51 protein-coding genes, 1 tRNA gene and 1 pseudogene (1 of these 53 running past the window's edge) are annotated in these 56255 nt (G+C 69.8%); 30 read left to right on the top strand and 23 right to left on the bottom strand.

Translation table 11 applies throughout. The features are described 5' to 3' along the window. On the top strand, positions 1-661 hold the 3' portion of the coding sequence (locus tag ACZ4U1_RS38765) for a phosphotransferase (RefSeq protein ID WP_467908874.1). It extends 383 nt beyond the left edge of the window; the window shows 661 of its 1044 coding nt (coding positions 384-1044); its start codon lies beyond the left edge, outside the window; its stop codon occupies positions 659-661. Here the strand turns inward: ACZ4U1_RS38765 and ACZ4U1_RS38760 are convergent. From ACZ4U1_RS38760 to ACZ4U1_RS38710, 11 genes are all read right to left on the bottom strand, one after another. Continuing rightward, positions 631-1692: a glycosyltransferase gene (locus tag ACZ4U1_RS38760; protein WP_467908873.1), complete on the bottom strand. Its 1062-nt coding sequence runs from the start codon at positions 1690-1692 to the stop codon at positions 631-633. The two genes, ACZ4U1_RS38765 and ACZ4U1_RS38760, sit on opposite strands and share 31 nt — an antisense overlap. 7 nt (positions 1693-1699) lie before the next feature. Then, a complete protein-coding gene (locus tag ACZ4U1_RS38755) occupies positions 1700-2314 on the bottom strand; it encodes a hypothetical protein (protein ID WP_467908871.1) in 615 nt (204 codons plus the stop codon). Beyond that, entirely contained in the window at positions 2311-3189 is an 879-nt protein-coding gene (locus ACZ4U1_RS38750; protein WP_467908870.1) for a PIG-L deacetylase family protein, read from the bottom strand. Before ACZ4U1_RS38750 ends, ACZ4U1_RS38755 begins: the two co-directional genes overlap by 4 nt. Positions 3190-3203: 14 nt before the next feature. Then, positions 3204-3935, bottom strand: coding sequence for a glycosyltransferase (locus ACZ4U1_RS38745; RefSeq protein ID WP_467908869.1), 732 nt, complete (start codon positions 3933-3935; stop codon positions 3204-3206). Further along, positions 3932-4813, bottom strand: coding sequence for a phosphotransferase family protein (locus ACZ4U1_RS38740; protein ID WP_467908868.1), 882 nt, complete (start codon positions 4811-4813; stop codon positions 3932-3934). Before ACZ4U1_RS38740 ends, ACZ4U1_RS38745 begins: the two co-directional genes overlap by 4 nt. Next, entirely contained in the window at positions 4810-5697 is an 888-nt protein-coding gene (locus tag ACZ4U1_RS38735) for a glycosyltransferase family 8 protein (RefSeq protein WP_467908867.1), read from the bottom strand. Before ACZ4U1_RS38735 ends, ACZ4U1_RS38740 begins: the two co-directional genes overlap by 4 nt. Before the next feature lie 104 nt (positions 5698-5801). Then, positions 5802-6005 (bottom strand): hypothetical protein, encoded by a 204-nt coding sequence (locus ACZ4U1_RS38730; protein WP_201826416.1) that lies wholly within the window; start codon positions 6003-6005, stop codon positions 5802-5804. After that, complete coding sequence (locus tag ACZ4U1_RS38725) at positions 6005-6211, bottom strand: hypothetical protein (protein WP_388327487.1); 207 nt, start codon at positions 6209-6211, stop codon at positions 6005-6007. Before ACZ4U1_RS38725 ends, ACZ4U1_RS38730 begins: the two co-directional genes overlap by 1 nt. Next, the gene (locus tag ACZ4U1_RS38720; protein WP_467908866.1) at positions 6208-6651 is read right to left on the bottom strand and encodes a recombinase family protein; all 444 of its coding nucleotides are present in this window, start codon (positions 6649-6651) and stop codon (positions 6208-6210) included. Before ACZ4U1_RS38720 ends, ACZ4U1_RS38725 begins: the two co-directional genes overlap by 4 nt. Before the next feature lie 188 nt (positions 6652-6839). After that, entirely contained in the window at positions 6840-8042 is a 1203-nt protein-coding gene (locus ACZ4U1_RS38715) for a helix-turn-helix domain-containing protein (protein WP_467908865.1), read from the bottom strand. 106 nt (positions 8043-8148) lie between these two features. Next, positions 8149-8811 (bottom strand): HAD-IA family hydrolase, encoded by a 663-nt coding sequence (locus ACZ4U1_RS38710; RefSeq protein ID WP_467908864.1) that lies wholly within the window; start codon positions 8809-8811, stop codon positions 8149-8151. 234 nt (positions 8812-9045) lie between these two features. Here ACZ4U1_RS38710 and ACZ4U1_RS38705 point away from each other — a divergent pair, with 234 nt between their 5' ends. After that, complete coding sequence (locus ACZ4U1_RS38705; protein ID WP_467908863.1) at positions 9046-9354, top strand: hypothetical protein; 309 nt, start codon at positions 9046-9048, stop codon at positions 9352-9354. A gap of 61 nt (positions 9355-9415) precedes the next feature. Continuing rightward, positions 9416-9601: a hypothetical protein gene (locus ACZ4U1_RS38700; protein WP_467908862.1), complete on the top strand. Its 186-nt coding sequence runs from the start codon at positions 9416-9418 to the stop codon at positions 9599-9601. Positions 9602-9731: 130 nt separating this feature from the next. Here the strand turns inward: ACZ4U1_RS38700 and ACZ4U1_RS38695 are convergent, their stop codons facing one another. Next, positions 9732-10790, bottom strand: coding sequence for a PucR family transcriptional regulator (locus tag ACZ4U1_RS38695; protein ID WP_467908861.1), 1059 nt, complete (start codon positions 10788-10790; stop codon positions 9732-9734). 200 nt (positions 10791-10990) lie between these two features. On the opposite strand from ACZ4U1_RS38695, the gene ACZ4U1_RS38690 reads away from it, so the two are divergent. The 10 genes from ACZ4U1_RS38690 to ACZ4U1_RS38645 all read left to right on the top strand — a co-directional run bounded on the left by ACZ4U1_RS38690 (position 10991) and on the right by ACZ4U1_RS38645 (position 26447). Then, positions 10991-11398 (top strand): hypothetical protein, encoded by a 408-nt coding sequence (locus ACZ4U1_RS38690; protein ID WP_467908860.1) that lies wholly within the window; start codon positions 10991-10993, stop codon positions 11396-11398. A gap of 71 nt (positions 11399-11469) precedes the next feature. After that, positions 11470-13503: an SPFH domain-containing protein gene (locus ACZ4U1_RS38685; RefSeq protein WP_467908859.1), complete on the top strand. Its 2034-nt coding sequence runs from the start codon at positions 11470-11472 to the stop codon at positions 13501-13503. Positions 13504-13578: 75 nt separating this feature from the next. Further along, complete coding sequence (locus ACZ4U1_RS38680) at positions 13579-18480, top strand: DNA repair ATPase (RefSeq protein ID WP_467908858.1); 4902 nt, start codon at positions 13579-13581, stop codon at positions 18478-18480. Positions 18481-18610: 130 nt separating this feature from the next. Beyond that, positions 18611-19075, top strand: a complete 465-nt coding sequence (locus tag ACZ4U1_RS38675) for a CBS domain-containing protein (RefSeq protein ID WP_467908857.1) — start codon at positions 18611-18613, stop codon at positions 19073-19075. A 160-nt stretch (positions 19076-19235) separates the two neighbouring features. Continuing rightward, entirely contained in the window at positions 19236-20474 is a 1239-nt protein-coding gene (locus ACZ4U1_RS38670; protein ID WP_467908856.1) for a cation:proton antiporter, read from the top strand. Between the two features lie 18 nt (positions 20475-20492). Beyond that, the gene (locus ACZ4U1_RS38665; RefSeq protein ID WP_467908855.1) at positions 20493-21791 is read left to right on the top strand and encodes an ArsB/NhaD family transporter; all 1299 of its coding nucleotides are present in this window, start codon (positions 20493-20495) and stop codon (positions 21789-21791) included. A gap of 16 nt (positions 21792-21807) precedes the next feature. Continuing rightward, positions 21808-23187 (top strand): TrkH family potassium uptake protein, encoded by a 1380-nt coding sequence (locus ACZ4U1_RS38660; protein ID WP_467908854.1) that lies wholly within the window; start codon positions 21808-21810, stop codon positions 23185-23187. Continuing rightward, entirely contained in the window at positions 23180-23902 is a 723-nt protein-coding gene (locus tag ACZ4U1_RS38655) for a potassium channel family protein (RefSeq protein WP_467908853.1), read from the top strand. The genes ACZ4U1_RS38660 and ACZ4U1_RS38655 overlap by 8 nt, the downstream gene beginning before the upstream one ends. A 402-nt stretch (positions 23903-24304) precedes the next feature. Beyond that, entirely contained in the window at positions 24305-25555 is a 1251-nt protein-coding gene (locus ACZ4U1_RS38650; protein WP_467908852.1) for an insulinase family protein, read from the top strand. A 430-nt stretch (positions 25556-25985) separates the two neighbouring features. Beyond that, complete coding sequence (locus ACZ4U1_RS38645) at positions 25986-26447, top strand: hypothetical protein (RefSeq protein WP_467908851.1); 462 nt, start codon at positions 25986-25988, stop codon at positions 26445-26447. Between the two features lie 349 nt (positions 26448-26796). Here ACZ4U1_RS38645 and ACZ4U1_RS38640 read toward each other — a convergent pair whose 3' ends face one another. The 4 genes and pseudogenes from ACZ4U1_RS38640 to ACZ4U1_RS38625 form a co-directional block, all read right to left on the bottom strand. Beyond that, positions 26797-28509 (bottom strand): relaxase/mobilization nuclease domain-containing protein, encoded by a 1713-nt coding sequence (locus ACZ4U1_RS38640; protein ID WP_467908850.1) that lies wholly within the window; start codon positions 28507-28509, stop codon positions 26797-26799. Next, the gene (locus ACZ4U1_RS38635; RefSeq protein ID WP_467908849.1) at positions 28506-28997 is read right to left on the bottom strand and encodes a plasmid mobilization protein; all 492 of its coding nucleotides are present in this window, start codon (positions 28995-28997) and stop codon (positions 28506-28508) included. Before ACZ4U1_RS38635 ends, ACZ4U1_RS38640 begins: the two co-directional genes overlap by 4 nt. 718 nt (positions 28998-29715) lie before the next feature. Continuing rightward, positions 29716-30404: pseudogene (locus ACZ4U1_RS38630) on the bottom strand (zinc finger domain-containing protein). Positions 30405-30411: 7 nt separating this feature from the next. After that, entirely contained in the window at positions 30412-31263 is an 852-nt protein-coding gene (locus ACZ4U1_RS38625) for a helix-turn-helix domain-containing protein (protein ID WP_467908848.1), read from the bottom strand. A 475-nt stretch (positions 31264-31738) separates the two neighbouring features. Between ACZ4U1_RS38625 and ACZ4U1_RS38620 the strand changes: the two genes are divergently transcribed. The 5 genes from ACZ4U1_RS38620 to ACZ4U1_RS38600 all read left to right on the top strand — a co-directional run bounded on the left by ACZ4U1_RS38620 (position 31739) and on the right by ACZ4U1_RS38600 (position 36154). Further along, positions 31739-31996 carry a helix-turn-helix domain-containing protein gene (locus tag ACZ4U1_RS38620; protein WP_467908847.1) on the top strand — a complete coding sequence of 86 codons (258 nt, stop codon included), beginning with the start codon at positions 31739-31741 and terminating at the stop codon, positions 31994-31996. A 120-nt stretch (positions 31997-32116) separates the two neighbouring features. Beyond that, a complete protein-coding gene (locus ACZ4U1_RS38615) occupies positions 32117-32329 on the top strand; it encodes a helix-turn-helix domain-containing protein (protein WP_439940048.1) in 213 nt (70 codons plus the stop codon). Further along, positions 32329-33480 carry a tyrosine-type recombinase/integrase gene (locus ACZ4U1_RS38610; protein WP_467908846.1) on the top strand — a complete coding sequence of 384 codons (1152 nt, stop codon included), beginning with the start codon at positions 32329-32331 and terminating at the stop codon, positions 33478-33480. The genes ACZ4U1_RS38615 and ACZ4U1_RS38610 overlap by 1 nt, the downstream gene beginning before the upstream one ends. A gap of 140 nt (positions 33481-33620) precedes the next feature. Further along, entirely contained in the window at positions 33621-35678 is a 2058-nt protein-coding gene (locus ACZ4U1_RS38605) for a GNAT family N-acetyltransferase (RefSeq protein WP_467908845.1), read from the top strand. Then, positions 35675-36154, top strand: a complete 480-nt coding sequence (locus ACZ4U1_RS38600) for an ASCH domain-containing protein (RefSeq protein ID WP_467908843.1) — start codon at positions 35675-35677, stop codon at positions 36152-36154. The genes ACZ4U1_RS38605 and ACZ4U1_RS38600 overlap by 4 nt, the downstream gene beginning before the upstream one ends. A 48-nt stretch (positions 36155-36202) precedes the next feature. Here ACZ4U1_RS38600 and ACZ4U1_RS38595 read toward each other — a convergent pair whose 3' ends face one another. Continuing rightward, positions 36203-37276, bottom strand: a complete 1074-nt coding sequence (locus tag ACZ4U1_RS38595; RefSeq protein WP_467908842.1) for a hypothetical protein — start codon at positions 37274-37276, stop codon at positions 36203-36205. Positions 37277-37654: 378 nt separating this feature from the next. Next, positions 37655-37728 (bottom strand) — tRNA-Gly (locus tag ACZ4U1_RS38590). Between the two features lie 271 nt (positions 37729-37999). Here ACZ4U1_RS38590 and ACZ4U1_RS38585 point away from each other — a divergent pair. The 3 genes from ACZ4U1_RS38585 (at position 38000) to ACZ4U1_RS38575 (ending at position 39348) form a co-directional block, all read left to right on the top strand. Beyond that, positions 38000-38158, top strand: a complete 159-nt coding sequence (locus tag ACZ4U1_RS38585; protein ID WP_401398335.1) for a hypothetical protein — start codon at positions 38000-38002, stop codon at positions 38156-38158. A 97-nt stretch (positions 38159-38255) separates the two neighbouring features. After that, positions 38256-38831 carry a dCTP deaminase gene (dcd, locus tag ACZ4U1_RS38580; protein WP_467908841.1) on the top strand — a complete coding sequence of 192 codons (576 nt, stop codon included), beginning with the start codon at positions 38256-38258 and terminating at the stop codon, positions 38829-38831. 13 nt (positions 38832-38844) lie between these two features. After that, the gene (locus ACZ4U1_RS38575) at positions 38845-39348 is read left to right on the top strand and encodes a phosphoribosyltransferase (protein WP_086698243.1); all 504 of its coding nucleotides are present in this window, start codon (positions 38845-38847) and stop codon (positions 39346-39348) included. Positions 39349-39425: 77 nt separating this feature from the next. Here ACZ4U1_RS38575 and ACZ4U1_RS38570 read toward each other — a convergent pair whose 3' ends face one another. Continuing rightward, the gene (locus ACZ4U1_RS38570; protein ID WP_467908840.1) at positions 39426-40463 is read right to left on the bottom strand and encodes a Yip1 family protein; all 1038 of its coding nucleotides are present in this window, start codon (positions 40461-40463) and stop codon (positions 39426-39428) included. A 64-nt stretch (positions 40464-40527) separates the two neighbouring features. Beyond that, the gene (locus ACZ4U1_RS38565; protein ID WP_467908839.1) at positions 40528-42009 is read right to left on the bottom strand and encodes an FG-GAP-like repeat-containing protein; all 1482 of its coding nucleotides are present in this window, start codon (positions 42007-42009) and stop codon (positions 40528-40530) included. A 205-nt stretch (positions 42010-42214) separates the two neighbouring features. Here ACZ4U1_RS38565 and ACZ4U1_RS38560 point away from each other — a divergent pair, with 205 nt between their 5' ends. Continuing rightward, positions 42215-42541 carry an antibiotic biosynthesis monooxygenase family protein gene (locus ACZ4U1_RS38560; RefSeq protein WP_467908838.1) on the top strand — a complete coding sequence of 109 codons (327 nt, stop codon included), beginning with the start codon at positions 42215-42217 and terminating at the stop codon, positions 42539-42541. A gap of 63 nt (positions 42542-42604) precedes the next feature. Here the strand turns inward: ACZ4U1_RS38560 and ACZ4U1_RS38555 are convergent, their stop codons facing one another. Further along, the gene (locus ACZ4U1_RS38555; protein ID WP_467908837.1) at positions 42605-44872 is read right to left on the bottom strand and encodes a (Fe-S)-binding protein; all 2268 of its coding nucleotides are present in this window, start codon (positions 44870-44872) and stop codon (positions 42605-42607) included. 194 nt (positions 44873-45066) lie between these two features. On the opposite strand from ACZ4U1_RS38555, the gene ACZ4U1_RS38550 reads away from it, so the two are divergent. The 5 genes from ACZ4U1_RS38550 (at position 45067) to ACZ4U1_RS38530 (ending at position 50363) form a co-directional block, all read left to right on the top strand. Continuing rightward, positions 45067-46086 (top strand): MraY family glycosyltransferase, encoded by a 1020-nt coding sequence (locus tag ACZ4U1_RS38550; protein ID WP_467908836.1) that lies wholly within the window; start codon positions 45067-45069, stop codon positions 46084-46086. Positions 46087-46180: 94 nt separating this feature from the next. After that, positions 46181-48025 (top strand): molecular chaperone DnaK, encoded by a 1845-nt coding sequence (gene dnaK, locus ACZ4U1_RS38545; RefSeq protein ID WP_467908835.1) that lies wholly within the window; start codon positions 46181-46183, stop codon positions 48023-48025. Then, the gene (gene grpE, locus ACZ4U1_RS38540) at positions 48022-48681 is read left to right on the top strand and encodes a nucleotide exchange factor GrpE (RefSeq protein ID WP_467908834.1); all 660 of its coding nucleotides are present in this window, start codon (positions 48022-48024) and stop codon (positions 48679-48681) included. Before dnaK ends, grpE begins: the two co-directional genes overlap by 4 nt. Positions 48682-48723: 42 nt before the next feature. Beyond that, positions 48724-49890, top strand: coding sequence for a molecular chaperone DnaJ (dnaJ, locus tag ACZ4U1_RS38535; RefSeq protein WP_467908833.1), 1167 nt, complete (start codon positions 48724-48726; stop codon positions 49888-49890). A 5-nt stretch (positions 49891-49895) separates the two neighbouring features. Beyond that, positions 49896-50363, top strand: a complete 468-nt coding sequence (locus ACZ4U1_RS38530; RefSeq protein ID WP_059255065.1) for a heat shock protein transcriptional repressor HspR — start codon at positions 49896-49898, stop codon at positions 50361-50363. A gap of 55 nt (positions 50364-50418) precedes the next feature. On the opposite strand, the gene ACZ4U1_RS38525 is transcribed toward ACZ4U1_RS38530, so the two are convergent. Next, the gene (locus ACZ4U1_RS38525) at positions 50419-51834 is read right to left on the bottom strand and encodes a fibronectin type III domain-containing protein (protein ID WP_467908832.1); all 1416 of its coding nucleotides are present in this window, start codon (positions 51832-51834) and stop codon (positions 50419-50421) included. Positions 51835-52130: 296 nt separating this feature from the next. On the opposite strand from ACZ4U1_RS38525, the gene ACZ4U1_RS38520 reads away from it, so the two are divergent. Together ACZ4U1_RS38520 and ACZ4U1_RS38515 are read left to right on the top strand one after the other, a co-directional pair. Further along, entirely contained in the window at positions 52131-53237 is a 1107-nt protein-coding gene (locus tag ACZ4U1_RS38520) for a sugar ABC transporter substrate-binding protein (RefSeq protein ID WP_467908831.1), read from the top strand. Positions 53238-53448: 211 nt separating this feature from the next. Then, positions 53449-54477 (top strand): helix-turn-helix transcriptional regulator, encoded by a 1029-nt coding sequence (locus tag ACZ4U1_RS38515; protein ID WP_467908829.1) that lies wholly within the window; start codon positions 53449-53451, stop codon positions 54475-54477. A 9-nt stretch (positions 54478-54486) separates the two neighbouring features. On the opposite strand, the gene ACZ4U1_RS38510 is transcribed toward ACZ4U1_RS38515, so the two are convergent. Then, positions 54487-55485, bottom strand: a complete 999-nt coding sequence (locus ACZ4U1_RS38510; protein WP_467908895.1) for a helix-turn-helix transcriptional regulator — start codon at positions 55483-55485, stop codon at positions 54487-54489. A gap of 291 nt (positions 55486-55776) precedes the next feature. Here ACZ4U1_RS38510 and ACZ4U1_RS38505 point away from each other — a divergent pair, with 291 nt between their 5' ends. Next, a complete protein-coding gene (locus ACZ4U1_RS38505; RefSeq protein WP_467908828.1) occupies positions 55777-56112 on the top strand; it encodes a hypothetical protein in 336 nt (111 codons plus the stop codon). The last annotated feature ends 143 nt before the right edge of the window (positions 56113-56255 follow it).

Raw genomic sequence — 56255 nt, 5'->3', positions numbered from 1 at the left:
TGCGCACCTGGGACGCCTGCACGCGAGCCTGGGCAGGGCTTGCGGTCGGGGGCTGCTGCCCGGGGTGCCAGAGACGATCATCGCGGACGTCACGTCGCCGGAGCGGGCGGTGGAGAAGGCCGAGCGGTTGTCCGCGGCCGTACGCGACAAGGGCACAGGCAGCGACTTCGACAAGGAAGTCGCTGCTGCCTTGGACCACCGGCGGGCCCTCGTCCTGAAGTACGCCGGTCATCGTCCGCGATCCGCGACGCCTGAGGGTGACCACGGGTGGACGCATGGCGACGTGCAGTACCGAAATCTGCTCTGGGAAGGCGGGCAACTTGCCGCCATCCTGGACTGGGACCGGATCGCGGTGCGCCCGTACGCGGAAGAGGTCGTACGGACAGCTCAGGTGCAGTTCGGAGTGGGCGGGGTGTTCGACCTCGCGCGGGTGTCCGCGTTCGTCGAGGGATATCGATCCGTGGTGCCTCTGGAGCCGTCTGCGCTGGTGGACGGTGCTCGCCGACTGTGGTGGAAGCGGATGACGGACTTCTGGCAGCTGGAGTTCCACTACGACCGCGGTGACTTCTCCTTCGACGACCTGTTTACCGCGGACGAGGCGTTGCTGCACTGGTGGACGGACCGGGTGGATCAGGTCGAGGACGCGTTCGCGGCAGGGTAGATCCCGAGGCCTTCGAGGTCCGGCAGGCGGGGGCTGGTGAAGGCCGTCGCTCGTTGCCGAGCCTGCTCCCCCAGGGTGTGGTGGTCGGCGGCGCGGATGGCGTCCGCCCACTCTTCCGCGCCGGCCTCGGCGGAGAGCACGATCCCCGCGTTGCCTATGGCTTCGGGGATGCCGCCGCGGGCGGTGCCGATGCTTGGGGTCCCGTGCAGCGCTGCTTCGATGATCACGCGGGGGAAGGCGTCCTCCACCGTGGACGGCACGAGCAGGAGGCGGTGGCTGCGGTAAAGGGGACTCATGTCGTAGACCCGCGGCACGTACCTCACGTTGGGGTAGCCGGCGAACTCCGCGGCGGTGTTCCACCAGCCTTCCACCAGAGTGAAGCGCTCTTCGGGCATGCGGCGGATGAGCTGGTGCAGGAGGTCGGCGCCTTTCGCCGGGATCGGGTTGACCATGAGCACCGGCCTGGTCCGCTCGCGGCGGTCCTGCCCCGGCCTCGGAGGCGTGAAGGGCGGGTATAGGACAGACAGTCGGCTGCCGTCGGTCCGGGGCGCACGTCGGAGAACGAACTCGGAGACGGCCAGTCCATGGTGCGGACGGCCGTCGAGCACGCCCAGTCCCGTCCTGGACACCGAGTGCAGGATGCCTGCGACGAGGGCCGTGAGCCGGGCTCGGGCGGCGATGTCGGCCGCGCCTTCCTGTGAGGTGAACACCACGTCCGGCCGCACCCGGGACAGCATGCACCGCAGGATCGTCGTGATCCTTTGCTGCGGTACGGCGATGCAGTCCACTCCGTTCCACCTGTAGCGCAGGCCCTCCTGGGTCGCCTCATACGCGGTGTTGTTCGCGTCGAGGTAGGTCTGCATGTGGGCGATCTGGGGGGTCTGGTCCCAGGGTGCTTGGTGGGAGCCGAGGTAGACGGTGCGCCATCCGGCTGCTGCGAGTTCTTCGGCGAGGAGTTGCTGGGTGACCTCGGCTCCGCCGATGAGGAACGGTGGTGGGGTGCGTCGCCAGGCGAAGAGGGCTGTGGGCATGGGCCGGTCACCTGGTCCAGTACGTGATGAGGGCTTCCACCGCGTGCGCGACCGCGTCCGAGTTGGTGTCGGCGGGGATGACGGTCACTTCCCTCGACACCGGTGGCTGCGCTGCGGATACGAAGTAGTCCCGCGTGTGGGTGAGGAACGCCGGCTCGTGAAGGAAGTACTCGGACTCGGCCGCCGCGTGCCCGGCCGCCTTGCGGCGCAGGGCCAGTTCTTCGGCCGGCACATCAAGGTAGAGGGTGTGGTGGGGGCGCAGGAACGGTAGTTCCTGGAGGCGGTCGCGCAGGCGGTGGTGGTTGTCGTAGTCGAACAGGGCGTCGAGCGCGTGGGCGTGGGCCAGGAGGGTGTCCACCGAACGGTCCAGGAGGACGACGGGCTTGGCGCTGACGAGTGCCTTGCGCACGCGAGTGCCTTCGATGCCCATGAATGTCTCGAATGCGGCGAGCTGTTCGGCTGCGGATGCGGTGCGGGCGGGCGGGATGTCGGTGCGGCGGTCGATGTGCTGGACGTAGCAGTCCGAGACGAAGGCCCGCTGTTCGATGCCGCGCGTGCGCAGGTGGCGAATAGCCGTCGACTTCCCGGCATACGAGGGCCCTTCGAGCGCGATGATCTTCACAGCGACTCCGTCCGGTAGAAGCGTTCCCCGAAGGCTCCCGTACCGCTCAGGAGGTCGGCCGCTGTGGTCCAGGCGTGCCGGATCGGTCGGTACATCTTCCGTGCGGGGTGCATCTGCGAGCCGTGCATGTACAGCACCGTGACCTTGTCGAGCACGACGTCGGTGATGTCGACCAGCTCGGGTACGAGGGCGTGGCCGGTACGCGCTCGGAAGAGTTGCTGGTCGCAGCCGGCCAGTGCGTAGGTGGCCCAGAACGCGAGGTCTTCCCAGAACCAGCGACATTGGAGTCGTACGGCTGCCGCGTGCACGAGGAGATGGTCGGGGTGGCGGGTGACGGCAGCCGGGGCGAGGAGTTCGGCGTCGGGGTGGGCTTCGACGATCTCGCGGAGCTCGTCCGTGATCCGGTCCAGGCGGTGCTGATCGAAGGGGCGGTACGGGGGCTGGGCGTCCTTGTGGCCGAGGAGGATCCGGTCGGCGACCAAGGGTGCCAGGGCTGCCGCGCCTTCCCGGCTGCGCAGGTCGGATACGACGGTCTCGGTGCCGTAGGTGTCCTCCAGGGCCGGGTGGACGCTGGTGGAGCGGGTGAACACCGTGGCCACGGTGAGCGGCCGGGGATGGGCGAGGAAGGTGCCGGAGGCGGACAGGGCGAAGTCGTCGTGGTGCGGTTCGATGGCGAGCACCGGGCGGCCGGCCGGGCGCCGCATCTCGATGAAGTAGCGGTGCCCGCTGTGCGGCGCCCTGAGCTCGATGATCTGACGGTCGTGCGCGCGGTGGCGTTCGGACAGGTGCTCGGTCCACTGCTGGTGGGCGTGCATGAGGTCGTCGGGGAAGGTGTAGATCCCTTCCGCATCCGGTACGGGCAGCGTCACGGTCATGGCGGGCTCCGGGGTCATCGGACGGTGGTCTGGTACCAGTGGCGCCACATGCGTGGGGAGTTGAGCCGCAGCCGGGCGGTGACGGGGTTCTGCCACCACAGCATCCGGAGGCTGGACCACTGGTCGTAGCGGCGGGTGGACGGGCGTACGCGCAGCTCGTCGAGGATCACGACAGGTGCGTTCTTGCTGCGGCCGTGTGCCGTGAGGCGGTGGAAGAACTCGACGTCCTCGCTCATGAACAGGTCGTCGCGGTATCCACCGACCGCGTGGAAGGCCGCTGCGGTGGCGAACTGGGCGACGCCCTGTGCGCCGCCGTGGTTGGTGCGGTAGTGGTCCCAGTAGGCGCAGAGCAGTCGTGCGCCGAGCCGCTTGGGTGTGTAGAGGGGCGGGATGGCACCGCCGGCGGCGCCGTTGTCCATGGCGGTGACCGCGGCGGTGATCGCCTCCATGGGCAGGGCGACGTCGGCGTCCGTGAAGAACAGCCTGCTTCCTTCGGCGGCAGCCGCGCCGGTGTTGCGTACTCGGCCGATGTTGCGGACGGTCTCGCTGATCACTCGGACGCCGAAGGAGGCGGCCATGTCGGCGGTGGCGTCGGTGGAGGCGTTGTCCACCACGATTACCTCTCCCTTCTCACCCGTTGTCTGCTGCCACCGTTCGAGGGAGGCGAGGACGGTGGGGAGGTAACGGGGCAGGTATGCCGCTTCGTTGTGGGCTGGGATGACCACGGTCAGTCCGGGGCTGGTCATCGGGCTGTCCTTTCGCTTCGGGCCGTGCGGAAGAGGTGGGGTGTCTGGCGGGCCAGGTCGGCCAGGCGCTCCGACCACAGGGAGCGGCTTGTACCGGGCGAGGCATGGACCCAGCAGCGGATGGTGTGAATGACGACCCAGGCCGACAGCCGTGAGTCGTCCAGGGGGTGCCGGTAGGCGTCGAGCAGCGTGCGGCGGTCCCACGGTGTGTGGGTCGCGGTCATGACGAGGGCGTGGGCGACGTCTGCCTCCCGCCGGCCGGGCGCGGCATCGGTGAAGTCGACCAGGTAGCGCGTGCCGTGCGTGCCGGAGAGGACGACGTTGTCAAAGTGGATGTCGCCGTGGCACCACACGCTGGGTGCTCTGTCAGGCGTGTCGGCGATGACGGCGAGAGCGGGGCCGATCCGGTTCAGCAGGTCGGGTGGGCAGTGGCGGGCCAGGGAGGAGACCGACTCGAAGAACGGGCGACGGGGAACTGCATGCTCGACCGGTGCTCGGTGCAGGCGTGCGAGGAGGCCGCCGAGGTCCTTGAGGGCTCGGACATGCGGAATGCGGCCGGAGCGAACGGCGGCACCCAGCGTGAGACCGCCGAGGTCACAGGTGATGAGCGCGGTGGCCCCCTCGCTGGAGATGGTGCCGCTGCCGAGCACCTGGGGCACAGGCACAGCGCCGCCGGCCGCGCGGATGGCGGCGGCCTCGGTCAGCGCGTTGCGACGGGCGGTGTGGTCGTACAGCTTGACGACCACGCCTCGGCCGTCGCGGAGGTCGGCCCGGAACACGGCCGTCCGCGAGCCTGTCGACAGGCGCTCCGCAGTCCGGGCGGGTGTTCCGAGCAGGGTGCTGCATGCGCGGGAGACCATCGCGGGCGGCGTGGTCATCGAAGCCCCACCGGCTCGGGATGGGCAGCGCCCAGCGCGCGGACGTGTCGCAGGGTCCGCCTCAGAAGAGTGCGGTACTCCCGCACGTCCTCCGTACCGGGACACGCCGCGTGCCAGGGCTTCTCCGGGCCCACGAAGTGGATCAGGCGAGCGGCCGGGTCCGGCCGTAGGGGTCGGGTGACGACGCGGCGCACCCAGTTGCCGCGTTCGAGGTACCGGCCCACCTCGAACCGGTTGTAAGCGGCGTCGACCGCCCGCACGCGGCCGGCGTGGAGGAGCCACAGGTTCAGGGCGTCCTGGTCGTTGTGGAGGATGTGCTGCCGGTGTCTGGCCAGGGCCTGCTCGACACCGTGGCGGATACGTGGCAGATCGGCGGTGTGAGCCCACAGGAGACCGGCGTTGTAGTAGGGGCGGTCCCTCAGACGCGGCCAGCGTTCCGCGGCGCCCGGTAGGGCCGGGCAGCGGCCGACTGCCGGGTTGAACTCGTCGCGTACGGCGCCGACCTCGCCGGGGCGGAGAGCGTCGAGCGGGGCGGTCAGGTCGCCGCGGACCAGGACGTCGGCGTCCACGTAGATCAGGTACGGGCGGCGGACGAACTCAGGAGCGAACTCGAAGCGCAGATAGGTGGTGACCGTGATGTACGAGGTGTCCGCCATCCGCGCGGAGCGCAGCGGGGAGCGGCGGGCCAGGGCAAAGGAGCCGAAGCCGACCCGTTTGGCGAGGTGGGCCAGGAGCTGCACCTGGGGCGCTCCGAGGTCGAAGGTGAGGAAGCGCAGCGCTGCCGCCTTGCGGGCGCGGGGGCTGAGGCTGTCCGCCAGGGAAGTGATCGTGGCGAGGCCGGGGGTGAGGTAGTGCCGGTCGATGCAGATGCCGAATGCGTACACGGCGGGTCCGCCTTCCGGGCGTGGTCTGGGGAAGTGATCTGGTGATGAGCTGTGAGCCGTCAGCGCCCGACCAGCGGCTGAGCTGGCAGCGAAGCGCAGGGGGGCTAGAACGCGCGGTCGGCCTCGTCCGGGCTGGCGTCCGGTTGGCTGACCGTCGGCCGCTGGCTGGTGGCGAGGTCCTGATGGTCGTTGGTAATCAGCGTGCCGAGCGTGACTGCGGCAGCGAGGTGGCCGGTGAACCACACGCCGACGCAGAACCGCTCGACGGAATCAACGGCCCCGCCACGGGGCTTGTGGCGGCTGCGCATCAGGTGGTCTTCTCTCGGCTCAGGCGGTCTGCGCGCGTCTCGATGACGTCGAGGGTGCCGGGCTCGTCCGTCTCCCACTCAGTCGTGGGGCTGCCCGACTCCGGACGCAGGACCCAGTCGGTGCCCTGCCTGATGTCGGTGACGATGGCATGACGTCCGTTTGCGTCCTCGACCAGGTCACCGACCTCCGCCCGTGCCCGGGTCACGAGGCGGCTCCCGGCACGAGGTCGCCCCACAGCCACCAGCCCGAGGAGGCTTCGAGGAGGATGCGGCGGCGTTCGTGCTGCGCCGGCGTCTGGCGGGCCGGCGGTGACGTCGCCTCGGCGAGGAAGCCGCCCCGGCCACGGATGAGGACGCCGAGCGCAGCGAACTGACCGGCATCTTCGGCGAGGTGGGTGATTCCGGCGACGACGATGCCGCGGATCAGACCGGAGGACAGTGCGCTCGTGACGGCCGCCCAAGCCGGGCGGGCGTCCAAGGGCGTGCTCGGGTCGTCATCGGACCAGGTGCCGGCCACATGCCAGTGCCGGGCGTCAGCGTAATGGCGTGCACGCCGCTCGGCCTCGCGGATAGCGGCCGACTCGGCCGCACAGGAGTAGACGGCGACCGGCACGTGCCCGATGCCGCCGGATGGGGATTTCGGCATGCGCTCAGCGTGCTGTCGTTCCTGTGCGCGGGACAGGCACGGCTCGTGGCGGCGCCAGCAAGTCGTGTGGCGCTGGGCTGCCATGTTCCGTGCTGCTGCGCTGTCGTCCTGCGGCAGGACTGCCATGGAGCGTGGCAGTGGGCCTGATGGCGGCTTCCGGGGCTGATACGGGACGTGGCGGCGGGCAGTCAGCGGACGGCGAGGGGCACACCGGCTGCGTGGGCGAGCCCGCGGAGCCGCGCGACGGACACGCCGGCGAGGCGAGAAATGATCACTCCGGGCAGCATTTGGTGCCGTACCCACCCCGGCGCCATGCCGCAGACCTTTTCCAGGGTGTCGGCAGCCTGATCCCACCGACGGCACTCCACGTGTGTCAACGCCACGTCCAGGCCGTACCTGGCCCGAGTGGCGAGGGGCACCGTGTCGTCCAGCCGGATCGTGTCCATGAGCCGGAGCGCACCGCCGGTGTCGCCGAGGGCGACGGCGATACTCATCGCCTGCGTGGCGGCGTAGAGCGGCCCGAATGGTTGGGCATGCCGACCCCGAGGATGCTCCGCCCCGAGGCGGGCGCCGACTGCGTGCGCCTGCGAGAGGTACTCCCGCGCGGTGTCCGGCGCGGCGCCACCCCGGGACGCGGCCACGGCAGCGTTCGTGACGAGCTGCCCGTACACCGACAGCCGGTCCGGATCGTGCTCGGACATCTTCGGCTCGATCCGGTCGGCCTGGGCCGCGGCGAGCGCGAAGCCCTGCGCGGTCCGCCCATCGCGGAGATTCACCCACGCTGTGGTAGCGGCCAGGTGGGCATCCCGCAGATCGTCGCCGGCCTGGACGGCGATCTGCCGACCGTAGGTGAGCGCCGCATAGGCCAGGTCCCGTGAACCCCACACGTTCGCGGCCATACCGGCAGTCTGGAAGACATCAGCCAGGACGCCGGCCGCGGCCTCCCGCTCGTCGGTGTCCGCCGCGTCGTATCGGGCCCGGGCTTCGGGCAGCAAGGCGCCTAGAAGCGCACCGAGTTCGGTGTAGCGGCCCGCCCAGTAGGCCGCGTCAGCGCGCCGAACGACACCACGGAGTTCTTCGACGGTGCCCGGCTCGGTGCCGGTGGGGATGCCGATGGCGGCATCGTGCGTGACTGCGGACAGCATGCGCAGCGCTGCCCGCTCGTCGCGGTCCATGGAGCGGCGGGGCGCTTGCTGGCCGAGGAGCACGGCGATGTCAGTCCCGAGTGCGGAGGCGATGGACAGAAGCGAAGGAAGGGAAGCGGTGCCGCCGCGTTCCAGCTTCCGCACGACACCCACGGAGACGTTGGCTGCTTCCGCCAACTGCTCCTGCGTCATGGCACCGCGCAGCGTCTTGAGCCGTTCAGCGGTGCTGTACTCGGACCACTGCATGGCAGCAACTCCTCCCCGACCGGCCAGGCACGGACCGTACCCACTGCTTTACGACCGGCAACACCCATGGGCACCGTCGGCACAGTGAGTTGGCTGGAAGTCGCCGCTAGACGGAAAGCGCGGCGCTCACTCCGAGCAATGCCTCAAGCTTGGCCACCGTTGCGGCTTCATCCGCCGCGAGGACGGTCGTGATGCCCAGGGCCTCGGCCGGTGGCAGATTCCGAGGGTGGTCATCGACGAACACGCACGCCTGAGCAGGAAGCCCGAGACGCTCCAACGTCAGCTCATAGATGGCAGGGTCGGGCTTTGCGATGCGGACCTGCTCGGAGATGACGTGCACATCGAATAGGTCCCAAATTCCTGCTTGTTCGTACGGGTTGAAGGGATCCGTGCCGAAGCTGTTCGACAGGAGGGCGAGACGGTACCCCGCGCCCTTGGCAGCTCGGGCGAGCGCGGCCATGCGCCGAGCCGGGGGCACCGCGGCCCAGGCGCGTCCCATCAGGTTGTCCGGCGCGACATGCGCACCGAGAAGGGCTGCGGTGCGCTTGTTCCACTCTTCCTGGCCGATCTCACCGATCTCCAGTGCCGTGTAAAGCCGTCGGCCTTCAGGGTCGTCGTTGAGGGTGGCGCGCCACGCTTCTGGGGGAAGCCCTTCCGACTCGCACCAGGCGCGGTGCACGGCGAGCGGATTGGCAGTCAGCACCCCGGCGAAGTCCAGGATGAGCCCTTGCTTGGCTTGACGGTCCGCGGTCTCGTCGGGCTGCGGCATGCTGCGTGCTCCCTCTCACTCGGCCTCAAGAAGACGCTACAGCGCGCCGGGAGTACGGATGCCGTCCAAGCCGCGGGGTCCTGTGCGACGCACGGCCCTTCTTTCGCGTGGTGTGCAGAAAAGCGCATTCAGAATTGCCGGAGTCCGGCATGGGGCGCCGCGGCTGCGTGGTCGTATGGTCGGCCCTGCACGGGGACCCGCGCCGTGCGGGGGAACCAGGAGAGGGATGGCTTCATGCACGGGAACCCGCTGTACCACTGGGTCGCTCTCGCGGTCTCCAGCGTGCTCCTGCTGCCGCCGGCGATCGCGATGCTGAGCGGATGGGTTCCGCCGTGGATGCGCGAGCGCAGCGGCGGTCTGCGATTGCGTGCTTGCGGTCTGCTGTTCCTCTACGGAGCTGCTCTGGCCAACGGCCTGCCGCGTCTGGTCAACGCCTCATATGACACGATTACGGTCGGCATTGCCTTCGGCGTCGGATTCTCCGTGCTCGCGGGCCTCTTGTTCCTCCTGGCCGGCGGTGGGGGCGCCCGCGCTCACAGGTGAGCATCCGGCGTGCCGAGCTCCGTACACGTCTGGTCTGTCGTCGCCCCGGAGGTGTGTGGAAATGCCCGATGAGCCACATCCGGTGTCGGCTCGGCGTAGCGGCGTCGTTCTGATGGTCGTGGGCGGACTGCTGGCCGCGGCAGGGGCCGTCCTCTACGTCTTGCCCGGCCCCGGTGCCCCGATTCTGTTTCTCGGCGCGGTCGTGCTGGCCACCGGGGTGATCACGCTCGCCTGTGCGCGATCGTGACTGACCCGGGGTCCCTGTTTCGCTCGCTCACCCACGGCTCGCCGATTGGCAGCCGCCGCTTGTGACGCTGTCGTGCCGGTCCCGGCAATGGCGGACATCGTCGCCGGCCGCCACGCGGCGTGGCGTTTCCTCACAGATCCTTGTCGGGCCAGTCCAGGAGGCGAGCGCCGATGACCGCTGTCTGGAGCATGTAGCGGTGGCCCGGATCGGCGGGGTTGGCGCCGGTGAGCTGGTGGATGCGCTCCAGGCGGTAGGTCATCGCCCGCACGCTCAACGACAGCCGGCGGGCTGCCTCCGCGGCGACGCAGCCGCTGTCGAAGTAGGCCGTCAGCGTGTCCAGCAGGGGCCCGGCGCCCCCTCGCGCGGTGGTCAGGGGACCGAGCGTGTTGAGCACCAGATCGGCCATGGCCTGGCGGTCCCTGGTCAGGACGGGGTAGACGAGCAGGTCGGTGGCGTGCAGGACCGGGTCGTCGAGGCCGAGGCGCTCGGCCAGCTCCAGGGCGTTCAGGGCCTCCTCGTACGACTGGACGACGCCGCCAGGGCCGGGCTGCGGCCGGCCGATGGCGACCCTGCCGCCGTCGGTCGCGGCGTGCGCCTGCTTGGCGAAGTAGGGCAGCACCTGATCCTCGTGGCCGGGAGCGATGCACAGCAGCCGGCCGTCCTTGGTGGTGAGCAGCACGTTGCGGTTGCCGAAGCGGGCAAGCAGGGCGTGCTCGACCTGCCGGGGCACGACGCCGCCCTCGCTGTAGGCGGCCGGTCCCTCGGCGACGGCCACGGCGTGCGCGTGGGACAGCCGCAGTCCGAAGCGTTCGGCGCGTTCGGCGAGGCGGCCGAGGTCGCTGCGGCCGTAGAGGAGGTCGTCGATGAACTCCCGGCGTGCTGCCTCCTCCTGGCGCACGGCCTGACGCTGGGCCCGTTCGAACCCCTCCGCAAAGGCGTCTATCGCCTGCTGTACGGCCGCCAGAGCGCTGTCCGCCGAGCCGGGGGGCTGCGGCCAGGCGGCGCGGGTCGCGGAAAGGTGAGCGCTGATGAGGGCACGCAGGCCGTGTCCGGCGTCGGCGGCCTGTTCGCCCAGCGCGCGCCGGGACTCGATCTCCTCGCGGGTGAGCCGTCGTCCGGTGGCCGAGACCTCGGTCAGGATGCGTGTGTAGCCGTCGAGGTAGCGCTCCGGCTTGTCCCGTTCCGTCAACCCGGCCCCCCGAACTTTGATGCCTCGGTGACGGGTTCTTAGCGGTCACCGGCATACAGACCCTAATGAACACTGCCGGGCACCGGCAATGCGGGGGCCGGCGTCGGTCGGGCAGCATGAGCGCGGGGGAGCCCCGGCCGTCCGGCTGTGCGGCGCCCTGGTGTGCCATACAGGCGGACGGACCGGAAGGGGGCCGAAGGATGCGGATGTTCGTGGAGGCCGCCACCGGCCTTCCCGGGATGCTGGTGACCGCCGCCCTCTTGGTCGTTGTGTGCTTCTGGCTGCTGGTCGCCGTCGGCGTCGCGTCGGTGGGCAGCTTCGACGCGGACGCCGATCTCAGGTCCTGGGGGATGGGCGGTGTACCGGTCGCCGTTGCGCTGTCCCTGCTGACGGTGCTCGCCTGCCTCCTCGGCGTCGGCTCGGCCGCGCTGCTGGGCGTCCTCGCGCCCTCCGGGACCATGTCGGCAGTCCTGCGCCCGCTCGCGCAGGTCGCGGGGTGGTTCGGGGCCTGGCGTCTGACATGCCGGTTCGTCCGGCCGCTGCACCGTCTGTTCCCCGATGAACCCGGACCCGCCGCCGGGCCCAGGGCGCGCGGTAGCGCCGGCTGAGCCACTCCTGCCGCCCCGCAGGGGCGTGGTCTTCCCTCACTCACCTTCCTTACGCCTCAAGGACGTATGCCATGTCTGTCATCGGCGTGCTCACCGCCGCCTTCCTGTTGCTCCTCGTCGCCGTGCTGTTCGTCGTCTCCCGGCTGTTCCGCAAGGTGGAGCAGGGCAAGGCGCTGATCGTCTCCAAGATGCGCAAGGTCGATGTGACCTTCACCGGTCAGGTCGTGCTGCCGGTGCTGCACAAGGCCGAGGTGATGGACATCTCGGTGAAGACCATCGAGATCACCCGGGCCGGCAAGGAAGGGCTGATCTGCAAGGACAACATCCGCGCCGATATCCGGATCTCGTTCTTCGTCAAGGTCAACAAGACCGTCGAGGACGTCATCAAGGTGGCCCAGGCCGTCGGCACCCAGCGGGCCAGCGACCAGCGGACCCTGCAGGAGCTGTTCCACGCTAAGTTCTCCGAGGCGCTGAAGACCGTCGGCAAGCAGATGGACTTCACGGACCTCTACACCCAGCGTGAGGAACTCCGCTACAAGATTATCGAGTTGATCGGTGTCGACCTCAACGGCTACCACCTGGAGGACGCGGCGATCGACTATCTGGAGCAGACGCCGCTCACCCAGCTGGACCCGGCCAATGTCCTGGACGCCCAGGGCATCCGGAAGATCACCGAGCTGACGGCGATCGAGCACGTGCGCACCAACGAGTTCCAGCGCACCGAGGAGAAGGAGATCACCCGGCAGAACGTCGACGCCCGCGAAGCGATCCTGGAGCTGGAGCGCCGGCAGGCGGATGCCGAGATCAAGCAGCGGCGGGAGATCGAGACCTCCCGGGCCCGTGAGGAGGCCGAGACCGCGCGGGTGGTGGAGGAGGAGCGGCTGCGCGCCCAGTCCGCCTTCCTGCGCACGGAGGAGCAGCTCGGCGTGCAGCGGGAGAACCAGGCCCGTGAGGTTGCCGTCGCCGCGAAGAACCGCGAGCGGGTCATCGCCGTCGAGAACGAGCGGATCGAGAAGGACCGGCAGCTGGAGGCCATCGCGCGGGAGCGGGAGACACAACTGACGAAGATCGCCGCCGAGAAGGAGGTCGAGGCGGAGAAGCGGGAGATCGCCGAGGTCATCCGCGAGCGGGTTGCCGTGGACCGCACGGTCGCCGAGCAGGAGGAGGCCATCAAGAAGCTGCGCGCGGTCGAGGAGGCCGAGCGGCAGCGGCAGGCCGTGGTCATCGCCGCGGAGGCCGAGGCGCAGGAGAAGCTCGTCAAGGACATCAAGGCCGCGGAGGCCGCCGAGCAGGCCGCCGTACACCGCGCCGCTGAGGAACTTACTCTCGCCGAAGCCCGGTTGAAGAGCGCCGACCTCGATGCGCAGGCCAAGCTGCGGCTCGCCGAGGGCGTCCAGGCGGAGTCCGCCGCCGAGGGGCTGGCCGCCGTGCGGGTCCGCGACAAGGAGGCCGAGGTCATCGAGAAGGCCGGCCGCGCCGAGGCCGAGGCAACCCAGGCGCGCCTGCGGGCCGAAGCCGAGGGCGTGCGAGCGAAGGCCCTCGCCGAGGCGGAGGCCATCGGGGAGAAGCTCAAGGCGGAGGCCGCCGGTCTCACCGAGAAGGCCGCTGCCATGGCCGCCCTGGACGAGGCGTCCCGCGGGCACGAGGAGTACCGGCTGCGGATCCAGGCGGAGAAGGACATCCGGCTGGCTTCCCTGGAAACGCAGCGGCAGATCGCCGAGGCGCAGGCCACGGTGCTGGCCACCGGTCTGGAGAACGCCGACATCGACATCGTCGGCGGCGAGTCGGTCTTCTTCGACAAGCTGGTCGGGGCGATCGCGCTCGGCAAGGGCGTGGACGGCTTCGTCCAGCACTCCGAGACCGCGCAGGCGCTGGCGGGGCCCTGGCTGGACGGCACGTCGAGCTTCACCGATGACCTCGGCCGGATCCTCGGCTCGGTCTCCACGGCCGACGTGCAGAACCTGACCGTGTCCGCCGTGCTGATGAAGCTGATGAACAGCGGCGGCCCGAACGCCGGGCAGCTGAAGCAACTGCTGGACAAGGCGGGCGAGCTGGGCCTCGCCGACACCCCGCTCACCGCGCTCAACGGCACGGCCCGAGCCTGATGACCCGTGGTGCCGGAGTTGCCGCACAGGGGACGGCAGCTCCGGCACCACGCCCGAGGGAAGGACGCACGATCCATGGCAACCGTCCTGGAGACGGGCTCGTACGACGCGGTTGACACCGGTACGTACGAGGTGCTGCGCGACCGGCTCACCGCACAGGCCGCCGAACTCGCCCGCCGCGCCGAGACACTCAACGCCCGCCGCACCGAGGAGTTCGGATCCGTCCGGCTGGAACTGAGCGGCACCGAGCGCCTGCGCACGGAGCGTGCGGCCGTCCTGCGCGACCTGGTGTCCGTCGGCGACCGGCTGATCTTCGGCAGCAGCGACGCTGCGGGCCTGCGGACCGAGTTCTCCGTCGGTGACGTCCTCACCCTCCACGACCGCGACCTGAACGCGCTGCCGGAGAAGACCGTACCCGGCCTGCTCGACGACCCGGACTTCGTGCGGGAGTTCACCGCCCTGCACCGCTACTACCGGCAGACCCGCCTCCTCAGGCTTCGCCGCGTCGGCGACCGGCTGCTGGCCGTCTTCCAGACCGGTGATAAGGCCGAGGACATCCGGGTCCTGCGCTGGGCGCTCGGCGCGGACGGGCAGGTCACGTTCCTCGACGCGCGCGGTGAACGCGACGACGTGTTCCCGCCCTCGCACGACTTCGCCTGGACCGAGGCCACCCGTGAGGACCACGTCCTCGGGCCCCGCCCCTACGTGCGCGTCCAGGGCGAGGTCCTCGTGTCGACCGTCGGCGGCAGGCTGACGGTGGCCGCGGACACCGGCGACGACGAGCCGTACACCGAGCTGTACGACGAGCCGGTGGACGAGCCGCTGCAGTCCCTGGCCGACGCGGAGGTGTCCCACGCGCGCGTGGGTGCCCTGATCGTGCTGCGGATCCTGCCCTACAAGGAGGACACCGAGCGCTACTTCGTCTTCAACACCCTCACCAGGGCCGTCGTCCGGCTCGACGGCATCGGGCAGGCGTGCCGTCGGCTGCCCGACGACCAGGGCATCGTCTTCCCCGGCGGCTACTGCCTCGCCACGGGGACGCACAAGACCTTCGACCTCGACACCGGCGGGCTGGAGTTCGAGGCCGAGCTGCGCTCGCCGTACGGCGAGGACGTGCTGTACGCCTTCCGGTCCCGCGCCGAGGGACGCTGCCTGCTGCTGTCGTACAACACCATCCGCAAGGAGCTCGCCGCCCCGCTGTCCTGCTCGGGCTGGGCGCGGTTCGACGACGGCATCCTGGTGGTGCTGCGGGCGGACGGCGACGAGCCGGCGCGTGTGCACCCGCTCCAGCTGTGGACCTCTCCCTATGTCTCCGACACCTACGCCGCCGCTCGCCCCGTGGGCGAGGGCGCGCTGGCCCGCGTGGGCAACGCCGACCTCGTCCGGGGTATCGCCGACTGCCTGTCGCTGGCCCGTTCGGTGGCGGAGATGGCCCCGACGAGCGAGATGTACGCGGCTCTCGTCACGTCCTGCGTCCGTGCGGCGGACACCCACCACTGGCTGGGGGGAGCCGACCTCGGCGACCTGCGCACCCCGCTGGAGGCGGTGCGGGAGACGGCCGAGCAGGTGCTGGCCGAGTTCGAGAACGTCCGGGCGCTGACGCGGGGCGCGGCCAACGCGGTAGACGAGGCCGCCGAAGGGCTCGCGGGGGTGGTACGGCGGCTGCGCGGTGAGACCCCGCGCGACGCGTCCGCCTGGGTGAGCGGGCTGACCGAGCTCCGCCGTGCCCAAGGACACCTGCTCACCCTCAAGGACCTGCGGTACGCCGACACGGCCCGGATCGACGCCCTCGCCGCCCAAGCGGACGCAGATCTCACCGCCTTCGGACAGCGCGCCGTCGCCTTCCTGGACCGCGAGGACGCCTTCGCCCGCCACCACCAGGCTCTTCAGCAGCTGGTCACCGAAGCCGAGTCGATCACCGCACTGGTCCAGGCCGCGCCTTTGGAGACCCGGATCAACGACCTGGCCGACCAGCTGCGCACGGTCACCGAGGTCGTCTCCGGCCTCGGCATCGCCGACGCCACCGTGCGCACCTCGGTCCTCGCCCGCACCGCCGAGGTGCTCGGCGCCGTCAACCGGGCCCGCGCGCTCCTCGACGCCCGGCGCCGCACCCTGCGCGGCAGCGAGGGGCGCGCCGAGTTCGCCGCCGAGTTCGCGCTGCTCGGGCAGCACATCACCGGGGCGCTCGCCGCCGCCGGCACACCGGAGGAGTGCGACGAGCAGCTGGCGTTCGTGCTGACCCGGCTGGAGGAACTGGAGTCCCGCTTCGTCGAGTTCGAGGACTTCCTGGGCGAGCTCTCCGGCCGCCGCACGGAGGTGTACGAGGCGTTCTCCGCGCGCAAGCAGAACCTCCTCGATGCACGGGCACGGCGCGCCGAGCAGCTCGCGGACGCAGCCGGTCGCGTTCTGGAGGCGATCGCCCGGCGCGCTGCGACGCTTCCGGACGCCGACGCGGTCAGCACGTACTTCGCCTCCGACCCCATGGCCGTCAAGGTCCGCCGGACCGCCGACCAGCTGCGCGAACTCGGCGACAGCGTCCGGGCGGAGGAACTGGACGGCCGGCTGAAGGCCGCCCGCCAGGAGGCGGCCCGCGCGCTGCGCGACCGCACCGACCTGTACGGCGACGACGGCCGCACGATTCGCCTGGGCACCCACCGCTTCGCCGTCACCACCCAGCCCCTCGACCTCACCCTCGTGCCGCACGGCGACGGCCTCGCCTTCGTCCTGACCGGCACCGACTACCGCTCTCCGGTCACCGACCCCTCCTTCGCCGATGCCCGCGCGTACGCGGACTGGCACCTGCCGTCCGAGTCGCCGCGGGTGTACCGCGCCGAACAACTCGCCGCCCGACTCCTGCGCGAGCACGGTGCCGCCGCCCTCGCGGACGCCGACGACCTGCCCGCGCTCGTGAGCGCGGCGGCGCAGGAGGCGTACGACGAGGGCTACGAGCGGGGAGTCCACGACCACGACGCGACGCTGATCCTCACCGCCCTGCTGCCCCTGTATGAGAGGGCGGGCCTGCTGCGGCACGAGCCCGCGGCGCGGGCCGCCGCGCAGCTGTTCTGGACCCACGGCACCACCGAGGACCAGCGCACCGCGTGGACCCGCCGCGCGGTGTCCCTGGCCCGCGCCCGGGACACCTTCGGCCTCGCGCCCGCGATCGCCGACCTTGAGCGGGAGCTGGCGGACGCCATCGGCGGGGAGCATGACCGGGCCGCTGCCGCGTACCTCTTCGAGGAACTGACGACCGGCCCCGACGGCTTCGTCCTCGCCGCGGCCACCCGCAGCCTGCTGGAGGAGTTCCGCCGCACGGTGGACGGCTCGGCCTTCCACGAGGACCTGGCCGCCGTGGACGATCTGGCCGCGCGCCGCCAGCTCGCCGAGGCGTGGCTGTCCGCGTACGTCTCCGCGACCGGGCGGGACGCCACTCCGGGCGACCTGGCCGAGGCCGTGGCCGCCGAGCTCTGCCCCGGCCTGCCCCGCCACCTGTCGGAGGCGGTACCGGGCACGGTCGTCGAGGGGCTGCTCGGCACCCACCCGCGCATCACGGACCGCCGACTGCCCCTGCGCGTGGACGAGTTTCTGGCCCGCACCCGGCGTTTCGCCGACCAGGACGTCCCGGCCTTCCGCGCCCACCAGCGCCGGCGGACCGACCTCGTGGCGGCCGAGCGCGCCCGGCTGCGGCTGGACGACCACCGCCCGCGCTCCCTGGCCTCCTTCGTACGGGGCCACCTCGTGGACGAGGTGTATCTGCCGCTGGTCGGCGACAGCCTCGCCAAGCAGCTCGGCACGGTCGGCGAGACCAAGCGCACCGACACCGGCGGACTGCTGCTGCTTCTCTCCCCGCCCGGCTACGGCAAGACGACGCTGATCGAGTACGTCGCCGACCGGCTCGGCCTGATGCTGGTGAAGGTCAGCGGCCCGGCCCTGGGCCGCGGCGTCACCTCGCTCGACCCGGCCGAGGCCCCGAACGCCACCGCCCGTCAGGAGATCGAGAAGATCAACTTCGCGCTCGCGGCCGGCAACAACACACTCCTCTACCTGGACGACATCCAGCACACCTCGCCGGAGCTACTGCAGAAGTTCATCCCGCTCTGCGACGCCACCCGCCGCATCGACGGCGTATGGGACGGCGCACCGCGCACCTACGACCTGCGCGGCAAGCGCTTCGCGGTCTGCATGGCCGGCAACCCGTACACGGAGTCCGGGGTCCGCTTCCAGGTGCCCGACATGCTCGCGAACCGCGCCGACGTATGGAACCTGGGCGACGTCCTCACCGGCAAGGAGGACGCCTTCGCGTACAGCTTCCTGGAGAACGCGCTCACCTCGAACCCGGTGCTCGCCCCGCTCGCCGGACGCGACCGGGCCGACCTGGATCTCTTCGTCCGCCTCGCCGAGGGCGACCCCACGGCACACGCGGACCGGCTGACCCACCCCTACGGGGCCGCCGAGGTGGAGCAGATCCTGGCCGTGATCGGGCACCTGCTGCGGGTGCGCGAGACGGTCCTCGCGGTGAACGCCGCGTACATCGTCTCCGCGGCACAGTCCGACGCCACCCGCACCGAGCCGCCGTTCCGGCTCCAGGGTTCGTACCGCACCATGAACAAGATCGCCCAGCGCGTACGGCCGGTCATGAACGACGACGAGGTCGCCGCGGTCATCGACGACCACTTCACCGCCGAGGCCCAGACACTGACCGGCGGCGCCGAGGCCAACCTGCTGAAACTGGCCGAACTACGCGGCACACTCACCCCGGCCCAGGAACGGCGCTGGGCGGAACTGAAGGCGGCATACGTCCGCACGCAGACCCTCGGCGGCCCCGGGGAGGGCCAGCTCGTGCGCGCCGTCGCCGCCCTCGGCCTCCTCGCCGACCGCGTGGCCGCCGTCGAGGCCGCCATCACCCGCGCCGCCGACCCCCGCATGCTGCTCGCCCAGCTGCGAGGACGGCACGCCGCCGGACACCCGGAGCAGCCGTGACGCCCACGTGAGGACGAGTCCCCGCCGGACAGCGCTCTGCCGACGGCCCGGCGGTATGGTGCCCGTACGGGTGGTCGGTCCCGCGGGGACAGCCGCCCGAAGGACAGTACGACGGGGACAGGAGCCGGTTGTGCGAGCGCGTGACTTGGCGGTGGAGTACGAGACGGTCGGTCTCGACAGCGATGCCCTGGACGCCGCGCGGCTGATGGCCGAGCACCGGCTGCCCGCCCTGCTGGTGGTGGACGGCAGCGGCACGCCGAAGGCGATCCTGCCCGCCTCCCAGATGGTCAAGATCCTGGTTCCGGAGTACGTCATCGAGGACCCGACCCTGGCAGCGGTGGTCGACGAGCGCCACGCCGACCGGCTCTGCGAGGCGCTGGCCGGCCGCAAGGTGCGCGACTGCCTGTCGAAGAAGACTCCCGCCCCGGTGGTGGCCGCGCCCGACGACACGGCGCTGGAGATCGCCGCGCAGATGGCACAGGTACGCAGTCCTCTGGTGGCTGTGGTGGAGAAGGACGTCTCCGGCACCCGCCTGCTCGGCGTGATCACCGCCGCGCACCTGCTGGAGCGCCTGCTCGCGGTGACCTCCGACTGAGCCAGGCTTCGTTGCCGGAGACCGGCAACGGAGGGTGCGCCGAGGTGCTCACAGCCAACCTGTTAGAGACGCGTCAAGGACCTGTAAAGTTCCCTGCGGTGTGCCGGGAAGCCTGGTCGGCGAAATAAGGGAGAGCTCTCTTTCCGATCGGGGATCCGTCATGGTGCTGGTGGTGGTGTTCGGCGTCGCGCTGCTGGTGGCGGTGCTGTTGTCGGGTCTGGCGGCCCGTACCGTGCTCTCCACGTCTTTTCTCTTCCTCGTCGGCGGTGCCGCCGTCAGCGACGGCTTCCTCGGGCTGATCCACATCACGCCGGACAGCGAGATCGTCTCCGTCACGGCCGACCTGGCCCTCTTCGCGGTGCTGTTCACCGACGGCATGCACGTGTCGTTCGCCAAGCTGCGGGCGAACTGGCGTAACCCGGCCCGCGCGCTGGGCCTCGGCATGCCGCTGGCGTTCGTGTTCATGGCGCTGCTCACCCACTTCCTGGTGGGCCTCGACTGGACCACGTCCTTCCTGGTCGGCGCGGTGCTGGCACCGACGGACCCGGTGTTCGCCTCGGCGATCGTGGGCCGCAAGGAGGTACCGGCCAAGCTGCGCGAGCTGCTGAACGTGGAGAGCGGCGTCAACGACGGCCTCGCCCTGCCAGTGGTGCTGCTGCTGATCGCGGCCGCGGGACCCGCCGCCGGTCACGCGGACGAGGCGTCGTTCGGGAAGATCGCCCTGGAGCTGCTGCTCGGCCTGGTCTTCGGCGCTGTACTCCCGCTGATCGTCAACGGACTGGTCCGGTTCCGGCTGCTGGGCGCCGAGCCCAAGCTCCAGCCGCTGCTGCCGCTGGCCACCGGGATCATCTTGTACGCCACCTGCCACCTCACCCACGCCAACCCCTACCTCGCGGCGTTCTCCGCCGGAGCGGTGCTGGCCGCCGTCTCCCCGGAGGCCAAGGGGGCGTTCGAACCGCTCGGCGAGGCGCTGGCGGAGCTGGCGAAGTTCGCGGCCCTGCTGGTGTTCGGCGCGCTGCTGACCCCCGCACTCTTCGGTGACCTGTCACTGGGCGGGTATGCGGCGGTGGTGTTGGCGATCGTGCTGATCCGGCCCGCCTCGCTGCTGATCTCGCTGGTCGGGACCCGGTTCAGCCGGCGGGAGAAGCTCACGGCGGCCTGGTTCGGGCCGAAGGGCTTCGCCTCGGTGGTCTACGGGCTGCTGGTGCTCCAGTCCGGCATTCCGCAGGCCGAGGAGGCATACACGCTGATCGCGGTGTGCATCGCTTTCTCGATCGTCGCGCACAGCTCCACCGACGTACCGATCGCCCGGATGTTCGACGTGGAGGACCTCGTCGGCATCCCGGACGACGACCACGACCGTGACCCGGCTGCCGTGCAGGGCGCCCGGACCGACTGACCGACCGACCGGAGGACCGTGAACGACTGGCACAGCTGGGCGGCGATCGTCGTCTTCACCGGCGCCTACACCCTCATCATCAGCGAGAAGATCCACCGCGTCGCCGTCGCGCTCGGCGGTGCGGGCCTGATGCTGGCGATCGGCGCGACCGACGACGTCTCGGCGTTCTACTCCGAAGAGTCCGGCATCGACTGGAACGTCATCTTCCTGCTCATGGGGATGATGATGATCGTCGGCGTGCTGAAGAAGACGGGCATGTTCGAGTACTTGGCGATCTGGGCGGTCAAGCGCGCCCGCGCCAAGCCCTTCCGGGTGATGGCGATGCTCGTCGTCATCACCGCGCTGGCCTCGGCCCTGCTGGACAACGTGACGACGGTCCTGCTGATCGCCCCGGTGACCCTGCTGGTGTGCGAGCGCATGGCCCTGCCTGCCGCCCCGTTTCTGATCGCCGAGGTGATGGCGTCGAACATCGGCGGCACGGCCACGCTGGTCGGCGACCCGCCGAACATCATCATCGCCAGCCGCGCCGGATTGACCTTCAACGACTTCCTCGTGCACCTCGCCCCGCTGTCTGCCCTCCTGGTCGTTGTCCTCCTGCTGCTGTGCTGGGTGATGTTCCGCAAGTCCTTCGTCTACGACGAGGACCGCGCCGCCGAGATCATGGCGCTGGAGGAGGGCGAGGCCATCAAGGACCGGCGTCTGCTCATCCAGGGCCTCGTCGTGCTGGCCCTGGTGGTGGCCGGCTTCGTCCTGCACCCGGTCCTGCACTACGAGCCCAGCATCGTCGCCCTCCTGGGCGCCGGGCTGCTGGTCGCCCTGTCGTCGGTGGAGACCCACGACGTCCTCGCCGAGGTGGAGTGGCCCACGCTGGCCTTCTTCGCCGGCCTGTTCATCATGATCGGCGGCCTGATCGACACCGGCGTCGTCGGCGAGATCTCCTCGCAGCTCGCCCAGGCCATCGGGGGCAACGAACTGGGCGGTTCGATGACCCTGCTCGGTGGGTCGGCGGTGCTGTCCGGGATCGTCGACAACATCCCCTACGTCGCCACCATGGCGCCCATCACCAGCGACCTGGTCCGCGACATGGGCGGCTCCTCCGACCACGTCTTGTGGTGGGCGCTCGCCCTGGGCGCCGACCTCGGCGGCAACGCCACCGCCATCGGCGCCAGTGCGAACGTCGTCGTCCTGGGCATCGCCGAACGCAACCGGCAGCCCATCTCCTTCTGGCAGTTCACCAAGTACGGCCTCGTCGTCACGGCCGTGACGGTGGCCATCGCTCTGGCCTATGTGTGGCTCCGCTACTTCGCCCTGGCCTGACGTGAAAGGGAAACAGGTGTCGGGAGTCGCGTCACGCGCGAGGCCGTGGTCGGCGCTGCTGGCCGCGCACCCGGCGCGTGCGGTCGTCATGGCGTTCGCTCTGGTGGTCCTGGCCGGTACGGCGCTGCTCGCCCTGCCGGTCGCCTCGCAGGAGGGCGCCGCGACCGGGTTCGTCACCGCTCTGTTCACCTCCACCTCGGCGGTGTGCGTCACGGGTCTGGCGGTCGTGGACACGGGCACCTACTGGAGCGGCTTCGGCCAGGGCGTGATCCTCGCGCTGATCCAGGTGGGCGGCTTCGGCATCATGACGATGGCCTCGTTGCTGGCGCTGCTGGTTTCGGGGCGGCTGCGCCTGCGGATGCAGCTCACCGCGCAGGCCGAGACCAAGAGCCTCGGCATCGGAGACGTACGACGGGTCCTTCTCGGTGTCGCCGGCACCACCCTGGTCGTCGAGCTCGCGACCGCGGCCGTGCTGGCGCTGCGCTTCCGGTTCGGCTACGGCGAGGACATCGGCAACGCCGTGTATCTCGGCTACTTCCACGCCGTGTCGGCGTTCAACAACGCCGGGTTCGGGCTGCACGCGGACAGCATCACGCGGTACGCGCAGGACGCATGGGTCACTTTGCCGATCTCCGCCGCCGTGATCCTGGGCGGCATCGGCTTCCCGGTCCTGCTGGAGATCCTTAGGCACCGCCGGCGCAGCCGCACCACCGGGCGCCGCAACTGGACGCTGCACACCAAGCTCACCGTCCTGACCACGGCCGTCCTCCTGGTCACGGGAACCGTGCTGACCTGTCTGCTGGAGTGGACGAACCCGGGAACGCTCGGCCCGCACACCGCGGCCGGGAAAATCCTCGACGGGTTCTTCCACTCGGCGATGACCCGCACGGCGGGTTTCAACGCGGTCGACGTCGGTGCGATGCACGCCTCGACCCTGCTGATGAGCTGCGTGCTGATGTTCATCGGCGGAGGCAGCGCCGGAACCGCCGGCGGCATCAAGGTCACCACCTTCGCGGTACTGGCCGCCGCCATGGCCGCCGAGGTCCGCGGCGAACCCACCTCGACCATAATGGGCCGCCGCCTCGCCCCGCACACCCTGCGCCAAGCCCTGACCGTGGCGCTTCTGAGCGTGGGGATGATCATGGGCGCCACCCTGGTCCTGCTCACGCTCACCGACCACTCGCTGGAGAGCGTCCTGTTCGAAGTCGTCTCCGCCTTCGCCACCGTGGGCCTGTCCACCGGCATCACCGCCGGCCTGCCGACCGCCGGCCACCTGCTGCTGACCGTTCTGATGTTCATCGGCCGCCTCGGCCCGATCACCCTCGTGTCGGCGCTCGCGCTGCGCGAGCGCACCCGCCGCTACGACCTGCCCGAGGAGCGACCCGTCATTGGTTAACTTCCTGCACTCCCTGCGCCGTCGGCGCCACAAGCGCCTGGCCGAGACACACACCCGGACAGCAGGCGACCAGCGGGTCGCCGTCATCGGCCTGGGCCGCTTCGGCTACTCACTGGCCAACGAGCTGATGCACCGCGGCTGGGATGTCCTCGGCCTCGACACCGACCCCCGGCTGGTGCAGAAGCACAGCGACGCCCTCACCCACGCGGCCGTCGCGGACTGCACCGACGCCGAGGCGCTGCGGCAGCTCGGCGTCCACGAGTTCACCAGCGCCGTCGTCGCCATCGGCAGCGACATAGAGGCCAGCATCCTGGTCAGCTCCAACCTGCTGGAGGCCGAGGTGCCCAATATCTGGGCCAAGGCCGTCAGCCGCCAGCACGGCCAGATCCTGGAACGCCTCGGCGTCCACCACGTCGTCCTGCCCGAACACGAGATGGGGGAACGCGTCGCCCATCTCGTCACCGGCCGGATGCTCGACTTCATCGAGTTCGACGACGACTACGCCCTGGTCAAGACGATCGCCCCGGCGGCCGTCACCGGGCTGCCGCTCGGCCGGAGCCAGGTACGCAGCCGGTACGGCGTCACCGTGGTCGGCATCAAGCGCCCGGGCGAGGACTTCACCTACGCCACCGCCGAAACGGTCGTACAGAAGGGCGACGTGATCGTCGTCACCGGCAAGACACACGCCGTGGAGGGCTTCGCCGAACTCGGCTGAGTACCGTCCGTGCTCCACACCGCACTCACCCCAGGCGCGAATAATGGTTCGCCGCCCCACAACGCGCGGGAGTTCGTCGGGGTGCCGTGCCAGTCGAGCCAGTAGCCAGGTCGTATCGGCATCCATGCCCTGGCCGGACGCGACACGGGTCGAACGTATGATCCGGCCATGCAGCGCGACGTGATCGATGGGGTACCCGTTCTGTGGGCGCAGGCTTCCGGACCTCTCGAAGCCGCCCTCGTCTTCGGGTGCGGGGTGAACGACGAGACGTTCAGGCATCTGGGAGTGACTCATCTCGTCGAGCACCTGGCGATGAGTACGTTGCCGAGGCTTCATCACGAGCACAACGCGTCGGTCACGCTCTCCCTTACGGACTTCACGGCATCGGGGAGCGAAAGGCAGGTGGCGGAGTTCCTGACTCGGGTCTGCGAGGCGCTGTCCGCGCTGCCGCTGGAGCGGATGGAACGCGAGGCCGGGGTGCTCGCCGCCGAGGGCACCGGCGTCACCGACCCGACCAGCGCGGAACTGCTGTCGTTCCGGTACGGCACTGCCGGCGCCGGACTGGCGTCCTGGGACGGGCCGGGGCCCGACCGCATCCCCGCGGAGGCCGTCCGCGACGTCGCCGCTCGCTACTTCCACGCGGACAACGCCGTGCTGGTGCTGACGGGCCCGCCGCCCGCTGGGCTGCGGCTTCCGCTGCCCCGCGGCCGGCGTCCCGACCGCAGCGGGGCACAGCCGGTGGTCAACGCGGGGCCGGCCTGGTTCCAAGCCGACGTGCCCGGTCCCGGTCTGGCCTTCCACGGCGATCTCGACGACCCCGCGCTCGTGCTCGCCCACGCCGTACTTCAGGAGCGGCTCCGACAGCGGGCTCGGCACCAGGAGGGCCTGTCGTACGAGGTGAGCGGTATCCGCATCTCGACGGGGGCCGGCCAGGGCGAGTACACCCTGTCCCTGGACGCCCGACAGGGCCAGGAGCAGCGCGTGGCCGAGCTGCTGTGGCAGGAAGCCCTGCGAATGGCGAGCGCAGGAGTCACCCAGGAAGAACTCGTGGAGGAGCTGGCAGGGTTCCGCGAGGTCTGGCTCGACCCCCGGTCGACGTCCTCAGAACTCGCCGAAGCAGCCGCCTGTGAGCTGCTCGGGCTCGACTACCAAGACGCATCGACACGGCTGGACGCCCTGGTGAAGGTGACCCCGGAGCAGGCGCGGCAGGCGTTCACCACCGCGCTGGCCACTGCCCTGCTCGTCGTCCCGTGCGAGGTGGAGGTGCAGCTGCGGCAACTCGACGGTGCCGTTCTGGACCAGAAGGTCTGCTCCACCGCGCGTGTGTTCCCCTCCGATCTGCGGATGTACAAGCCGTCATTGGTCAAGCGCCTCTTCTCTTCCGCCGCTCGGGCAGCGCGGCTCGGAGTCGGCCCCTCCGGACTGTGGTGCCGCGACGGCGACGGCCATGTGCATCATGTGCCCTTCGAGGAGGTCGTGGGCGTGGAGATCCAGGGAAGGGGCCGCGTGGTCTTCGGCTCCCGCGGCTGCCTCATCCCGGTGGTACCGGAGCTGTGGGCGAAGATCGGGCCGGCCGTCGCCGCCATCGACGCCGCGGTGCCAGATGCACAGCGCTACGAGACATCGACCCTCCTCCCCGACCGGGACGACTGACCGTCGTCCCGGCCCTGCCCGGCAGCGGGACACTGGGCAGCACCAAAGCCCTGGATATCAGGGACCCGCTAAGACGTTGCGCGGTGTCCGCCGAACCGCTTTCCTGAGAGAAAGAGCCGGGTGCGGCACACAGACTGCCGCCGGGGAGCCCGAGGAGTTGAGAATCGGTGAACGCCGCACACGTCGTAGGGGTGATCGTCGCAGTCTGTCTGGTCGGATATCTCATCCTGGCGGTCAAGTTCCCCAATAGGTTCTGAGACGGCCCAGCCGACCGAGCAGGGCTGGGCCATCACTTTCCGTTCGTATGCCTCCGGCGCTGCTGGGTCCGAGCTGAAAGGTGATCGGCCGCCCGGCCGAACGGGGGAGACACACACCAGGTGCCGACCTCAAGCGCATGGTCTCGGGCCAGCGAGTCGTGACAATCGCGGTCATGACGTCGATGACGGAGACCTTTCACGAGGCCCTGCGAAATGCGCTGGCCGGTCGGGACACGGTGAGTATCCGCGGCACCCTGATGGAGATGCTGGGAAGAGACCCTTCCAAGACGGAGGTCTCAGCAGCCCACAAGGTGGCCCGAAGGATCGCCGAGGATGGGGACGCGGTCCTCATCTCCCTGCTTCCTGACCAGGCCGGCGCCGACGCGTACGTGCCTACTGGCCGCGGAGGTAGGAGGCGGTCCTCGAACTACCTGACCGTGGACGAGAAGATCATCAAGGACTTGCCCTGCCGCGTCGAGCTCGCTGCAGAGAAGTGGGATGCGGTCATCGACGAAGGCATGCGGCTGACCCAGCAGAGGATCGAAAGCGACCCGTTGCTCTCGGCGTTCCTGCCTCGCTGGAAGGCGGAACCGCGTGCCGAGAAGAGGGCCCGCCTCGCGGCAGAAGCCAGCTGACCTGCTGTGCAGTGAACTTGTGCCAACAATCAACGCATCGAAGCCGGGCTTCCCGAGGGGGAGGCCCGGCTTCGATGCGTGTTCTGTCCTGGCGAAGCCCGGGCGTCACGGCTGGTGGCTGTCGCCTAACGGGACGTCCTACGCCTCGGTGTCAGACGCCAGGACTGTCGTGTCAGCCGGTCACCACCACGTTGGTCACGTGCCGGCCTGGCCAGCTCAGAAGGCGTATGGGTCGAAGGGACGGATCGGTGCGACCGTGAGGTCGAAGTAGAATCGCCGTTTTGCCCAACCGGCGATCGTCGGCTACATCCCGCTGCTTTTCCCGGTCAGCGTCGACGGCTGAAATCGTTCACCGCGCCCTGTGCCGGCCGCGTGCTGGGCGCCGAGGCCCCTTGACGCCGACTGCCTCGGGCTGGTGTGTCGGGGAACTTTCGGGCAGAGGGGGCAGGTGGGCGCTGCGCCGTAGTCGCCAGACGAGGACGTCGCTGATGGAGGTCGCGGTGTCGAGCTGGCGCCGCCGGGCGGCTTCCGTCAGCAGGGCTGCCGGGTCGTGGCCGGCTCTGTGGGTGTCGTCGAGGGTGGCGGCCAGGGCGGGCCAGCCGGGTTCGGCCTGGACCCGTGTGGCCAGGTCCGGCAGCACTTGGCGCAGGAGGTCGGCTTGCCGCTGGCGAACACGAGGGGCCAGGCGTTGGCCCCGCTGGCGGAGGACGGCCATGGACTCGGCCGCGGCGGCTTGGTAGGCGGCGCGCAGGAGTTCGGCGGCCTGCCGGGCTGCTGTGGCCTGCTGGGCGTGGTGCTTCCTCGCGTGCCAGTTCGCCGCGGCGATGGCGAGGAAGAAGGCCATGTCGATGAGCATGGCGGTGGTGGCGCCGTCTTCCCCGCGGCCCAGGGCGGGGCCGCTGTGGACGAGGTCGCGGGCGGCCTGGCGCAGGGCGCGGTCGTGCCCGCGTACGGCCTTCACGTGGGAGCGGCTGGCCCGCTCGAACACGAACGCCGCCTCGCGCAACTCGGCGCGGGTATGGGCGGCGGAGGTCTTGGCCAGCGCGTCCAGCACCTCACCCACCGCAGCGATCTGTGCCGCTGCCGCGCCGTCATCACCGTGATCGATGATCAGGAGGGCCTGCCAGGTGGCTGCTGTGGCCCGGCGCCGCGCGAACGCGGGACCTGTCACGTCCGGCAGGACCGGCTGTTCCCGCCCGGAGTCGTCCGCCGAGGCCACAGCCTCCACGGGCAGGGCCCAGCGTTCGCGGATGCGGGGCAGGGACAGATCGGGTGCGAGCGTCGAGCCCGCGTAGAACACCGGCTCCTTCTCACCGTTGCGGTCATCGGGCAGGGCTACCTTGTAGCCGAGCAGGTCACCTGAGGGCGCGACGCGCTTGCGGATCAGAAGACCGGCGGCGGCCAGCCGGTCGAAGAACTCCTCCTCGCTGGCGGCGCCGGCGACGGCGCGCCGTACGGTCTCCCGCAGTTCCTCCCGCGCCGGACGCTGCCTGCCCGTGCGTTCGGCCTTGTGCCGCTCCGCGCTGGTGGTCCGCTTGGCGGCGGTGCCGTCCCCGGGCGCGACCTGGTGCAGGCCGAGTTCTTTTTCGATCAGTCGGCACTCGGCCTGGGCGCGTTTGCCGGAGCGGTGGTGGTCGGGGCGGCGGCCGTCTTCGCGGATGAGTGTGGCGATGATGTGGATGTGGTCGTCGGCGTGCCGGACGGCTGCCCAGCGGCAGCCGGTGCCGTCGCCAGGGTCGATGCCGGTGGCGGCGACCATACGACGGGCGATGTCGCCCCACTGCTCGTCGGACAGGATCGGGTCGTCGGGCGCGGCGCGCACCGAGCAGTGCCAGATGTGCTTGTCGGGACGCCGGTCCGCGTCGAGCAGGGACAGGGGCTGGTCGAGGAGGTGCTGGAGGTCCTTCTTCGTCGCCGAGGGGTCGCGGCCGGGGTCTGGGGTCATGTTGTCGAAGGAAGCGACCAGGTGCGGGTCGATGTGTTCCTCGTGGGTGCCCTTGCCGTACAGGTAGTGCAGGAGCCCGAGCGTGTTGCTGCCCTGCTGGTGGATCCGCGGGATCAAGCCGCTCGGCCCTCCTGCCCGTTGGCGACCCTGTCGGCTGCCCGCTGGACGGCCTGCGCGGCACGCTGCAGGTCGGCGAGGGCAGCGGCGAAGTGCGGCACATCGGCACCCGAGTTGAGGGCCTTGGCGATCTGGTTGACGTTGCCGCCCGCCCAGCCGAGCTGACGGCGCACACCGAACAGGGCCGTCAGGATGTCCCGCTCGGTGGCGATGGCCGCTGCGGTGCGGGACTGGTCGCGGGCAGCGGCCAGAGCGGAGTGGGCCAGGAACCCGGCCACGCTCATGCCGACGTGGTCGGCGCCGGACTGAATGACGGCGAGTTCCTGGTCGTTGAGGCGGACGCTGTGAGCGGGGCGCTGCTTCTTGTCACGCGGACGCGACTTCCCCTTCCTGGCCGCGCCCTTGCGGCTGGCCTTGCCTGGCTGCGGTCCGCCCTCGGTCGCAGCCTTCCCGTCCGGTCCCCCCTGGTGCCGGACGGGCCCCGCCACCCCCGGGGCGGGATTGGGTTCGGGCGCTCCCCCTGCGGGGGAGTGTCCGAACCTCCAACTTGCTCCGGCTGAGGTCGGCACTGCGTTCGTCTCCTGCTGGGTGGCAGGGCATTCGTGGCGCTGGTTCTGCACGTGCGGTACTCCGTGGGGATGTGGGATGACAGGCGGGGCGCCACGTCGCGAGCGCGGGGCGTCGTTCCGGGCGGGTAAGAGGCGGGACGGCGACCGGGGTAGGGACCCAGCTGTTCTCGGCCGACCACTGCGGACGGTCCGTGACTTGCGGGGACCGGTCCCCGAAACGATGTCGTCCACGGTCCCCGGGACCGTTCGGGACCAGACCGCGACGTTCGTTGGGGACGGTCCCCATGACACAGCGTCAGGCGGACCGTCCTCAGTCCTGGCGCTGTCGCACGGGACGGTCCCCAAGGGAACGAGTTGGATGCGGGGACCGGTCCCCGTCGTTGGGGACCATTGCGAGGACCGGACTCATAGCGCCCTAGCAGGGGTTTCTCAGGGGACCGGTCCCCATCGCTGCCCCTGCTGGTCCCCGGGGGAGCGGTTGTTGCGGTCCCCGGCTGCGTTGGGCTCGGTCCCCGATGCGCGGTCCCGAATGGTGTTCGTCGGGACGGTCCCCACCTGCCGCACACGGCTTGTCGGGGACCGCCGGTATCGGACTGCGGGGACAGCGGCGGTGAGGAGCGAGGCATGGTGGAGTGCGTCAGGCAGCCTGCTGCTGGTCCAGCCGGGCAGCGGCAAGGTCGACGCGCGACGGATGGGGCGTGGCGCGTACTGCATTGCCTCGGACGGTGCCGTCAGGGCCAAGGCGCCGTTGACGGCATGGGTCGCCTGCGCGGGCGTGGCACCACGCGCAGCGGACGCTGAGCGCGTCCGGGCGCCCGTCGGCGACGGCGGCTTCGCATGCAGAACGGGTTGCCGGCAGCGGGCCAGCTCGGCGCGGACGGCCGGCGGGATGCACGATCCGATGGCGCGCGGGCGGGCCTCGATGTCCGGGCGAGAGTCACCGCTGGTGATCTGTCGGTACGTCGCGGGTGTGGTCTGTCCGATGGCGACGGCGTGCCGGGTGCCGAGCAGCTCGGCACGCCAGGCGGCTGGATCGTCCGGATCGGCGACCGGCGTGGGGTCGGTGTGCCGGTCAAGGCGGTCGCGTCGGTGGGCGCGCCACGCACGGGCGCCGTCCACCGGCAGGATCGGGTACGGGGAGTCGAGGATGTGGGCTCGTATCACCTCGCGGACGTCCCAGCCGGGGGCAGTGGCGAAGGGTACGTCGTGGAGCAGTTCGTGCCACTGGGCGATCTGGTCACGGGCTTCGCCCGTGCCGCTGCGGGTGATCCGGGGGTCGAGGCGGCCGATGTAGGCGAGGATGGCGGCGATTTTGCGTCGGTCCAAGGGCGGATTACTCCGTTCCGGTCGGTTCGTCGAGGGCGGCGAGCAGGGCAGCGGTGTGGGCCTCGGCACGGGTCATGCCGGCCGTGGGTGTGGGGGCGGGGGTGCCGCCGGGCAGGGCGTAGAGGTTCGGCCGGCCAGGGGCGGGGGTGCGTTCGCGGGCGATCCACGCGCGCCAGTCGGCAGCCCACGCGGCGGCAACGCGAGGGGTCCAAGCTGCCCGGTACGAGCGCCACTTCTCGTCGGCCGCTTGCAGGGCGTGCTCGCCGAGCCGGTCGAGGTGGCCGTGCTGCTGGAGCCAGGCCCGGGCGCCGTCGTCGATCCGCCACTCGGTGGCTTCGATGAGCGGGGCAGAGCTGCTGCTCTTACTACCGTTCACCTTCGGTTCTCTACTGTTCTGGGGGTTGGAATCCGTGCCCCCTTCGGGGCGGAATCCGTATCCCCCGGGGGCCGGATTCCGTTCCCCCGGATCGGATTCCGGTCCCCCCTCGAAGGGGTCGGCAGGGTCGGGTTCCGGTCCCCCAGGGGTCGGAATCCGATCCTCTGGGACGGCCGGATTCTGGTCCTCCTCGGTGGCCTGTTCGGCGAGGAACCGGGCGGCGGTCGAGAGGTGGTAGTACGTCTCTCCCCGCGGCCCCTTGCGGCCGGCGAGCTGCACCAGCTCACCACTGGCGATCAGCTTGTCCAGCGCGTCGCGCACGGCGGTGCGGGAGGCGTTCGCGCGCTTCATGAGGGCGGGCACGGACGCGTACGCGATGCAGCGCCGATCGCGGCACCGGTCGGCGATCAGGGCGAGGACCATGCGGGCGGTGCCCTTGCTGCGGCTGTGGTTCCACACCCATTCGCGGGCGTCGTAGCTCATGGTGAGGCGGCTCCTAGGTCGGGGCGGGCAGGCGCGAGCGCCCTGAGCGGGCGATACGCGAGAAGGGGGTGCGCCCAGCCTCGGCCGGAAGGCGCAAGGGGAGGCTGGTCGCGTTGCATCGCCAAGACAGCCACACCGAGGCCGCGCAAGTCCAGCAATTCAGCCGGGAAAGCAGACAGCTGACGGCGAACACGTTCTGCGCGGCTTACCAAAACGATAGACCCGGATCGGCGGTTGACCAAAAAGTTGTACCGCCGGCCGAGCCAGAAGGATCACATCGGGAAACCGTTGACCCATACGGGAGCGCAAGCTACAACACAACACCCCGCGTCGCACTGCCCTATCCGGTTGGCGCCGACATCGCCTGACGGAACCCGCGACTCAACTCAGAGGGGAGCCCCCGTCGTACGCCGGGCGCAACATAGCCGACGATCGCCGGTTAACCAAACCGGCGAATGCAAGTTACAACGGAGCCATGGCAGCACGATCACTGGAAATCGGTCCGGCAGGAATACGGACCGCCCGCACCATCGAAATGCTCCGCACCGAACGCGGCCTCGCGCAGCGCGAGCTCGCCACCCGTGTCACGGCCCTCGGCCGCCCGATGTCCAACACGATGCTGTCCCGCATTGAGCGGGCCCAGCGCCGCTGCGACGTCGACGATCTCATTGCCCTCGCCCAGGCGCTCCGCGTGTCGCCCCTGGCCCTGCTCCAAGGGATCCCCGCCGAATAGGGCGGCGCGCTGCCGCCTCGAACCGACTCTCCGAGCAAAGGACCCGACCGCCCTTGCGCCGACCCCCAATAGCCGCTGCCCTTGCCCGCTCCGGCGATGCCCCGAAGGAGGTGACCGCGAATGGCTGACCGCCTCCTGACGGTGGCCGAGGCCGGCGAAATGCTCGGCACCGGTGAGCGCTTCATCCGCCGCCTCATCGCCGAGCGCCGTATCCGCTACGTGAAACTCGGACGCCCGGTACGCATCCCGGAGAGCGCCGTTGCCGAGTACGTTGAGGCGCGCACGGTCGAGCCGCTCCGCCGTACCCGCGTCCGTTACGGGAGGGCGGCCTGATGACAGGACGCAGGACACAGCGGCGGCGCGAATTCGGCACCGTGCGCCAACTCCCCTCGGGCCGGTGGCAGGCCCGCTACCTGGGGCCGGACGGGCAACGCCACAAGGCTCCCGAGACCTTCTCCTCGAAGACCGAAGCCCAGAACTGGCTCAACCTGGTCCGGGCCGACATCGAGCGCAACCACTGGCGGGACCCGGACGCCGGTGCCATCAACTTCGAGAAGTACGCCCTGCGGTGGCTGGAGGAGCGCGGGCTGGCGCCCACCACGGTTGACCGTTACAGCGGTCTGCTACGGCTGCACATCCTGCCGACATTCGGCAGCGAGGACTTGGACGAGATCACGCCGCCCTCGGTGCGTACCTGGCGAGCCGAGCGGCTCAAGGCGACGGGTGCCACCACGGTCGCCAAGTCGTACCGGCTGTTGAAGGCGATCTTCCAGACGGCCGTCGACGACGACCTGCTGCGCAGCAACCCCTGCCGCATCAAGGGAGCCGGCAAGGAGGAGGCCGACGAGCGCCCGACCGCCACCGTTGAGCAGGTCTTCGACCTCGCCGACGCGATGGGCCCGCGTTGGCGGCTCATGGTCCTTCTCGGCGCCTTCGCCTCACTCCGCCCCGAGGAACTGGCCGAACTGCGCCGGCACAGTGTCGATCTCGACGAATGCTCTCTGCGGATCACACACGCGTCCCCCGAGCTGACGAACGGCAGACGGGTGACCGGGGATCCCAAATCCCGCGCGGGCAAGCGCACCGTCTACCTGCCGGATTTCGTGCTGCCGGAGCTGCGGCGGCACCTCCGGTGGTTCGCGGAGAAGGAGCCGGACGGCCTGCTCTTCGTCGGAGAGAAGGGGGCCCCGTTCCGCCGGTCGACCTTCGGCCGCAAGTGGCGCAAGGCCAGGAGGAAAGTTGGCATGCCGGACACCTTCCGCTTCTACGACCTTCGCCATACCGGCAACACCCTCGCCGCTGACACCGGTGCCAAGCTGAAGGACCTCATGGTCCGCGCCGGCCAGTCCTCGGAGCGGGCCCAGCTGATCTACCAGCACTCGACGGCCAAGCACCAGCGCAGGCTCGCCCAGGGGATCGATGCCGAGGTGCGGCAGCAGCTGCGTGAGACAGCTGCCGGGCAGGTGGGGGCCAAGGAGGCGTAACGGCGTTTGTGACAGCCTCCGGAGCACTGTGCGCCCCTTGTGCCCCCTTGAGGGACGGCCGTGAATGAGATCAGCTTCTCCTGCATGTAAGGACAGGGGAGTTGTGGTCGGCGGTGTACGGCCCAACTGGAGGGGGAGCGATGGCGTTCAAGTTAGTGTCTGTTTCGCCCGCGCAGGACGAGCTGATCGACAAGGCCATAGCCCTGGGTGATCGGTACACGAAGACGCTGGGGCTTCTCACCCCGCCCGCTTACCGGAAGGCAGCGGAGGACGGCGGCCTTCTGGCCGCGGTCGAAGGGGACGAGGTGCTCGGCTACGCGCTGTTCGGACTGCCGAAGAGGAGCGCGCGTATTCGGCTCGCACACTTGTGTGTGGCGGAGGAACAGCGCGGCCGGGGAATCGCCCGCCGGCTGGTGGAGGGCATCAAAGAGCGGTACCCACAGCGACTCGGGATCAAGGCCAAGTGCCGACGGGACTACAACCTGAGCGGGATGTGGAGGAGTCTCGGCTTCGTCCCGGATGGCGAGGTGCGAGGCCGCGGCCGGGACGGCGAAATCCTGGACGGATGGTGGTTGGACCTCGGCCATCCGGACCTCTTTACGGAGATGGAGAGCGACGCGCTCCTGGTGGTCACGGTCGACCACGGAGTCTTCGTCGATCTGCGGGGCCTCGCTGACACGGCCGACGCGGAGGAGTCCCGAGCGCTGGAAGCCGGCTGGATGGCGGATCTGGTCGAGCTCGCCTACACCCCCCAGCTGGTCCATGAGATCCGGGACCTCCCGAATACGGCAGAGCGTCAGCACCAGCGGGCGGCGCTGACCGGCCTGCGCAAGCTCTCCCCGGACTTGGCGGCCGTGGACGAGCGAAGCCGTGAACTGCTCCGAGCCGCCACGCAGGCCATGCCCGACCTGGCCGTCGACGCTGAGCTTCAGTCACGGATGCGGTATGTGGCCGAGACGTCGTGCGCTGGTCTGCAGGTCCTGGCCACCCGTGATCCACTGCTGTCCCGCCTGGCCGACGTGGCCTGGGAGATCGCCCGCGTCCGGGTCGTCTCACCCTCTACCGTGACGCTGCACGTGGACGAGTTGCGCCAGGCCCAGGTGTACCGCCCGGCAGATCTGATGGGCACGGAGTTCAGGTCCGGAGAGGTGGCACCAGGTGCGGAGGACGAGCTGGTGGCCTTCTTCCACCAATCGGGTGGCGACGACGGATCGGCCTTCGCCGAGCGGCTGCGGTCGCTGAACGGGGACACGGTCGCCTGGCGCCGCGAGCTGCTCAGGGATGGTCAGGGCCGCCCGGTCGCTCTCTACGCGTGGGCACTGGACGGACGCACCCTGGTTGTCCCCGTCCTCCGCACGGCCGGCCACCCGCTGGAACAGACTCTGGCCCGCCAGCTCCTCTTCCTGATCAAGCGGCTCGGCCGGGACTGCGGTGCAGAGATCATCCGCATCAGTGATCCGCATCCCTCCGAGGCCGCCAGGTCCGCGGCCGGCGACGACGGGTTCTTCGAGCACGACGGCAGGCTCGTCGCCCTCCTCGTGAATGTGTGCGGGACGGCAGCCGAGGTGGAGGCAGTGGCCGGCGGGCTTGCCCGCGAGCTGACTGTCGATACGACCGCGCTCCGCGCCGGCATGCCCGCCGAGGTGGCTGCCGTGGTGGAGCGTGCGTGGTGGCCGGCGAAGGTCATCGACTCGAACCTGCCGTCCTTCCTGGTGCCCATCAAGCCGCGCTGGTCGACCGAGCTGTTCAACGTGCCCGCCATCCTCATCCCGCGCAGTGACGTCCTGGGCATCAGCCGAGAGCACGTCTATTACCGCTCCTCGGGCCGCCGCGGAGAGAGCGTTCCGGCTCGCCTGCTCTGGTACGTCAGCGAGGGCAACTCCCCGGGCGAAGGACAGATGGTGGTGGGCAGTTCGCGACTCGACGAGGTGCTTATCGACACACCGGACACCCTCTTCTCGAAATTCGAACACCTGGGCGTATATGGTCGGGCTGAGGTTCAAGAAGCTGCCGACGCCTCCGGTCGCGCCATGGCACTGAGGTTCTCGGACACCGAGGTCTTCCCCAAGCCGGTGACGCTGCGGCGATTGACCTCCCTGGCGAAGGACCTGGGACTACCGTTGTCGCTGATCTCCCTGTCGAAGATCAGTAACGAGCTGTTCCAGGCGGTCTATCAAGAGGGGCACCGAACGACGTGAACGATCCGGAACGCGCGATGCTGCTGTCCGTCCACCCGCGCTTCGCCACCGCGATCCTGGCCGGCAGCAAGACGGTGGAGGTCCGCCGCCAGCGCGTCGCCGCGCCGCCCGGAACCCCGGTTCTCCTGTACGCGACCGCGCCCACCATGGCCTTGGTGGGCATGGCGCGCATCGCCTCGGTCCATGTGGGCTCTCCCAAGGATGTCTGGTCGGCGCATCGTGCCCAGACAGGGATCACTCGACGCGAGTACGACGCCTATATGGAGGGCGCCACCCAGGCGAGCGGTCTGACCTTGGAGGACCCCGTGCCCTTCGACGAGCCGGTGTCCCTCAGTGCACTGCGCGCTGCGGGAACCTTCCATCCGCCGCAGAGCTATCGCTACCTGAGAAGTGCTGATCTGCGTCAGGTAGCAGAGGCCGGGCCCGCCGTAGGCAGCGCACTTCGGAAGGTGCTGCCGGAGGCGGTTCACGCGTAGCGGGCCGGGGCTCCGAGCGATTGGTCGTCGGAGCCCGTGCGGTGCTGGTCAGCCGCCGAACACCGCTTGGTATGCCGTCTGTCCCTGCTGCGCCAACATGGTGAGGCCGGCCGTCGTGGTCGTGATCGCACCCAGAGCCTCCTGCACGCGGAGATAAGCGGCCCTGATCCGTCCGGGCTCCGGCTGCTCAGCAGACGTGGCTTCCTCAAGCACCTCGACATCCTGGATCAGGGCTTCCTGCTGTTCCGGCGGGGCTCCGAGCGTCGGAGTGAACTGCCGTACCAGGGCGGCGAACTCGGCGAGCGCGGAAGCGTCGAAGCCGATGGAGTTGTTCTGCACCACCTTCTGCTGGGACCCGGCAACGATGCCGGAGGAGTTGTTGAAGGTGTAGGTGTCGCCAGCGCGCTGCTGGCGGCTCAGATAGTCGCTCACGGTTCCTCCGGACAGTACGCAGTCGGTGCCCGAGTCGGTGACTTCGGCCTTGATCGAACTTGTGGCGCTAGGGTCCTCGGGCGCGCGGCGGACGAGCCCTCTCTGGCTGAGGTGCTCAAAAGCGCCGAGAATCTCGTCCACGGACAGGGAGTCGCCCGCGAAGTACGAACCTGGTGCCTCCACAAAGGCCATGACCTCAACGGGGGTACGACCACGCCCCGTCTGGAACAGCCAGTACAGCAAGGCGTCGCAGGCGTGGATGAAGCGTGCGACCGGGTCGGTCTGCAAGGTTCTCAACCGTCGAGCGGCCAGCGAGCCATCGTCAGTGAGGAAGACCTGGGTGTCGTTGCCGGAGAGGTCCGGGGAGATCTGGACCAGTCCCTGCCGCTCCAACTCCAGCGCCATGGTCTTGGCCTCGGCGGCGGGAAGCCCTTCCGAATCGACGTACGAAGAGACGTCAGCAGCCACTCCTGGCTGAAGGGTGGCTAGATCGTCGAGCCACACGAGCAGGCGTGAAAGGTACGGGTCCTTTTCGATGCCGGCAGCCGCAGATGCAGCGGCCGGGACCTTTGGAGCGTCCACCTGGACGGGGACACGGATGGGGTGCTTACGGGCCGCGCGCTCGAATTCCTTCGCGATGTCTCGCTGCATCTTTTCGATGGCGCGCCTATTGATCTCGAACCCGGCCATGCGCCGCCTCCTGTCGTCACTGACATCAAGAAGCCTAAGGAGCACCACTGACAACGGGGCCCGGGAGAGACGGCGGGCCTCGCGAGAGCGAGTCGGCGAAGGGTCGTCCGGGCGTGACGCCTGCGCGTGATCCGTGACCAGTGCCGTGGACTGGCAGCTTCACGCAAGCGACTGCGCGGGAATCGGCGTTGCAGTGGCGCAGATCACATCAATGGCGTCTCGTCATTCGAGACGCTAGAGGGGTCGGTCGCTCCAAGTGGCGCATGAGTGCCCCGGGAGAGGCCGTTCGACCTCGACTTAGGGCACGCAGAGGGCACGCCGCCTCGAATTGGACTAGACAAAAAACAACCCCCGGGTCCCTGACCTGGGGGTTTTGTATGGAGCGGGTGACGAGAATCGAACTCGCGCTCTCAGCTTGGGAAGCTGATGTTCTACCATTAAACTACACCCGCGTAAGTACGGACGTGGTCCCGGAGGGGCCGGTGTCCGGACCTTGCTCACTGTACATCATCGCAGGCTCCTGGTGTTCGTGTCCCGGGGGCCTGCGTGTGTTTCAGGGGTGGGATCCGGCTGCGGGCGGCCGGAGTTGGGGCGTACCGTGGAGGCCTGGGAGAGGGCCGGAGTGCCGCGTGGAGAGTCGCTTCTTTGATCCCGTAATGTGGCTTTTGTCGTCCGGGCAGCAACGCCGGACGCGGCTCTTGGGGAAGGGACTTGAGGGACTTGATGGAACGCACCGTCGTCCGATGCGCGGACGGGCACGTCTTCAGCACCGCTTCGTTCCCGATGCAGCAGGCCGAGCGGCTCGGCCCCGGCCGCCTCGTGCGGTGCCCGCGTTGTGCCCGGCTCCGCAGTGCCGTGCCGGTCGTGCTGGAGAAGCGGTAAGGAGATCGACAGGACCGGCCGTAGTCGGTCCGTGACCCTGGGCGCGCGGAGTCCTTCGGATTGCGAAGGCTTCGCGCGCCTTGCGTATCCTCGCTACGTGCTTCTCTCAGACAAGGACATCCGGGCCGAGATCGACGCCGGGCGGGTACGGATCGATCCCTATGACGAAACCATGGTGCAGCCGTCGAGCATCGACGTGCGGCTGGACCGGTATTTCCGGGTGTTCGAGAATCACCGGTACCCCCATATCGACCCCTCCATCGAGCAGGCCGATCTGACCCGGCTGGTCGAGCCCGAGGGCGATGAGCCGTTCATCCTGCATCCCGGGGAGTTCGTGCTCGCCTCCACCTACGAGGTGATCTCCCTTCCCGACGATCTTGCCTCGCGGCTGGAGGGGAAGAGTTCGCTCGGGCGGCTGGGCCTGGTCACCCACTCCACCGCCGGGTTCATCGACCCCGGGTTCAGCGGGCACGTCACCCTGGAGCTGTCCAACCTCGCCACGCTCCCGATCAAGCTGTGGCCGGGGATGAAGATCGGGCAGCTGTGCATGTTCCGGCTGACCTCGCCCGCCGAGCACCCGTACGGCAGCGAGCGCTACGGCTCCCGGTACCAGGGGCAGCGCGGGCCGACCGCCTCGCGGTCCTTCCTCAATTTCCATCGGACCCAGGTGTGAGGGCGACAACAGCATGAGCAGCGCAGACGTGCGGGAGAACCTGACCTACGAGCGGTTCGGCACCGCCATCCGCGAGCTGGCGCAGACCATCGCCGACGACGGCTACGAGCCCGACATCGTGCTCAGCATCGCCCGGGGCGGGGTCTTCGTCGCGGGCGGGCTCGCCTACGCCCTCGACTGCAAGAACATCCACCTCGTGAACGTGGAGTTCTACACCGGCGTGGGGACGACCCTCGAAATGCCGGTCATGCTCGCCCCTGTTCCCAACGTGATCGACTTCTCCGACAAGAAGGTCCTGATCACCGACGACGTCGCCGACACCGGCAAGACGCTCAAGCTCGTCCGTGACTTCTGTCTCGACACCGTCGCCGAGGTGCGCTCCGCGGTGATCTACGAGAAGTCCCACTCGCTCGTGAAGTGCGAGTACGTGTGGAAGCGGACCGACGACTGGATCAACTTCCCGTGGAGTGTGGAGCCCCCCGTCGTGCAGCGCGCCGGCCAGGTTCTCGACGCCTAGGGCCAGGAAACGGAGAAGCATCTCGAAGGGCCCCCGTGCCGGGGGCCCTTTTCGCGTTCACCGAATCACAGAAGAACTCAGAACGTGCCCAGCTTCACGATCGACAGCAGCGCGATCAGCTGGATCGCCGACGCCCCCAGCGCCTTCGGCCACGGCAGGTCGTGGGAGCGGGAGACCATCAGGGTCAGCAGGGCGCCCGCGCCGATCCAGGTGGCCCAGCCGAGGAGTTGGACGAAGCCGGCGTCGCCGCCGAAGAACATGGCGACGATCAGGCGGGGCGCGTCCGTGAGGGCGGTGATCAGCATGGACAGGCCGACCGTGGGCTGCCAGGCGCCGTCGCCGCCGAGCTGGCGGGCCAGGGTGTGGGTGACCACGCCCAGGACGAACAGGCCGAGCACCATCACGACGGCCGTGATCAGCACGATCGGGACCGCGTTGGACAGCGTCGCGCTGATCGCGTCCTGGCGGGCGCCGTCGAAGCCGAAGACGGCGAGCAGGCCGTAGAGGAAGGTCACGATGAGGGCCGGCACCCACATCGTGTAGTCCCGCATGCGCAGGAAGGTGTCGTTCGGGGACAGGATGATCCCCTTCAGCAGTTCCTTCCAGTGCAGGGGCGGGCCGAGCGGCGCGGCGGGCGCGGCGGCCTGGCCGGCGTGGTAGGTCGCGCCCTGGGTGTAGCCGGCGGCCTCGTCGATGGAGAAGGCCTGGGTGTGGCCCGGGTTGTTGGCCGCGTACGGGTCGTGCCCGCCGTTCCCGGGGCCGCCCGGGTAGCCGCCGTCGCCGAAGTACTCCGGCCCGTCGTCGGCCGCGCCCGGGTGTCCGTACGACTGTCCCGCTTGCGGGTACGGCGGCTGCGGTGCCGACGGGTAGCCGTACGAGGGGCCCGGGGCGCCCGTCGGGCCCGGTCGGCCGTACGACGGCCCCCCGGGCTGAGCGGGGCCGCGCCCGTGTCCGTACGACGGTCCCTGGGGCGCCTGTTGTCCTTGGGGGGTGCGGTTGTCCCGGCCCCCGCGTCCGATCCTGAATCCAGCCACGTCATCGAACGTACCTGGTCCCGGAGGCCGACGTGCCGGGCCCGGTGGTCCGGGCCCGGCTTTGCGGCCGACCTGTGACATCCCCTAAGGGACCGTCAGCAATGCCGTCCGGGTTCCTCGGGGTTGCGACGGTTCCCGGGGAGGATCAGTCCGCTATGACCGCGCCGAACTGCGGGGTGCCGGAGGTGGAGACGGCCACGGTGGTCACGCCGAAGGCGCGCGAGCCGGTGCTGGTGATCCTCGTACCGTTGGACGGCAGGTACGTCACCGCGCCGTCGCCGCTGTTCTCGTACGAGCCGACGACCAGGTCCGCCTTGCCGTCGCCGGTGACGTCGTCCAGCTTGAGGTCGGCGCCGAACAGGTCGGACTTCTCGTTGCCGCCGGGCACGCCCGCGCTGTCCTGGGAGAAGGACTGGGCGCCGGAGGCGGTGTCGATGCCCGAGGCGGAGCCGTACAGGACGGTCACGCTGCCGGTGTCGGTGGCGGTGCCGAGGTCCTCCTGCGGGGAGCTGACGGCGAGGTCCTGGTAGCCGTCGCCGTTGATGTCGCCGAGGTCCAGCTCCCAGCCGAAGGCGTCGCCCTTCTCCGAGGAGCCGGGGACGTTGCCGGTGTTCTGCGTGATGCCGGTGGTGCCGGCCGGGCCGGAGGCCGAGCCGTAGGTGACGTTCACCTTGCCGCCGTCGGCGGCGTAGGGGATGGCCGTGCCGTCGCTGGTCCTGGCGTCCCAGTCGGCGCCGCTGACGATGTCGCCGAAGCCGTCGCCGTTGACGTCGCCGATGGCGGTGATGATGCCGGGCTTGAGGGTCTTGGCGGAGGCGGCGCTCAGGCCGCCGGAGGTGCCGGGCAGCCAGTAGTTGGTGTTCCAGCCGTACTGCGTCGTGGTCTCGTAGCCGTCCACGACGAGGTCGGTGCGGCCGTCGCCGTTGACGTCACCGGCGGTGAGGTTCAGCGGGCCGTACGGGTAGTCGTTGGTGCCCGACTCGATCGGCGGCTTGACGGTGGTACGGCTGCCGTAGGCACCGGCGGTGGTGAAGCCGCCCTTGTAGAGGTACAGGGTGGCGGAGGAGCTGCCCACGACCAGGTCGGCCTTGCCGTCGCCGTCGAAGTCGCCGGCCGCCAGGTTCTTGCCCCAGAAGTCGTGGGAGGAGGGGGCCGGGTCGGGCACGTCGACGCCCTTGCCGGTCAGGCCGCTGGGGGAGCCCCACAGGATGGCGAGGCCGCCGCCGTTGGTGTCGGTGCCGACCTTCTCGCTCGGGGCGCCCACGGCGAGGTCGTCGTAGCCGTCGCCGTTGAAGTCGGCGTACGCCAGGTCGGCGCCGAACATGTCGCCGGCCTCGGCGGTGCCGGGGACGCCGGAGGTGTTCTGGCTGATGGTGGCGCGCTTGGTGGAGGAGACGCCGGTGGCGGAGCCGTACAGGACGACGACCTGGCCGGCGTTCTTCTGGCCGCTGACGTAGGCGCCGGCCGCCGAGGTGGCGACGTCGCCGATGCCGTCGCCGTTGAAGTCGGCCTTCGCGACCTTGAAGGAGTCGGCGGCGGTGGCCGGGGACGCGGCGAAGGTGAGCAGACCGCCCGTCAGCGCGGCGGCGGCCGCCGTCGCGAGGGCGATACGAGAGTGCGCGTGCATGCGGTCTCCTGCTGCATGCGGGGGACGCCTGGCGGGGCGTCCACAGACGATGGGGTGCGGTCCGTCCGTGTTCATCACGTGCTGTGCCGTGGTCCACGGGCGGTCGGCGATCAGGAGACCCCTGGTGGGCGGCGAGGGTTGTACGCGCTTTCGGTAACGGTCCGGGATCGCTGTGGCGGGCGGGGCGATGGTCCAGGATGGGTCCATGAGCGTAGTGAAGATCAACGTGCTGACCGTTCCCGCCGAGCAGCGGGAGGTGCTGGAGAAGCGGTTCGCCTCGCGGGCCCACGCGGTGGAGAACTCCGACGGCTTCGAGTGGTTCGAGCTGCTGCGTCCCGTCGAGGGCACCGACACCTACCTCGTCTACACCCGCTGGCGGGACGAGGAGTCGTTCCAGGCCTGGATGGAGGGGCCGATGAAGTCCGCGCACCAGGGCGGCGGCGAGGGCGGCGAGCGCCCGAAGCCGGCGGCCTCCGGTTCGACCCTGTGGTCCTTCGAGGTGGTGCAGCAGGCCGGTCCGAAGAGCGCGTAGCCGGGGAACACGACGGCGCCCCCTGCCTGTGCGGGTCAGGGGGCGCCGTCCGTTTTGGGGGAGCTACTTCACCGGCTCCGGCTCCGGCTCGCTCTCCGTCTCCGCCGAGTCCTCCGGGTCGGCCGGCGTCTTCACGGACTCCAGGAGCAGCTGGGCGACGTCGACCACCTGGATCGACTCCTTCGCCTTGCCGTCGTTCTTCTTGCCGTTCACCGAGTCGGTGAGCATGACCAGGCAGAACGGGCAGGCCGTCGACACGATGTCGGGGTTCAGGGAGAGCGCCTCGTCGACACGCTCGTTGTTGATGCGCTTGCCGATCCGCTCCTCCATCCACATGCGCGCACCGCCGGCGCCACAGCAGAAGCCGCGCTCCTTGTGGCGGTGCATCTCCTCGTTGCGCAGGCCCGGGACCTTGCCGATGATCTCGCGCGGGGGCGTGTAGATCTTGTTGTGGCGGCCCAGGTAGCACGGGTCGTGGTAGGTGATGATGCCCTCGACCGGGGTGACCGGGATCAGCTTGCCCTCGTCCACCAGGTGCTGCAGCAGCTGGGTGTGGTGGATGACCTCGTAGTCGCCGCCGAGCTGCGGGTACTCGTTGCCGAGCGTGTTGAGGCAGTGCGGGCAGGTGGCGACGATCTTCTTCGCGGACTTCGGCTTCTTGGTGGCCGGGTCCTCGTCGTCCTCGCCGAACGCCATGTTCAGCGCGGCGACGTTCTCCATGCCCAGCTCCTGGAAGAGGGGCTCGTTGCCGAGGCGGCGGGCGGAGTCACCGGTGCACTTCTCGTCGCCGCCCATGATCGCGAACTTGACGCCCGCGATGTGCAGCAGCTCGGCGAAGGCCTTCGTGGTCTTCTTGGCGCGGTCCTCCAGGGCGCCCGCGCAGCCGACCCAGTACAGGTAGTCGACCTCGGTGAGGTCCTCGATGTCCTTGCCGACGACCGGGACCTCGAAGTCGACCTCCTTGGTCCACTCCAGGCGCTGCTTCTTGGCCAGGCCCCAGGGGTTGCCCTTCTTCTCCAGGTTCTTGAGCATCGTGCCCGCCTCGGACGGGAACGCGGACTCGATCATGACCTGGTAGCGGCGCATGTCCACGATGTGGTCGACGTGCTCGATGTCGACGGGGCACTGCTCGACGCAGGCGCCGCAGGTGGTGCAGGACCACAGGACGTCCGGGTCGATGACGCCGTTCTCCTCGGCGGTGCCGATCAGCGGGCGCTCGGCCTCGGCGAGAGCGGCGGCCGGGACGTCCTTCAGCTGCTCCTCGGACGCCTTCTCCTCGCCCTCCATGGTCTTGCCGCCGCCGGCCAGCAGGTACGGCGCCTTGGCGTGCGCGTGGTCCCGCAGCGACATGATCAGCAGCTTCGGGGAGAGCGGCTTGCCGGTGTTCCAGGCGGGGCACTGCGACTGGCAGCGGCCGCACTCGGTGCAGGTGGAGAAGTCCAGCAGGCCCTTCCAGGAGAACTGCTCGACCTGGGAGACGCCGAAGACGTCGTCCTCACCGGGGTCGGAGAAGTCGATCGGCTTGCCGCCGCTGGTCATCGGCTGGAGCGCGCCCAGGGCCGTGGAGCCGTCGGCGTTGCGCTTGAACCAGATGTTCGGGAAGCCCAGGAAGCGGTGCCAGGCCACGCCCATGTCGGTCTTCAGGGAGACCACGATCATCCAGATGAAGGAGGCCGCGATCTTCAGGCCGGCGAAGAAGTAGGTCAGGTTCTGGAGCGTGGAGACGTCCATGCCCTTCAGCCACGCCACCACCGGGTACGAGATGAAGAACGACGCCTCGTAGCCGTCGACGTGGTGCTGCGCGCCCTCCAGCGCGTGCAGCATGAAGATGCAGACGCCGACGACGAGGATGATCGTCTCGACGAAGTACGCCTGGCCGGTGTTCGAGCCCGCGAAGCGCGACTTGCGGCCCGGCTTGCCCGGCCGGGACAGCTGCCGGATCACGACGAGCGTGGCGATGCCGACCACCGTCATGGTGCCGATGAACTCGACGTAGACGTTGTACGGCGCCCAGTCGCCGATGACCGGCAGGATCCAGTCGGCCTTGAAGAGCTGGCCGAAGGCGTTCACGATCGTCAGGAGCAGCGTGTAGAAGCCGATCGCGACGAACCAGTGCGCGATGCCGACGATCCCCCAGCGGTTCATCCTGGTGTGACCCAGGAACTCCTTCACCAGCGTGACGGTGCGCTGGTAGGGGTCGTTGGTCCGGGACCCGGCGGGCACGGGCTGGCCGAGCCGCATGAAGTTGAAGATCTGGAGGAGGGCGCGGCCGAACAGTGCCACGCCGACCACGATCAGGACCAGCGACACGATGATCGCGGCGAGTTGCATTGGGGCTCCTGAGGCGGCCGACATTACTAAGCGGTAACTTATGTAGTCCGTCTGAGACTACCCCCATCTTCCTTCGGGATGCAGCAGAGCGCGGGGTGATCTGAGTCGCTGAGGGTGACCTGCATCCCCCTTCTGCGGGCAATCCGATCGTGTTATTCATCCCGAATTGATACTTTCGCCCCTACCTTAGAGCCGTGCTCTACGGGATCGCCGCCGCCACCGCCGCTCTGCTCTGCACCGCCGTGCTCGCGGCGGCGCTCCGGCTGCCCGCCCTGAGGGCCGGAATCCTCGACCGGCGCCGGCAGCGGCCCCTGCCGCTCCTCGGCGGCCTCGCCGTCGTGGCCGTCACCTGCCTGGTTGCCGGAATGGGTGAGTGGACCCGGGTCGCCCCGCTCGGGGACGGGGTCGGCGAGCTGCTCATGGCCGCCGTCGGGGTGGCCGGGCTGGGCCTGGTGGCGGACGTGTGGCGGCTCCGCGCGCGCGTGCTCGTCGCCGGTACGGCCGTGGCGGCGGCCTGCGTCGTGCCGTATGACGAGACGGGTGTGCCGGGCGGACTGCTGGCCGTCGGCTGGATCGTCCTCGCCACGCTCGCCTTCAAGGGGCTCGACCACGCCGACGGGCTGGCCGGGACGGTCGGGGTGGTCACCGCCTTCGGCGCCGGGGCCTGTGCCGCCGCCGAGGTGATGGACGGCCTCGCGGTGCTGCTGAGCGTGGTCGCCGCCGCCCTCACCGGCTTCCTGATGCACAACTGGCATCCCGCGCGGATCGGCCTCGGCGCCTGCGGCTCGCTGTTCACCGGGTTCGTGCTGTCCTCGGCGGTCGTCTTCACGCGCGCGGGGTACGACATCGGGCCGAGCGCGGCGGTGGTGTTCTGCCTCGGCGCCGTCGCCGCCGCCGACGCCCTGCTGGTGGTCCTCGCCCGGGGGGCGGCCCGGCGTCCGCTGCTGCGGCGCGGCCCGGACCACCTCGCGCACCGGCTGCGGCGGCTCGGGCTCACCCCGCAGGGGTCGGTCGTGCTGCTCGGCGCCGGCTCCTTCTCCTCGGTGCTCGTGGGAGTGCTCGTGCACACCGGGTGGACAGGGGAGCGGGCGGTGCTCTGGGTGGCCGGCGGGGTGGTTCTCGCCGTTCTCCTGCTCCTTCTGATTCCCGTTCCGCAGGGGCGGCGGCCGCCGTCTACGCAGGTCAGCGGGCACTTGCGTGTAAGGAACGGATAAGAGTTGAGTCTGGCTGACTCAGGTCTGTTGACCCGACGGGTCTCCTCGGGCACACTTGAGCCTGTTCCACTCAAGTCAGCTGGAGGAATCAACCATGGCACGTGCGGTCGGCATCGACCTGGGCACGACTAACTCCGTCGTCAGCGTTCTGGAGGGCGGCGAGCCCACCGTCATCACCAACGCCGAGGGTGCCAGGACCACGCCGTCCGTCGTCGCCTTCGCCAAGAACGGCGAGGTGCTGGTCGGCGAGGTAGCCAAGCGCCAGGCGGTCACGAACGTGGACCGGACCATCCGCTCGGTGAAGCGCCACATGGGCACCGACTGGAAGATCGCGCTGGACGGGAAGGACTTCAACCCGCAGCAGATCTCCGCGTTCATCCTGCAGAAGCTGAAGCGGGACGCCGAGGCCTACCTGGGCGAGAAGGTCACGGACGCGGTCATCACCGTCCCGGCCTACTTCAACGACTCCGAGCGCCAGGCGACGAAGGAGGCCGGCGAGATCGCCGGTCTGAACGTCCTGCGCATCGTCAACGAGCCGACCGCCGCCGCGCTGGCCTACGGCCTCGACAAGGACGACCAGACGATCCTCGTCTTCGACCTCGGTGGCGGCACCTTCGACGTGTCGCTGCTGGAGATCGGTGACGGCGTCGTCGAGGTGAAGGCCACCAACGGTGACAACCACCTCGGTGGTGACGACTGGGACCAGCGCGTCGTGGACTACCTGGTCAAGCAGTTCCAGTCCGGCCACGGCGTGGACCTCTCCAAGGACAAGATGGCCCTCCAGCGCCTCCGCGAGGCCGCCGAGAAGGCCAAGATCGAGCTGTCCTCCTCCACCGAGACCTCGATCAACCTGCCCTACATCACGGCGTCCGCCGAGGGCCCGCTGCACCTGGACGAGAAGCTCACCCGCGCCCAGTTCCAGCAGCTGACGGCCGACCTGCTGGAGCGCTGCAAGACGCCGTTCCACAACGTCATCAAGGACGCCGGCATCTCCATCAACGACATCGACCACGTCGTGCTCGTCGGTGGCTCCACCCGTATGCCCGCCGTCGCCGAGCTCGTCAAGGAGCTGACCGGCGGCAAGGAGGCCAACAAGGGTGTGAACCCGGACGAGGTCGTCGCCATCGGCGCCTCGCTCCAGGCCGGTGTCCTCAAGGGCGAGGTCAAGGACGTCCTGCTCCTCGACGTCACCCCGCTGTCCCTCGGTATCGAGACCAAGGGCGGCATCATGACCAAGCTGATCGAGCGCAACACCACGATCCCGACCAAGCGGTCCGAGATCTTCACGACGGCCGAGGACAACCAGCCGTCCGTGCAGATCCAGGTCTACCAGGGCGAGCGCGAGATCGCGGCGTACAACAAGAAGCTCGGCATGTTCGAGCTGACCGGTCTGCCGCCGGCGCCGCGTGGCGTCCCGCAGATCGAGGTCTCCTTCGACATCGACGCCAACGGCATCATGCACGTCACGGCGAAGGACCTCGGCACCGGCAAGGAGCAGAAGATGACCGTCACCGGCGGCTCCTCGCTCCCGAAGGAAGAGGTCGACCGCATGCGCGAGGAGGCCGAGCGCTACGCGGAGGAGGACCACAAGCGCCGCGAGGCCGCCGAGGCCCGCAACCAGGGCGAGCAGCTGGTCTACCAGACCGAGAAGTTCCTCAAGGACAACGAGGACAAGGTCCCCGGCGAGATCAAGACCGAGGTCGAGGCCGCGGTCGGCGAGCTGAAGGAAGCCCTCAAGGGCGAGGACACCGCCGAGATCCGCACCGCCACCGAGAAGGTCGCGGCCGTCTCGCAGAAGCTCGGCCAGGCCATGTACGCCGACGCCCAGCAGGCCGCGGGCGGCCCCGAGGGTGCCACCGCCGGCGGTGCCAAGGCCGCTGACGACGACGTCGTGGACGCCGAGATCGTGGACGACGAGCGCAAGGACGGTGCCGCGTGACGGAGGAGACCCCGGGCTTCGAGGAGAAGCCCGACGTCCCCTCCGGCGCCACCTCCGACGACGCCGAGCCGAAGGCCGCCTCCGAGGAGGGGGCGGCCCCGGCCGGGGACGGACACGCAGAGAACGCCGGTCTGGTCGCCCAGCTGGACCAGGCACGCAAGGCGCTCGACGAGCGCACCGCGGACCTCCAGCGCCTCCAGGCCGAGTTCCAGAACTACCGCCGCCGGGTCGAGCGGGACCGGGTCGCGGTCCGGGAGATCGCCATCGCGAACCTCCTGACCGAGCTTCTGCCCGTGCTCGACGACATCGGGCGCGCGCGGGAACACGGTGAACTGGTCGGCGGCTTCAAGTCGGTGGCCGAGTCGCTGGAGACCGTCGCCGCCAAGATGGGCCTGCAGCAGTTCGGCAAGGAGGGCGAGCCCTTCGACCCGACGATCCACGAGGCCCTGATGCACAGTTACGCACCGGACGTCACCGAGACGACCTGCGTGGCGATCCTGCAGCCGGGGTACCGCATCGGCGAGCGCACCATCCGCCCCGCGCGGGTGGCCGTGGCCGAGCCGCAGCCCGGCACGCAGACCGTCAAGGCCGAGGACGCCGAGGAGTCCACCCCGGCGGCCGACGACAAGGAGAGCGGTGGCCCGGACGAGGGCTGACGTGAAGACTGAGGGAAGGCCGGGAGAGGGGGTACGTCGAGGATGAGCACCAAGGACTTCATCGAGAAGGACTACTACAAGGTCCTCGGCGTCCCCAAGGACGCCACCGAGGCCGAGATCAAGAAGGCGTACCGGAAGCTCGCCCGCGAGTTCCACCCGGACGCCAACAAGGGCAACGCCCGGGCCGAGGAGCGCTTCAAGGAGATCTCCGAGGCGAACGACGTGCTCGGCGACCCCAAGAAGCGCAAGGAGTACGACGAGGCGCGCGCGCTGTTCGGCAACGGCGGCTTCCGCCCCGGACCGGGCACGGCCGGCGGCTCCTTCAACTTCGACCTGGGCGACCTCTTCGGGGGCACCGCCCAGGGCGGGGGCTTCGGCGGAGGACTCGGTGACGTCTTCGGGGGCCTGTTCAACCGCGGTGGTGCCGCGGGTACGCGTACCCAGCCCCGGCGCGGCCAGGACATCGAGTCCGAGGTCACGCTGAGCTTCACGGAGGCCATCGAGGGCGCCACGGTGCCGCTCAGGATGTCCTCCCAGGCACCCTGCAAGGCCTGCTCCGGCACCGGCGACAAGAACGGCACGCCGAGCGTGTGCCCGACCTGCGTCGGCACCGGTCAGGTCGCCCGGGGTTCGGGTGGCGGCTTCTCGCTCACCGACCCCTGCCCCGACTGCAAGGGCCGCGGCCTGATCGCCGAGCACCCCTGCCTGGAGTGCAAGGGCAGCGGGCGGGCCAAGTCGTCCCGGACCATGCAGGTCCGCATCCCGGCGGGCGTCACCGACGGGCAGCGGATCCGGCTGCGCGGCAAGGGCGCGCCCGGCGAGCGGGGCGGCCCGGCCGGCGACCTGTACGTGGTCGTCCATGTCGGCGAGCACCCGGTCTTCGGGCGCAAGGGCGACAACCTCACCGTCACCGTGCCGGTGACGTTCGCCGAGGCGGCCCTCGGCGGCGAGGTGCGGGTCCCGACCCTCGGCGGTCCCGCCGTCACCCTGAAGCTGCCGCCCGGCACCCCGAACGGCCGGACGATGCGGGCGCGGGGCAAGGGCGCGGTCCGCAAGGACGGCACCCGCGGCGATCTGCTGGTCACCGTCGAGGTGCGTGTTCCCACGGACCTGTCGGGGAAGGCTCGTGACGCGCTGGAGGCGTATCGCGAGGCGACCGCGGGCGAGGACCCGCGGGCGGAGCTGTTCGAGGCCGCGAAGGGAGCTTGAGAGTGATGGACGGCCGTCGTCCCCGTCAGCGCGGGGGGTTTTCACCGTACGAACTGACTGATGAGACCCCGGTCTACGTCATCTCGGTGGCGGCCCAGCTCTCCGGACTCCACCCGCAGACGCTGCGGCAGTACGACCGCCTGGGCCTGGTCTCCCCGGACCGCACCGCGGGCCGGGGCCGCCGTTACTCGGCCCGTGACATCGAGCTGCTCCGCCAGGTGCAGCAGCTGTCGCAGGACGAGGGCATCAACCTGGCCGGCATCAAGCGGATCATCGAACTGGAGAACCAGGTCGCGGCCCTGCAGTCCCGGGTCGCGGAGCTGGAGGCGGCCCTGGACGGCGCGGCGGCCGCGATGCAGCAGCGCGAGGCGGCCGTGCACGCCTCCTACCGGCGTGACCTGGTGCCGTACCAGGAGGTCCAGCAGACCAGCGCGCTGGTGGTGTGGCGGCCGAAGCGGCAGCAGCAGGACTGACGCGCGTCTTCGCAGGACGAGAGGGGCCCGGACTTCCGGGCCCCTCTCGTCCGTGTCAGGACGTCGGCTCGCTCGGCGTGTCCAGCTCGGTCGCCACCACCACGTCGGCCTCGTGGGTCCACTTGTAGCGGGAGTTCCAGGACGTGTCGTAGGCGTCCACGAAGAAGCAGCGCTCCTCGCCGTCCGCGACCGTGTCGTACCGGTACGAGGTGGTGTCGGGCATCAGCCAGGCGTCCTCCTGCGCGGAGCAGACCCGGTCCTCGCCGTCGCTCAGGATGCGGCCCGTGTAGACGGCGTACCGGTGCAGGTCGGGCGCCGGGTTGGGGTCCCACTTCAGCTCGAAGCCGTACTCGGTCGGGGTGGCCGTCAGGCCGGTGACCAGGGGCGGCGGGGTGTCGTCCTGGCGTGTGCCGCTGACGGCGGCGGACGGGGCGGACTCGTTGCCCGCCGCGTCCAGGGCGCTCACCCGGTAGAAGTAGGTGCCGCCCACCTCCGCCGAGGCGTCCCGGTAGGAGAGCTGGTCGGTGCTGCCGAGGCTGGTGTAGGTGCCGCTCGCGCCGGTCGCCCGGTACACCCGGTAGGAGACCGCGTCGGGTACGGCGTTCCAGCCGAGGCGCAGGCCGCCCTGCTCGGACTCGTCGGTGACCGCGGCGCCGGCCGGCACGGCGGGAGCGGTCCGGTCGGCGGTGGTGACGGGCTTGTCCGCGGTGCCCGCCGACTCGTTGCCGGCCTTGTCGTAGGCGCGGACCTCGTAGTAGTACGTCGCGCCGGTCACCGGCAGGGTGGTGTCGGTGTACGTGGTGCCGGTGGTGGTCGCCAGCGGCTTCGCGCCGTACGCGCTGCCCTGGAGCCGCCGGTAGACGCGGTAGCCGGCGAGGTCCATCTCCTTGTTCTTCGCCCAGGTGAGCCTGGCCTTGCCGGTCGCGGGGTCGTACGCGACCGAGGTCCCGGTGGGCACCAGGGGCTTGACCTTGTCGACGTCGGCGGAGGTGCGGGGCGTGTAGGTGAAGGTGACGTTCGCGGTGCCGGTCCAGTTCACGAAGTCCACGCGGAGGGTGTGCCTGCCGGACGGCACGGTGACGTCGACGGTCTTCTTCTGGGTCGTCGAGACGTTCTTCCAGAGGTCGACCTTGCGGGTGCCGTCCAGGTACACCCGGATCCCGTCCTGGGCGGAGACCGCCAGGGCGAAGGGGCCGCCGGAGCCGAAGTCGCGGGTGACGGTCCAGCGGACACCGAAGTTGTTGCCGGGCAGTCCCGCCGCGGGGGCGCCGGTGCCCCACTGCTCGGAGACCGCGCTGTCGCAGTCGGTCTTCTTCGGGGTGCCGGAGAACGTCGTGTTCGCGAAGAACTGCCGGGTGTAGACCGGCGAGGCACAGGTCGCCGCGGACGCGGTCGGGACGGTGACGCCGAGCAGGGCGCCGGACGCGGCGAGTACGACAGCGGCGGCGGTCGTACGTCTGGCTGAGTTCATTCGGTCCTCTGATCGAATCGGAGCGCGGCCCGAAGCCGCCGTGATCACGACTCGTGAGGAACCGGGTGGGTTGTACGGGTCTTTGCCCGACCGGTGAACTCCCTTGGGATGTACGGTCCGTAAAGGGTGCTTGAAGGGTGTTTCGCGTGACCTTCACAGGTGCAGCTGAGCGTGGTGTTGCGCACTCGTTAAGTGATTTTTCTTGACGACGGGTACGGGCTCAGCGTTGTCTTTTCAGTCACCTGGGTCGTATTGCAGCACCCACGTCCGGAAACGCACCTGAAGTGAGCCCCCGCATGCGTCGTATCGCCATCTCCGTGGCCCTGTCCACGATGACCCTCTCGCTCGCCGGCTGTGGCGTGCTGAACGCGACGGGGGACGGCGCGAGCGCGAGCCCGACGAAGGGCAACGACATCACGGTGGGCCTGCTGCTGCCCGAGAAGGCGAACACCCGCTACGACAAGTTCGACTACCCCATCATCAGGGACAAGGTGGCCGAACTCACCAAGAAGCAGGGCAAGGTGCAGTACGCCAACGCCGACGCGAGCGCCGCCCGGCAGTCCGAGCAGCTGCAGAACATGATCGACGCCAAGGTGGACGTCATCCTGCTCGACGCCGTCGACGCGCACGCCATCGCCGACGGGGTGAAGAAGGCCAAGGACGCGGGCATTCCGGTCATCGCCTACGACCGGCTCGCCGAGGGCCCGATCGACGCGTACATCTCCTTCGACAACGAACTCGTCGGCGAGGTGCAGGGCCGCACCCTGCTGGAGGCCCTCGGATCGGGCGTCGACACCTCCGACAAGGTCGTCATGATGAACGGCTCGCCCACCGACCCGAACGCCAAGCAGTTCAAGGAGGGCGCGCTCTCCGAGCTGAACGGCAAGGTGGACATCGCGGACAGCTTCGACACCACCGACTGGAAGCCGGAGAACGCCGAGGCCAACATGGCCAAGGCCATCGCGAAGATCGGCAAGAACAACATCGCCGGTGTCTACTCCGCCAACGACGGCATGGCCGGCGGCGTCATCAAGGCCCTGAAGGCGGCCGGCGTCACCGAGCTGCCCCCGATCACCGGCCAGGACGCCGAACTGGACGCCGTGCAGCGCGTGGTCTCCGGTGAGCAGTACATGAGCGTCTACAAGTCCTACCCGGACGAGGCCGAGGCCGCCGCGCAGATGGCCGTCACCAAGATCCAGGGCAAGGACATCCAGTTCGACGCCCTCACCCAGGACCGGGTGGACAGCCCCACCGCCAAGGACATCCCGGCCCGGCTGGTCCAGGTGAGCGCGCTCACCAAGCGCACCATCAAGGACACCGTCATCGCGGACGGCATCTACACCGTCGGCGACATCTGCACCGCCAAGTACAAGACGGCCTGCGCGGCGATCGGCCTCAAGTAGTTCCGGCCCCCGACGCCCGGCGCCGGCCGGCCAGGCTCGGTCCGTCCCGGCTCCGTCATCCTGTCGCCGTGCGAGGGGCGGAGCGGCACCGAAACCCGGGCACAGCGGATTTTCCGGTGGCCACCGCGCAGTGAGCCGTGTTGCGGACCCGGTTGGGCGCCGCGCATAGTTGCGCTGCGGAAGTGGCAGCACACCGGGGGTGGAATGGGCGATGGCCGGGCGCGGGGCGGAGGAGCACCCTCACGGTGCCGACCGGCTGTGTGAGGCCGGGGACCGGGTGTACTCCCGTGCCGTACGCCGGGGCCGGGTGCCGCGCACGGACGCCGAACCGGTGCCCTGCCTGCTGGAACTGGCCCTGCTGCACCCGGACCCCGACGACATGGACTGGCTGGTGCCGACCTCCCCGCAGGAGGTCATGACCCGGCTGCTGCGTGGCGTCTACGACGAGGTCAGCGCGAGCCAGCGGCGGGTGGGCTCGGCGGTGGCGGCCTTCGAGTGGTACGCGGGCCTGGGCCGGCAGGAGAACGCCCTCGCGGCACCGGCCGAGGGCAGCGCCATCCGGGTCCTGGACGGCCTCTCCCGCATCCAGGCCGCGATGGACGAGGCGACCGAGGCGTGCACCACAGAGGTGCTCACCGTGCAGCCCGGGGGCATCCGGCGGGAGGCGGAGCTGACGGAGGGCCTGCACCGGGCGCTCGCCCTGCGCGGCCGGGGCGTCCGCATGCGGGACCTCTACACCCACGTCGCCCGGCACGGCCAGGGCCTGCTCAACTACCTGGAGCTGATGGGTGACACGGTGGAGGCCCGCACCCTGGACGAGGTCATCGACCGGCTCATCCTCTTCGACCGCACGGTGGCCTTCATCCCCGCCAACGCCGACCGCACGATGGCCCTGGAACTACGCCATCCCGCCCTCGTCGCGTACCTGGTGACGGTCTTCGAACGCCTCTGGCGCCTGGCGATCCCCCTCACGGCGCCGTTGCCGGACACGGGCATCGAGGGCATCTCCCACCGCGAGCAGTCCATCGCCGCGCTGCTGGCGGAGGGCCACCAGGACGCCGTCATCGCCGAACGTCTCGGCATCAGCGTCCGCACCTGCCGGGCCCACATCGCCCGGCTCTCGGAGACCCTGGGCGCGGCCAGCCGCACCCAACTCGGCGTCCGCATCGCCCAGGTCGGACTCGACGGCCACCGTCCCGCCCTCACCGGTCCGGATCGTAAGCCCCCGACCGCCCGATGAGACGCCGCCTCAGTGGTCCCGGTCGAGGATGCCGGACTGGGCGATGAGGTAGCCGAGTTGCGCGCGGCTGCCGCTGCCGAGGGCCTGGGCGAGTTTGGCGATGTGGGCCCGGCAGGTGCGGACGTTCATGCCGAGGCGGCGGGCGATGGCCTCGTCCACGTGGCCTTCGACCAGGAGCTTGGCGATGGAGTGCTGGATCTCGGTGATGCCGTCGGGGGCGGTTTCGTAAGGGGTTCCGGCACTCAGCGGGACGGCTCGGCCCCACATGAACTCGAAGACCTTGAGCAGATAGCGGACGAGTCCGGGATGGCGGAGTTCCAGCGCTACTTTCTGGTCATCGCGGGCAGGGATGAAGGCGACGGACTCGTCGCAGATGATGAGGCGCTCGACCAACTCGTCAATGGTGCGGTACTCCACCTTGCCGTTGGCGAGCTGCGCGACGTAGGCCAGTTGTTCCAGGTTGTAGCGGACAGTGTGCTGATACAGCGTCCGGATGCGCACGCCACGGTCCACCAGGGCCTTGTCGCGCTCCAGCCCCTGCAGGACGTTGCGCTCGGTGAAGCGGATGCTCGGCTGCACCGTGAGCACCTCGGTCTGGCACTGGGCCGTCGCCTCGTTGAGGGCGTTGTTGATCCGGTCACTGCCCTCCAGCACGGTGATGGAGTGCGTGACCGACGCGGACTGTGTGCTCAGGGCCAGGAACGGCTCGAAGAGTTCGGACAGCCGAAGCGACCACCGCCTGCGCTCGGCGATTTCGCGCTCGATGGGGGTGAGACGCTGAGCCAGGGCCACGGCGGGGGGCACGGGGCGGAGCCAGTCGGGGTCGTCCGGATCAGGGTGGAGCAGAGCCATTTCCATCAGGCAGGGGGCCGACTCCACGTCTGTACGCGTGATGCGTCCGGCACGGAGGGCGGTCGTATAAAGTCGGCTGCCCTCCTCACATATCGCGACCTCCGCATGGGGATGTGTCACTCTTGACCGATTTGCTACCAAATCTCCACCCCCCAGGGTCCTGAACGTGCAGGAACATGATGCACCGATTGTGTGGCCATGACGTGGCTGAATGAGCCATCGTCGTACTCGACGGGGGAAGAGGGGACCTTCAAGTGAGGACGAAGTCGACTATGGGTACGAGGGCGCTTCGCTCGGTGCTTGTCGCCACTGTGTCCGCCGTCATAACGCTCAGCGCGCTGAGTGGTCATTCTGCGGCGAAGGGCGATGTGCGAGCGGATACGAAGTGGCCGGCGGTGGCCGTTGCTGTCGAACCCGTGGCAACGGCCAACGGTTCTGGGAGCTGATGTGACAACTCCACCCGACGACCGCTCCTTCCGTCGTGAAATGGCCACCGCCTACCGCTCCGGCTGGCACTTCATCGACCTGGTCACCGCCATCCCCCACAGCGGTGACTCGCTGATGGTGACCGTGTTCGGCGAGCCGGTCGTGGTCACGCGGGACGAGGACGGTGACGTGCGGGCGTTCCGGTGCCTGCGCAAGCCGCGCGGTGCGCCACAGCCGGTGCGGTGTGCCATCCGGTACGGAATGATCTTTGTGAACCTGGACCAGCGGGACCACCGGCTGTCCGAGCCGGAGGAGTCCGACCTGAGGACCATCTCGGCCACCCCCCGCAGTGCCTGACGCGATTCCCCCGTCGTAACAGATCGCTCAGGTGCTTCCCCCCGCAGCGGGGGGGGGGGGGGGGGGGGGGGGGGGGGGGGGGGGGGGGGGGGGGGGGGGGGGGGGGGGGGGGGGGGGGGGGGGGGGGGGAGGGGGGGGGGGGG

This window comes from Streptomyces sp. NPDC028928 (genome assembly GCF_055564915.1).
This window is presented reverse-complemented; position numbering and strand designations above follow the sequence as displayed.

Excerpts from the sequence above, each read along its gene's own strand:
- ACZ4U1_RS38760 (WP_467908873.1), bottom strand. The coding sequence starts at position 1,692 with ATGCCCACAGCCCTCTTCGCCTGGCGACGCACCCCACCACCGTTCCTC.
- ACZ4U1_RS38750 (WP_467908870.1), bottom strand. The coding sequence starts at position 3,189 with ATGACCGTGACGCTGCCCGTACCGGATGCGGAAGGGATCTACACCTTC.
- ACZ4U1_RS38745 (WP_467908869.1), bottom strand. The coding sequence starts at position 3,935 with ATGACCAGCCCCGGACTGACCGTGGTCATCCCAGCCCACAACGAAGCG.
- ACZ4U1_RS38740 (WP_467908868.1), bottom strand. The coding sequence starts at position 4,813 with ATGACCACGCCGCCCGCGATGGTCTCCCGCGCATGCAGCACCCTGCTC.
- ACZ4U1_RS38730 (WP_201826416.1), bottom strand. The coding sequence starts at position 6,005 with ATGCGCAGCCGCCACAAGCCCCGTGGCGGGGCCGTTGATTCCGTCGAG.
- ACZ4U1_RS38720 (WP_467908866.1), bottom strand. The coding sequence starts at position 6,651 with ATGCCGAAATCCCCATCCGGCGGCATCGGGCACGTGCCGGTCGCCGTC.
- ACZ4U1_RS38715 (WP_467908865.1), bottom strand. The coding sequence starts at position 8,042 with ATGCAGTGGTCCGAGTACAGCACCGCTGAACGGCTCAAGACGCTGCGC.
- ACZ4U1_RS38710 (WP_467908864.1), bottom strand. The coding sequence starts at position 8,811 with ATGCCGCAGCCCGACGAGACCGCGGACCGTCAAGCCAAGCAAGGGCTC.
- ACZ4U1_RS38705 (WP_467908863.1), top strand. The coding sequence starts at position 9,046 with ATGCACGGGAACCCGCTGTACCACTGGGTCGCTCTCGCGGTCTCCAGC.
- ACZ4U1_RS38700 (WP_467908862.1), top strand. The coding sequence starts at position 9,416 with ATGCCCGATGAGCCACATCCGGTGTCGGCTCGGCGTAGCGGCGTCGTT.
- ACZ4U1_RS38690 (WP_467908860.1), top strand. The coding sequence starts at position 10,991 with ATGCGGATGTTCGTGGAGGCCGCCACCGGCCTTCCCGGGATGCTGGTG.
- ACZ4U1_RS38685 (WP_467908859.1), top strand. The coding sequence starts at position 11,470 with ATGTCTGTCATCGGCGTGCTCACCGCCGCCTTCCTGTTGCTCCTCGTC.
- ACZ4U1_RS38680 (WP_467908858.1), top strand. The coding sequence starts at position 13,579 with ATGGCAACCGTCCTGGAGACGGGCTCGTACGACGCGGTTGACACCGGT.
- ACZ4U1_RS38670 (WP_467908856.1), top strand. The coding sequence starts at position 19,236 with ATGGTGCTGGTGGTGGTGTTCGGCGTCGCGCTGCTGGTGGCGGTGCTG.
- ACZ4U1_RS38645 (WP_467908851.1), top strand. The coding sequence starts at position 25,986 with ATGACGTCGATGACGGAGACCTTTCACGAGGCCCTGCGAAATGCGCTG.
- ACZ4U1_RS38625 (WP_467908848.1), bottom strand. The coding sequence starts at position 31,263 with ATGAGCTACGACGCCCGCGAATGGGTGTGGAACCACAGCCGCAGCAAG.
- ACZ4U1_RS38620 (WP_467908847.1), top strand. The coding sequence starts at position 31,739 with ATGGCAGCACGATCACTGGAAATCGGTCCGGCAGGAATACGGACCGCC.
- ACZ4U1_RS38615 (WP_439940048.1), top strand. The coding sequence starts at position 32,117 with ATGGCTGACCGCCTCCTGACGGTGGCCGAGGCCGGCGAAATGCTCGGC.
- ACZ4U1_RS38610 (WP_467908846.1), top strand. The coding sequence starts at position 32,329 with ATGACAGGACGCAGGACACAGCGGCGGCGCGAATTCGGCACCGTGCGC.
- ACZ4U1_RS38605 (WP_467908845.1), top strand. The coding sequence starts at position 33,621 with ATGGCGTTCAAGTTAGTGTCTGTTTCGCCCGCGCAGGACGAGCTGATC.
- ACZ4U1_RS38595 (WP_467908842.1), bottom strand. The coding sequence starts at position 37,276 with ATGGCCGGGTTCGAGATCAATAGGCGCGCCATCGAAAAGATGCAGCGA.
- ACZ4U1_RS38585 (WP_401398335.1), top strand. The coding sequence starts at position 38,000 with ATGGAACGCACCGTCGTCCGATGCGCGGACGGGCACGTCTTCAGCACC.
- ACZ4U1_RS38575 (WP_086698243.1), top strand. The coding sequence starts at position 38,845 with ATGAGCAGCGCAGACGTGCGGGAGAACCTGACCTACGAGCGGTTCGGC.
- ACZ4U1_RS38570 (WP_467908840.1), bottom strand. The coding sequence starts at position 40,463 with ATGTCACAGGTCGGCCGCAAAGCCGGGCCCGGACCACCGGGCCCGGCA.
- ACZ4U1_RS38565 (WP_467908839.1), bottom strand. The coding sequence starts at position 42,009 with ATGCACGCGCACTCTCGTATCGCCCTCGCGACGGCGGCCGCCGCCGCG.
- ACZ4U1_RS38560 (WP_467908838.1), top strand. The coding sequence starts at position 42,215 with ATGAGCGTAGTGAAGATCAACGTGCTGACCGTTCCCGCCGAGCAGCGG.
- ACZ4U1_RS38555 (WP_467908837.1), bottom strand. The coding sequence starts at position 44,872 with ATGCAACTCGCCGCGATCATCGTGTCGCTGGTCCTGATCGTGGTCGGC.
- dnaK (WP_467908835.1), top strand. The coding sequence starts at position 46,181 with ATGGCACGTGCGGTCGGCATCGACCTGGGCACGACTAACTCCGTCGTC.
- dnaJ (WP_467908833.1), top strand. The coding sequence starts at position 48,724 with ATGAGCACCAAGGACTTCATCGAGAAGGACTACTACAAGGTCCTCGGC.
- ACZ4U1_RS38530 (WP_059255065.1), top strand. The coding sequence starts at position 49,896 with ATGGACGGCCGTCGTCCCCGTCAGCGCGGGGGGTTTTCACCGTACGAA.
- ACZ4U1_RS38525 (WP_467908832.1), bottom strand. The coding sequence starts at position 51,834 with ATGAACTCAGCCAGACGTACGACCGCCGCCGCTGTCGTACTCGCCGCG.
- ACZ4U1_RS38520 (WP_467908831.1), top strand. The coding sequence starts at position 52,131 with ATGCGTCGTATCGCCATCTCCGTGGCCCTGTCCACGATGACCCTCTCG.
- ACZ4U1_RS38515 (WP_467908829.1), top strand. The coding sequence starts at position 53,449 with ATGGCCGGGCGCGGGGCGGAGGAGCACCCTCACGGTGCCGACCGGCTG.